Source organism: Bacillus paramycoides (assembly GCF_001884235.1).
GTDB lineage: Bacteria > Bacillota > Bacilli > Bacillales > Bacillaceae_G > Bacillus_A > Bacillus_A paramycoides.
The window spans coordinates 170,459-228,129 of the sequence record NZ_MAOI01000069.1; the positions used below are offsets into that span (position 1 = coordinate 170,459).

The window sequence follows — 57,671 nt, forward strand, 5'->3', positions numbered from 1 at the left end:
GTTGAATTCCTAGTAAAAGGTGATGAGTTTTACTTTATTGAAGTAAATCCACGTGTTCAAGTAGAACATACAATTACAGAAATGATTACAGGAATTGATATTGTTCAATCACAAATTTTAATTGCAGATGGACATGCTTTACATAGTAAGATTGTAAGTGTGCCGAAACAAGATGAGATTATTGTACATGGCTATGCCATTCAATCTCGTGTAACGACAGAAGACCCGCTTAATAACTTTATGCCTGATACAGGGAAGATTATGGCATATCGATCAGGCGGTGGTTTTGGTGTTCGTCTTGATACAGGTAATAGTTTCCAAGGCGCAGTTATTACACCGTACTATGATTCTTTACTTGTAAAAGTTACAACTTGGGCGCTTACTTTTGAACAAGCTGCTGCAAAAATGGAACGTAACTTAAAAGAATTCCGTATTCGTGGTATTAAAACAAATATTCCATTCTTAGAGAATGTAGTAAAACATAAAAACTTCTTATCAGGAGAATATGATACTTCGTTTATTGACGCGTCACCTGAACTGTTCTTGTTCCCAAAACGTAAAGACCGCGGAACAAAAATGTTAAATTACATTGGTACAGTAACAGTAAATGGCTTCCCAGGAGTAGGGAAAAAAGAGAAGCCAATTTTCCCGGATGCTCGTATACCAAGTGTAAAACACTCAGAACCAATTCAAAACGGAACGAAACAAATTTTAGATGAGCGCGGGGCGGATGGATTAGTAAAGTGGGTTCAAGATCAAAAACGTGTGCTTTTAACGGATACAACATTCCGTGATGCACATCAATCTTTACTTGCAACGCGTATTCGTACAAAAGATTTACATCAAATCGCAGAGCCAACAGCGAGAATGTTGCCAAACTTATTCTCCGCAGAAATGTGGGGCGGTGCAACGTTTGATGTTGCGTATCGTTTCTTAAAAGAAGATCCATGGGAACGATTACTAGATCTTCGTGAAAAAATGCCGAACGTTTTATTCCAAATGTTACTTCGTTCTTCAAACGCAGTTGGATACAAAAACTATCCAGATAATTTAATTCAAAAATTTGTAGAATGTTCCGCTCAAGCTGGAATTGATGTGTTCCGTATTTTTGATAGCTTAAACTGGGTAGAAGGTATGAGAGTTGCAATTGATGCTGTACGAGATACGGGTAAAATTGCAGAAGCGACAATGTGTTACACAGGAGACATTCACGATCCATTACGAAGCAAATATGATTTGAATTATTATAAAAACTTAGCGAAAGAGCTGGAAGCATCAGGAGCTCACATTTTAGGAATTAAAGATATGGCGGGCTTATTAAAGCCGAATGCAGCATATGATTTAGTTTCAGCATTAAAAGAGACGGTGTCGATTCCAATTCATTTGCATACACACGATACTAGCGGAAATGGTATTTTAACGTATACGAAAGCGATTGAAGCAGGCGTTGACATTGTTGATGTAGCGGTGAGTTCTATGGCTGGTCAAACGTCACAACCGAGTGCGAATACTCTATACTATGCGTTAGGTGGAAATGAAAGACAACCAGATGTTAATATAGACTCATTAGAAAAACTATCTCATTATTGGGAAGATGTACGTAAATACTATGCGCCATTTGAAAGTGGTATGAACGCTCCTCACACAGAGGTATATATGCACGAAATGCCAGGTGGACAGTATAGTAATCTTCAACAACAAGCGAAGGCGGTTGGTTTAGGAGATCGTTTTGATGAAGTTAAAGTAATGTACCGTCGTGTTAATGACATGTTTGGAGATATTGTAAAAGTAACACCGTCATCTAAAGTTGTTGGTGATATGGCATTATTTATGGTTCAAAATCATCTGACAGAACAAGATATTTTAGAGCGTGGACATTCTATGGACTTCCCGGGGTCTGTTGTTGAAATGTTCTCTGGAGATTTAGGTCAACCATATGGTGGTTTCCCGAAAGAATTACAAAAAATTATATTAAAAGGGAAAGAGCCATTAACAGTAAGACCAGGTGAATTATTAGAGCCAGTAGATTTCGACGCTTTAAAAGAAGAGTTATACCATAAACTTGGGCGCGAAGTAACGATTTTTGATGTAGTCGCATATGCATTGTATCCGAAAGTATTTATGGACTACGAAAAAGTTGCCGCACTTTATGGAAACGTATCTGTGCTTGATACACCGACATTTTTCTATGGTATGAGACTTGGTGAAGAAATTGATGTGGAAATCGAACAAGGTAAAACATTGATGGTTAAACTAGTATCAATTGGAGAGCCGCAGCCAGATGGAAATCGTGTTCTTTACTTGGAATTTAACGGTCAACCACGTGAGATTGTTGTGAAAGATGAAAGTGTGAAAGCAACAGTTGCCCAACGTGTGAAAGGAAACCGTGAAAATCCAAATCACATTAGCGCAACGATGCCAGGAACTGTTGTTAAAGTAGTTGTAAAAGAAGGCGATGAAGTGAAAAAAGGCGATTCTATGGCAATTACAGAAGCAATGAAAATGGAAACGACGGTTCAAGCACCATTCAATGGTAAAGTGAAGAAAGTATATGTAAATGATGGTGATGCAATTCAAACGGGAGATTTACTCATTGAATTAGATCATTAAAATAAAGAAAAAGAGCTGTGCGAAAGCAGCTCTTTTTCTGTTGCAAATAATACCTTGCCGAATTGGCAAGGTATTAAAGTGTTACTTTATTTTATTTTGCTTAGAAGTCGATACGGCTTCTTTTGCATTGACTGTACTTCTTGTACCTAACATAACTAAATAGCATAGTACTGCAAACAAGCAAGAAATGAAGAGTGAGTGTAATAATGCCATTGATAAACTAGCATTTGTATATACAACTAAAATTCCTACAATAGCTTGAAGTGTTACAAGGATAAATGAAATAATCCATCCCCAATATACTACACGCTGCTGTTTGTAATGACGAATAGCAATAATCATCACATATAGTATCCAAAAGAATATTAACATCGCTGCAACTCTATGTCCCATTTGAACCCACTCATGTAGTTGAGTTGGCATAGGTCTGTTTTTACTGCATAAAGGGAAGTCTGGACAGGCTAAGCTAGCTCGCTCGTGACGTACTAAAGCTCCTGTGTAGACAACGATATAACTGTAAATTGTTACACCATAAATATGAAATTTCATTTTTTTGTCCATAATAAGTGAACGTGCATCGAATTTCTGATCAATTTCAAAAATAAGACACGTTAACAAGATGACAGAAGCAAATGAAATTAAGGAAATACCAAAATGAATAGCTAGTACAGCAGGTATTTGTCCCCAAACAACTGCAGCTGCCCCCATTAATGCTTGTGCAACTAAAAATACGAAGGATAAAATTGCTAACGTCTTTGTTTCACGCACATGTTTATAATATTTCCAGGACAAGATACAAAGAAGAGTAACAAGGATACCTGCTGATCCCGATGTTAAGCGGTGACTCAGCTCAATAATAGTTTCCATTGATAAATTAGATGGAACAAATTCACCGTTACAAAGTGGCCATGATTTACCGCACCCTTGGCCTGAACCTGTTTTTGTAACTAAAGCGCCTCCTAGTAAAACTACTAATAAATCGAGACTTGTAATGACTGCTAACCATTTAATAAAGCGTTGCAATCTCTTTCACCATCTTTCTGCTATGAAGTTATTGCGAAATATTTTCATTCCATTATGTATAGAATAAAACGTGCTACAGTCCTATGATATATAAAAAATAATAAAATAGCAAAGAAATGAAGGGTGAGGACAACGTATACAGAATAAAGAAAAAAATGGGATTTTAAATACATATTTTAGGCGAAAATGAGTCTATTTTGAAAAGAAATGGGGAGAATACATGCTAAATATGACAAAATAGTTTATTATAGAAGATAACATCATGTTATGATAAGGATAGGTTAGAATAAAGTTTTTTATTATTCGACACAAAAAGTTCATGTTTTCTTCACAAATTGTTCGGGAAATATGATTTAATATATTGGAGTATGGGCGTAGATTAGTAGTAGAATGGGTTAACAATATTTCTACTGTAATAATATTGCTATATAGAAGCGAAATATTTCGCTTAGAAAGATGATAGGTTTAAGAGGGGGTTAAAGTGATGAACCATGCAACAAGTGAGCTGCATGATGAGTCAGCTGTTTCAAGTGTACCGGAAACAACTCGGTTACAAGATTTATCAGCGCTCGTTAAAATGGGGATTGTAAACTCAAATACACTTACTGTATTTACAGGATTTTGGTTGGCTTTACATTTTAATGGATTGAGTGTTATGGACCATCTGGATAAGCTATTTTTTACAATCGTTGGTTCTGCATTAATTATGGCAGGGGTATGTTGTTTAAATAACTACATTGACCGAGATATCGATCCATTAATGGAGAGAACAAAAAACCGTCCAACGGTAACAGGTAAATATAAACCTGGATTTGCACTTGCATTTGGACTTGTAATTTTACTTCTTGGCTTCGTATTTTTATTACTTACGACACCAATGGCAGTATTAATCGCATTTATTGGTGCCTTCACATATGTAGTTTTATATACATTATGGACGAAGAGAAAATATACGTTAAATACTGTTGTAGGTAGTATATCAGGAGCTGTTCCACCTTTAATTGGATGGGCGGCAATTGATCCATCTTTAGATCATCCAATAGCTTGGATGTTATTTTTAATTATGTTTATTTGGCAAATCCCACATTTCCTCGCGTTAGCGATGAAACGTGTTGATGAATATCGCAATGCAGGAATCCCAATGCTTCCTGTTGTACAGGGATTTAATATTACGAAACGTCAGATTATGATCTGGACAGTATGTTTATTACCACTACCATTTTATATGAGTGGGCTTGGAGTAACCTTCATGGTAATTGCAACATTGCTTAACATCGGATGGATCGTACTAGGGTTTTATGGCTTCCGTAAGCAAGATGACATCAAATGGTCCGTAAAAATGTTTGTTTACTCCCTGAATTACTTGACAATCTTATTTGTGTCAATGATTGTAGTTACATTCTTCTAAGACAACGACATGATTGGATTTCTTTACGTTGAGATTTACTTTACTTAACTATAAAGTACAATCTAATTCACAAAGAAAGTGGGGGTTGTTTGTATGAAGAAACAGTGGCGACTGCTTTCGTTCGTTTCACTGCTGGCTTTACTGTTAGGGGGATGCGGTAAAGCCTTTCAATCTACTTTAATTCCGCAAGGGGAAGTAGCAAAAATGCAATATGATTTGCTCTTGCTAGCGAGTGCAATCATGGTAGGAGTAGTACTTGTAGTTACTATTATTTTCTTATATGTAATTGTGCGTTTCCGACAAAAAAAGGGTCAGGAAGATTATATTCCAGAGCAAGTTGAAGGGAATCACAAACTAGAAATTATATGGACAGTTATTCCGATTATTCTTTTATTAATCTTGGCTGTTCCGACTGTTACATATACATTCAAACTTGCTGATGTAAGTGCGATGGAGAAAAAGAATATTGATAAAGATACTATCGTTGTTGATGTAACAGCGAATCTTTATTGGTGGGAATTTTCTTATAAATCAGAAAAAATAGTAACTTCTCAAGATTTAGTTATCCCCACAGGCAAGAAAGTGTATTTGAATTTGAAGGGTGCCGATATTAAACATTCGTTTTGGGTTCCATCTTTAGCTGGTAAAATGGATACAAATACAGATAATGTGAACAAAATGTGGTTAAAGGCAGATAAATCGGGCACTTATAATGGTTTTTGTACAGAATTTTGTGGCCCATCACATTCTTTAATGCAATTCAAAGTGAAAGCTCTGGATGAAAGCGAGTACAAAAAATGGCTTGCTGACATGAAGAAGATTGATGGGAAGAAAGAAGTAGCCTCTACAAAGGCGCAAGAAGGTCAAGACGTATTTAATAAAAGCTGTATTGGTTGTCATGCAGTTGGATCAAATGATAGTAGACCACCTTCAGCTCGTATCGCACCAAACTTAGCAAACTTTGCTGATCGCGATATGGTTGCCGGTATTGCCGAAAATAATGAAGAGAACTTAAAAAAATGGCTCAAAGATCCTGAAAATATGAAGCCAGGTAATAAAATGACTGGTAAATATGGTAACTTAACGGATGATCAAATTGATGCATTAAATGCATATTTACAAACGTTAAAGATTGAAAAGTAAAGAGGGATCATTTGCGAAGGGGAGGTTGAAAACGTGAGTTCTGTAGCAAAAAAACAGGGGATGGGTGCTGTCATATGGGATTATTTAACGACAGTAGACCATAAAAAGATTGCCATTCTCTATTTAATTGCAGGTGGATTGTTTTTTGTAATAGGCGGAATAGAAGCGCTATTTATTCGCCTTCAGTTAGCGATTCCTAACAATGCTTTTCTAGTTGGGGATGCTTATAACCAAGTATTAACGATGCACGGTACAACAATGATTTTCCTCGCAGCTATGCCACTCGTGTTTGCATTTATGAACGCCGCTGTACCACTTCAAATTGGAGCACGTGATGTGGCGTTCCCGTTTTTGAATTCACTCGGATTTTGGTTATTTTTCTTTGGTGGAGTATTTTTAAATTTAAGTTGGTTTTTAGGGGGAGCACCTGATGCAGGGTGGACATCGTATGCATCTTTAGCTTTAGCCTCCAAAGGACATGGTGTTGATTTTTATGTACTCGGCTTGCAAATATCAGGTATTGGTACATTGATTGGAGGTATTAACTTCCTTGTTACAATTATTAATATGCGTGCGCCAGGAATGACATATATGCGCATGCCGATGTTTACATGGACAACATTTGTAACATCTTCACTTATATTATTTGCATTTCCACCGTTAACTGTAGGATTAGGGCTTCTAATGTTAGATCGTTTATTTGGCACAAGTTTCTTTAATCCAGCATTAGGTGGGAATACAATTATATGGGAGCATTTATTCTGGATCTTCGGTCATCCAGAAGTATACATTCTTATACTCCCAGCTTTCGGAATATTCTCAGAAATCTTCGCCACATTTTCGAAAAAACGATTATTCGGTTATTCATCGATGGTGTTCGCGACTGTATTAATTGGATTTTTAGGCTTTATGGTATGGGCGCATCATATGTTTACCGTTGGTCTTGGTCCTGTTGCAAATGCTATCTTCTCAGTTGCAACAATGGCGATTGCAGTTCCGACAGGTATTAAAATCTTTAACTGGCTCTTTACAATGTGGGGTGGAAGTATTCGGTTTACAACACCAATGTTGTGGGCAGTAGCTTTTATTCCATCATTCGTTATGGGTGGAGTTACAGGAGTTATGCTTGCGTCGGCACCAGCTGATTATCAATTCCATGATAATTATTTCGTGGTAGCACACTTCCATTATGTAATTGTCGGCGGTGTTGTATTTGGTTTACTTGCAGGTGCACACTATTATTGGCCGCTTATGTTTAATAAAGTATTAAATGAAACGTTAGGAAAGATAACATTTTGGTTATTCTTTATTGGTTTCCATTTAACGTTCTTTATCCAACATTTCCTTGGTTTAATCGGTATGCCGCGTCGTTACTACACATATTTAGAGGGGCAAGGATTAGAGGTTGGAAATATGATTAGTTCAATTGGAGCAGTATTCATGGCCCTTGGAACGATTGTTCTTTTGTTCAATGTTATAAAAACAACAGTATCAAAAGAAAAAGCTGGTCGTGATCCATGGGATGCACGTACATTAGAGTGGACAATGCCAGCGCCTACACCAGAATACAATTTTAAACAATTACCATTTGTTCGTGGGTTAGATCCGTTTTGGATTGAAAAACGCGAAGGTAATAAAGAGATGACAGCGGCGGAACCAGTCGGTGACATTCATATGCCGAATGCTTCATTTTCACCGTTTATCATTTCTCTAGGTCTATTTATAGCCGCTTTTGGTGCGATGTATATGCAAGGCGGCAAAGATAAGTTTTGGTTATTAGTAGCAATTATAGGTTTGATCATTACATTCGGTACAATGTTCCTTCGCTCAGTAATCGATGATCATGGATATCATATTCATAAGGAAGATTTAGAAGATAAGGGGGGCAAGGCATAATGCATGTAGATGAAAAATTAACGAATGAAACATTTCCAGCAGAGCCTGAAAAAGCAACCCTTGAGGGGAAAAATAAGTTTGTCGGTTTTTGGTTATTTCTTGGAGGCGAAACAGTGTTGTTCGCTTCCTTATTTGGCACATATTTAGCGTTAAAGAATTCTACAAATGGTGGACCAACATCTCAAGAAATGTTTCAAATGCCGCTCGTTTTCATCATGACGATGTTGTTGTTGACAAGTAGTTTAACGAGTGTATATGCAATGTATCATATGAAAAATTTCAATTTTAAGAAAATGCAACTGTGGCTACTTATAACAGTGTTGCTTGGCTTAGGATTTTTGGGGTTTGAAATCTATGAGTTTTATCATTATACACATGAATTTAAGCATACTATGAGAAGTAGTGCATTTGGTTCTGCATTTTATGCTCTTGTTGGTACGCATGGGCTCCACGTATTGTTTGGATTGTGTTGGATTTCGACATTAATCTTTAGAAATGCGAAGCGAGGCTTAAATTTATACAATGCACCAAAGTTTTACGTTGCATCAATTTATTGGCACTTTATAGATGTAGTTTGGGTGTTTATTTTCACTGTAGTATATTTGATGGGAATGGTGGGATAAACAATGGCAATTAAGCAAACGAATAATCCTAAGGTTGATCTTGTTTATCGGAAAAGAAAAAGTGCAGAGGAAATGAAGCACCAAGTTATTACGTTTGCACTAATGATCTTTTTAACATTTGTTGCATTTGCAGCGGTAGCATATCCGAAAACATTTAGTCCAATTTTTTCGGTACCATTTATTTTATTGTTGGCAGTTGTTCAAGTTGTATTTCAATTATATTATTTCATGCATATGAGTCATAAAGGACATGAAGCGGCGAGTTTCTTCTTATACACTGGATTGTTAATAGGTTTATTAACGATTTTAGCCTTTATGACAATTGTGTGGATTTAAACAGTAGTAGTTGGAGGGCTCTGATTTATCATAGCCCTCTTTTCATATGAAAGATAAGAATTTTGAAAAGGTAGGTGTGAAAATGGAGAATTTATGGATATTTGGTTTTCAGGCTTTATGGAGTCCGATTTTTCTGTTATTTATGGCCTCGATTCTTATTAGTTATTTCTTAATTATTGGACCGTATAGAACACGATTTGAAAATGCGACGAAGGTAAGTAAAAAGCAGATTTTTTATTTTACGACCGGGATTGTTCTTTTGTATTTTGTAAAGGGAGGACCTATTGATTTAATTGGTCATATTATATTTAGTGCACATATGTTTGAGATGGCAGTAATGTACATTGCAGTTCCTCCATTATTATTGCTTGGTATACCTGTTTGGTTATATCGTTATATTACTTCTTTTAAGTTTGTTCAAATTGTACTAAAGGCTTTTGCTAAACCGCTTATTGCGTTGTTTGTATTTAATGGTCTGTTTTCCTTTTATCATTTGCCAATTGTTTTTGATACAGTAAAACAAAGTCAAATAGCACACCCCATTTGCCTCGCTATATTGTTTTTTACAGCAATGATGATGTGGTGGCCGATGTTAAATCCACTGCCGGAATATCAAACATTAAGTGATATAAAGAAACTTGGTTACATGTTTGCTAATGGTATTTTATTAACCCCAGCTTGTGCGTTAATAATTTTTGCGACGGAACCATTATTTGCAACATATACAGATCCGGCTGCTTGGATGAAGGCGATGGAGCTTTGTGTACCGGCTGGTACTTTATCCGATTTAAATATTACTGGACCAGAATTTTTACATTGGATACCGGTATTGCAAGACCAACAAACAGGCGGTATCATTATGAAAATTGTCCAGGAAATAGTGTACGGCACGATTATCGGCTATGTGTTCTTTAGATGGGCACGTAGAGAGCGTGAAAAGGATAAGGAGCAATTACAGGAGCTACCACCGTATTTACAGACGAAGTAGAAAAAGCGTATGGGCTCCCATACGCTTTTTCTTTTTTAGTTATAGCGGACAAAAAAAGATTGAATTTTCAATCTTTTTGTGTTAACCTAGTGTAGGCATGTACTAAAATTGGATATAAAATTTACTACTAGCTTTAATACGTAATATTTCCAGATGTAGTGCTAGTTTTTTAGAGAGTTACAAATTTATATTGTTTTCTTTAATAAACAGAAACTATTTTAAGGGGGATTTTAAATGGGTAGTAGTGGAAGTATGGTAAAGCCGATTAGTGGTTTTTTAACAGCGTTAATTCAATATCCAGTACCGGTAGTGGAGTCGCGTGCAGACATTGATAAACAAATTAAACAGATCATAAAAACAATTCATTCGACTAAATCAGGCTATCCTGGATTAGAATTGATAGTATTTCCTGAATATAGTACACAAGGGCTCAATACAAAAAAATGGACTACAGAAGAGTTTTTATGTACTGTGCCTGGGCCAGAAACGGACTTATTTGCTGAGGCATGTAAAGAATCTGAAGTATATGGTGTTTTTTCTATAATGGAAAGAAATCCTGATGGTGGAGAACCGTATAATACAGCAATTATTATTAATCCACAAGGTGAAATGATTTTGAAGTATCGTAAGTTAAATCCTTGGGTGCCAGTCGAACCTTGGAAAGCTGGAAATTTAGGCTTACCTGTTTGTGATGGACCTGGAGGAAGTAAATTAGCTGTTTGTATTTGTCATGATGGCATGTTCCCTGAAGTAGCCCGTGAAGCGGCCTATAAAGGTGCAAATGTCTTGATTCGTATTTCTGGATATAGCACACAAGTTAGTGAACAATGGATGTTAACCAATCGTTCAAATGCATGGCAAAATTTAATGTATACATTGTCAGTGAACTTAGCGGGTTATGATGGTGTATTTTATTACTTTGGTGAAGGACAAGTATGTAATTTTGATGGGACTACTTTAGTGCAGGGACACCGAAACCCTTGGGAGATTGTTACTGCTGAAGTATATCCAGAGCTAGCAGATCAGGCTAGATTAGGATGGGGTCTAGAAAATAATATATATAATTTAGGTTCAAGGGGGTATGTCGCGACTCCTGGTGGGGTGAAAGAAAACCCGTATACGTTTGTAAAAGATTTAGCTGAAGGTAAATATAAAGTCCCTTGGGAAGATGAGATTAAAGTAAAAGATGGATCCATTTATGGGTATCCAGTCAAAAAGAAGATTCATTCTTAGGAAAGATAAATAGAACAAGCGCATCATATTGATGCGCTTGTTCTATTTACTCAATAATTTGAAATTCTTTCAACTCTTTTTCAATATTTTGTAGGAGCTGTTCACTTTTTTGAAGAACATTCGTTGGAAAAATCTCATCATCACCATATTCAACGCCATGAGGGTAATAATGTTTTCCTAATAAGGGTGGCAATAGTTTTACTTGAGCGTGTCTGCCACCGATGTCACCTTCAACAGCAAAACCTTGTACGCGTAAATAATAAACATCCTTTAATATTTCAAATTTATAATCATATGTAACGCGTTCGTAATCCCATTGTCCAGCAAGTACAAAATGATTGTTTTCCATAATCTCAGTTAAAAGAGTTAAATCAATGACTGCACCATTAAACTTCGTATTTGTAAATTGCATAGAATACCTCCTTCTTTTTTATGGTGTTTTATTATTTTTATAATAGTATGAATAATAAGAAAGTGCAATTCATATTGAGAGAAAAGGGATAATCCAGACTTTTTTCATGAAAATATGATATAGTGAAAAGAGTACGGTACACACAAAAAAAGGAAAGAAAAGGCTTTGTGTATATCTCAATTTTATGTTTTGTTCAGGAGGTATATGGTTTGAAGAAATTATTGCGTATCGTAATGATTACATTTTTAATTTTAGCTGTTGATTTATACGGGAAGTTACTCGTTTCACAATATATATTAACTCCATCGCACTCTAAGCAAGAAAATAAAATTGTGAAAAAGAAAAAGCAAGTAAATGAAGAATCCACAGACACTGTTTTAAATATGATTGGTGGGGATCCTGAGAATTTATTAGCAAAGTGGGGCGAACCGTCTCGAATAGAGCCGTCTGCTTATGGATATGAATGGTGGGTGTATAATCAAGATTTAACTCAGTATGTTCAATTTGGAGTTGCTGAACGTAAAGTTGTAACGGCGTATGTTGCTGGTGATCAAGTCAAGGTAGCTCCCTATTATATAAATGAAAAGTATGAAGAGGTATATAAAAAGAATCCGCTTTCACATGAGATTTCATTAAAAAGAGGAAAGAATAGTTATCAATTTGAGTTATCTGATACGGAAATAATGGAACAACCACTAATCCCTGTAGAAGATGGGTGGGCACAATTATATTTTGATCACTTTACACATGAACTTGTTGGTGTTCGTTATATGGATGATGAAACGTTATTACGCCAAAGGCCGTATCAGCTTGTTTATTCAGGTGAATTAATAGCAGAACAGCCGTTGACGCCAGAAAAAATGAAGCAAGTAGAAAATGGAAATATGCAACAAATTCTCGACTTAACAAATATTATTCGAAGTCGTCATCAATTACCGTTGTTAACATGGGATCAACAAACTGCAGATGTTGCATTTGGCCATAGTAAAGATATGAAGGATAATAATTATTTTTCACACGATTCTCCTACCTTTGGTACATTAGGAGATCGTTTGCAACGTGGGCAAGTGGCTTTTCAACTTGCTGGTGAGAATATAGCCGCGCAACATAGTGATGGAATTGCAGCTGTACAAGGCTGGTTAAATAGTGAGGGTCACAGAAAGAATTTATTAAATGAACAATTTACTGGATTAGGTGTTGGGGTATATGATAAATTTTATACTCAAAACTTTATCCGAAAATAAAAAGGTGCATGAATCGTCTAAAAATAGGCGAACCATGTGCCTTTTTTTTCTTACAATATAGTAGATATACATGAAGAGGTGAGTAGTATGCCAACAACAAAAGGACCGTTACATCCATCGGTTCAACAGTTTAAAGAGTTTGTAAACCATCACCCTAAAATGGTTCATGAGGTTAGAAGTGGTCAAAAAACTTGGCAGCAATTTTATGAAGAATGGTACCTACTTGGTGAAGAAGATCAAATATGGGCAGCGTATAGACCTGATGGAGCACCTGCTTTTTCTTCAGTAAAAGAAAATAAAGAAGAAAAAGAAAATCGAACTGAGGAGGAAAAAACTGCTGATGTGATGGGGCAAATGCTTTCTTTCTTTAAAAAGCTAGACGTAGAACAAATGCAACACCATTTAGCAAATGTAACGAGTGCGATTGGTAGTGTGCAGCAAGTTATCCAACAATTTCAAGGGAACCGCACGCAGCAAGAACAAAATACTTCTGAAAATAATCCATTTTTCTTTCAAAAGGATTAGGGGGAAAGAGGATGAGAGCAGAGCTTATGGAGTTTATAAAGGCTGATGAGGATTTAACTCGTTATATTCGGGAACAGCCATACTGGTACCGGAAATTAACACGTAATCCAGAAGAAAAAGAGGCTTTTGAGTTAGCTGCCATGCAACATTTCAAAAAAACGATACCAGATAAAGTAGAAAAATTTCAAAATCATTTGGCGGTTGCCTCAATTATGATTGATATGTTCCAGTATATGAAGCAGCAAAATGCGACGTAAAATTGGAAGGGAAAACTATGTCCGTTATGCAAAACTTTTGTTACAATAGAATCGGATTATTAAAAAAGGAGTTGCAGCATGACGGAAATTTGTTTAGTACGACATGGACAAACTGATTGGAATTTTCAAGAGATTATTCAAGGGCGCGAAGATATTCCGCTCAACGAAGTTGGGAAAAAGCAAGCGAGTCAAAGTGCAGCTGCCTTGCAAGCGGAATCGTGGGATATAATTATAAGTAGCCCGTTAATTAGAGCGCAAGAAACGGCTAAGGAAATTGCTGGGGCTATTGGATTGCAATCTATTTTATTAGATGAACGATTTATGGAACGTAATTTTGGGGAAGCTTCTGGGAAACCAGTTGCGGCCGTTAGGGAGTTAATTGCAGAAGGTAATGTAGAAGGAATGGAGCAGGATGAAGAGATTGTAGAGCGCTGTTTTACCGCATTACAAGAGGTTGCAGCAACACATGGAGATAAACGTATTATCATTGTTGCGCATTCACATGCAATAAAAGCGATTTTACACGCAATTGCGCCAGATGAAATTACATTTAAAACGCCATTAAAAAATGCATGTATTAGCTACGTGAAAGAAAATGGTGGGAAATGGGATGTTCTTAAATATAATATTGCGGAGCATATTATTTTATAAAAGTACAAGGGAATTGTATGGAAATGAGCTAGAATCATATCTTTCTTTTAGGTGAGACACTTCAATTAGTAGTTCTGTTCCAAATGTGTTATGATGAATACTCGGAGGTGTCTCTCATGATTGTAGCGACGCTGGAAAGCGTATTGATTTTAGATAAGGCAGAGCAGCTTGCAAAAGCGATTGTCTGTTCAGATATAGCAGAAGATTATCGTAAGTGTTATAAGGATTTGCAAGAAGATATGGAAGTCCAGACGTTAATTCAGCAATTTACAGCGATGAAAGAGCGATATGAAGAAGTGCAACGTTTTGGTAAATATCATCCTGACTATACTTTCGTTTCGACGAAAATGAGGGAATTAAAGCGTTCTGTAGATTTGCATGATAAGGTTGCAGCCTTTAAAAGAGCAGAAACTGATTTACAAAAGTTATTAGATGAAGTTAGTGTAGCAATTGGTTCTGAGGTGTCATCTTCCATTAAAGTTCCAACAGGAAATCCATTTTTTGATGTGGGTGGCTGTGGCGGTGGCTGTGGTACCGGAGGCGGTTGTGGTTGTAAAAAAACGGGGTAATTTACCCTGTTTTTTAGAATATAGAAGAAAACGTATACAGAGTTTGTCCTATAATGTCATAAATTTCTGATTGGTTTTCATAAAATATAAGAATATAAGTTTTTAAAAAGGAGAAGATGGAGAAGATTATGTTCGGGCAACGACAAAGTATGATTGTTTATTTACATTCATTGAAACATGCCAAGATTTTAAGGAAATATGGTAACATTCATTACATATCAAAACGATTGAAATATGCCGTTGTATATTGTGATATGGAACAAATTGAGCATATGATGCAAAAATTGAATAAACTTCCTTTTGTAAAAAAAGTAGAACAGTCGTATCGCCCGTTTTTAAAAACGGAATTCGAAAATTCGCGTCCTGACCGGGCAAAAGAATACGATTATAGCTAAGTAAAAAAATCCCCCGCTAAATTCAGTGGGGGATTTTTTTACTTGAAATAACGTGTTATCTCATTGGAGGAATGAAATTGTTCATTCGTAAAATACCAATCAGATGATTAAAAAATAGTTCTTTTTCAGGGAAAGTTGTTGATGGTTTTACAGTAAAGGGTGTAACTTTTTTTCCTATTTGTTCTGCCATTTCTTCAAATAAAACGACACGTTTGCTTTTTTTATTTTCAAGTATAGGAATGCCTTCACGACATATGTATAATGGCTGGAAATCGCCAGTAGTTGTCGGTTTTAGTATTACAACAAGTGAACACACTTTTTTTTCGTTTTTTACAGTTTCAAATTGTAACATATGCGTTACACGTTCTTGGTTTGTTTTGGCAATTTCAAGTAATTCATATAAGTCAGAGTAGCCTTCTCCGAGTTCTATAAAGCGTTGAATCATATTTTTTCCTCCTCTTTCTTTTACTGTACCATCTCACTTTTTAAATGAAAAGTAGACAAAGAAAAAAACCCTGCAAAGCAGGGCCCTTCTAATACTAGTATGTACTAGTAAGAAGGCAAAGGGAGAGGAGAAACCGGAGGAAGAACTTATGGGGAAACGTAAGTCTTCTCCGCGGTTGGCAACAACATCGAAGGTGATGTTGTTATATTTATTTATGTCCAATCTAAATGAAGATATACATAATGAAATTAAAATTTATGTTTGGCTTTTTATTTTTCTTTTTTTTATTTTATGATAGGATAAAAAAGGTAAAGTAGAGCTGATGTACATAAATGGTTCTTGTTCGCAAATAGTGAGATGAATATGTAAGAAATAGCGAACGGTTATTTTAACTAAAGTTCTCTATTGGTTAAGTAACGAATTAGTGAAGAATTGTATGGTTTGGTAGCGGTTACTGAATTCAGATGGATTTGCTGTAATCGCTCGATAGATTGAAATAAAGGTAGTGACAACAGATGAGAGTAGTTTCAGGAAAATGTAAAGGGCACCCACTTAAAGCGGTACCTGGTAATACAACACGGCCAACGACAGATAAAGTGAAAGAATCTATTTTTAATATGATAGGTCCTTATTATGATGGTGGTATCGCTCTTGATTTATTTGGTGGTAGCGGTGGCCTTGGAATTGAGGCCATAAGTAGAGGGATTGATAAAGCGATTTTTGTTGACCGAGATAGTAAAGCGATAAAAGTAATTCATCAAAATTTAGAAAGCTGTAGAATACATGAACAAGCTGAAGTGTATCGAAATGATGCAGAGCGTGCGGTAAAGGCGCTTATAAAGCGTGAAATATCATTCGATCTTATACTAATAGACCCTCCATATAAAGATCAAAGAATTGTATCTCTAATTAGTGTGATGGATCAACATGGATTGTTAAATGAAAATGGATTAATTATGGCAGAACATGGCGATGACGTAGTTTTACCTGATTCTATAGGAGAACTTGTAAAAGTGAGAGCAGAAAATTATGGGATTACAGCAATTTCGATTTATAAGTATGAAGGTGAGGGGACAGAATGACAAGTATAGCTATTTCTTCAGGAAGTTTTGATCCAATTACCCTTGGACATTTGGATATTATTAAAAGGGGAGCAAAAGTATTTGATGAAGTGTATGTAGTTGTATTAAACAATTCATCAAAAAAACCATTTTTTTCAGTAGAAGAGCGCTTAGAGTTAATTAAAGAGGCAACAAAGGACATCCCGAATGTAAAAGTTGATTCACATAGTGGATTATTAGTGGAATATGCAAAAATGCGTAATGCAAATGCGATTTTACGCGGGTTACGAGCGGTTTCTGATTTTGAATATGAGATGCAAATTACTTCTATGAATCGAAAATTAGATGAAAATATCGAAACCTTTTTTATTATGACAAACAATCAATACTCATTTTTAAGCTCGAGTATTGTGAAAGAAGTTGCAAGATATGGTGGAAGTGTAGTAGACCTTGTTCCTCCAGTTGTAGAGCGTGCTTTAAAAGAAAAGTTTCAAACCCCGTTAAAGTGAACGGGGTTTTTCTTTATCCCTCTATTCGCGGACAGTAAGACTCACACCTCAAAATTCGGCTGAAGCAATGAATTTAGGTGGGAGTCGGGCTGCCCGTAAAAGCCCGATTGGTGAAGGTTAATAAAATCTGTAGGGGATGAACAAAACCTCCACGGATTAAAGTTTCACTTTATTAATGCGTAAAAACAGTAAGATAACATATAAATATAAACAAAATAAAGTGAAGATAGGTCCGTAGTGTATAAACGATGTCCAAACATCATTAAGTGCAGAAGAATGATTCAATAAAAATACGGGAATATCTTCTTGTGTAGGTGAGAAAGAATGAACTTTTTCATAAAATGGTCCCCAAAATATAAAAGTGAGAATCGGAGCGAAAATACTTTGGATAATTCGCGCTAAAAAATATGGTTTAAAACGGATGTCTGTCTCCGCTAATATGCTTGCTACTTGAGCCTGAATAGAAAGACCGCTAAATGCTAATATGAAGCTTGTTACCATCGCTTGTTGAAGAAGTGTGGTTTCATTTATTTGACTAATCATTTGGCTTCCAAGTGTCATTTCAAAAATACCAGATAGTATCGGAATGCTAAATTCGGATGTTAGTTGGAAGAATGATAAAATATGTTGCATAATAAAAGAAAGCGCTTCTGTAATTTGGAAAACAGTAATCATTTTATTTAAAACAGAGAATAAAATAATAAACCCACCAATCATGAGTAATGTTTGAATAGAAGAAACGATAGCGTCTCCGAGTAGTTTTCCGATTGGTCTTTTTTCTTGCATACGCGTTTGGTGGAGGACTGAGAAAGGGTTTTGAAAGGGACGTTTTTGGATAGTATGTTTGTCTTTTATGTAGGTATCGTTATTGCCGTAAAAACGCATAATTAATCCGACGGCAAAGTTACTTATATAATGTGCAGCTGCTAATACAAACCCTAATTTCGGATTATTGAAAAAACCGATAGAAACAGCTCCGAAAATAAAAAGTGGATTAGAAGAATTTGTGAAAGATACGAGTCGTTCTGCTTCAATTTGTGTTAGTTGATTGCTTTTGCGTAGTCTAGCGCTTAATTTGGCGCCAGCAGGGAATCCTGAAGCCATTCCCATTGCCCAAACAAACCCGCCTACCCCTGGAACACGAAAAAGTGGCCGCATTAGCGGTTCTAATATAACACCGATAAATTTTACAACACCAATACTGATTAGAAGTTCCGCAATGATGAAAAACGGTAGTAGTGAAGGGAATACAACTTCCCACCATATATTTAACCCGCGAATTGAAGCTTGCAAGGCAGCTTGGGGGTGGAGTACAAGAGAAAAGGTTAAAAATAACATTGATATGGTAAGAAAAGCAGTTTTCCATTTTTCGTACATGTAAGAAAATCCCCCTTTGTCCCAAAAACGTTCATTTCAGTATACGTGGATATGTGGTGAATTTAGACCATAAGTATGAAAAAGGAATGAAAAAAATTAAAGGGTGAGAAAAATGAAGGAACCAAAAATCGGTTTAGCGCTTGGATCTGGAGGTGCGAAAGGTTTTGCTCACATTGGGGTAATAAAAGTGTTAAGGGAAGCTGGCATCCCTATTCATATGATAGCAGGTAGTAGTATAGGAGCGTTAATAGGCACATTTTATGCAGCGAGTTGTAACGTTGAAAGGCTGTATAAATTGGCAGCTGTTTTTAAAAGGAAATATTATTTAGATTTTACAGTTCCTAAAATGGGATTTATTGCTGGAAAACGTATCAAAGATATGATTAAAATGTTTACATATAATAAAAAATTAGAAGAGTTAGATATCCCAACGGCTGTTGTGGCTACTGACATTTTGAAGGGGGAAAAAGTTGTCTTTACAAGTGGCCCGATAGCAGAGGCGGTTCGAGCTAGTATATCTGTACCGGGGGTGTTTGTTCCAGAAAAAATAGATGGCCGCTTATTAGTGGATGGAGGAGTAATCGATCGTATTCCAGTATCAGTTGTAAAAGATTTAGGTGCTGATATTGTTATTGCTGTTGATGTATCTCCGATTAAGGTGAATGGAGAGGTTACATCTATTTATGATGTGATTATGCAAAGTATTGAAATTATGCAACATGAACTTGTAATGAACCGGCAAATAGCATCAGATTTAATGATGCGACCAGCTGTTGAACAATTTAGTTCGCGTGCTTTTACACATATTGAAGACATTATAAGGGTCGGAGAAGTGGAAGCAGAAAAACACATTTCAAACATTTATTTACTAATTGAGCAGTGGAAGGAGAAACATAATGTTTAAGCGTTTTCGGTTTATATATGCAATTTTAATAGGGGTTATATTGGCGATGTTACTTGTTTATGTACGTTTGCCATATTATGTGACAAAACCAGGTATGGCGGCGAAATTAGCGCCATACGTTCAAGTAGATGGTGGAACGAAAGAGTCTGGTGATTTCATGCTTGTCACTGTCTCGATGGGACCTGCCAATGTGGTGAATTTAATAGCCGCGCAGTTTAATAAATATACACATATTTCGAAAGCGGAAGAAATATTACAAAGAGGCGAGAGTGATGAAGAATATCAATTTCGCCAAAATTATGCAATGAAAGATTCGCAAAATGCAGCAATCTATAATGCTTATAAACGTGCAAATCGTTCCGTGTCTTTTGAAAATAAAGGTGTACTAGTTGCAGGTGTAGCAAAGGGTATGCCGTCAGAAGGAAAGCTGAAGCTTGGGGATGTTATTATAGCTGTCGATGGAAAAATATTTGACAAGACGGAACAATTTATTGAGTATATGACAGGGAAAAAAGAAGGGGATACAGTAAATATTGAATATAAGCGAGGGGGAAAACAGTTTAAAGAAAATTTAAATGTAAAGACAATTCCTAACGGAAATGGACGCGTTGGTATAGGGGTCTCTATCGTTACGGAAAGAGAATTAGTAGTGGATCCGAAAGTGAAAATTGATTCCCATGAAATAGGGGGGCCATCAGCAGGTTTAATGTTCACATTAGAAATTTATAATCAGCTTGTGGAAGAGGATTTAACGAAAGGACATGAAATAGCTGGAACAGGTACAATCAATGAACAAGGAGAAGTTGGTCCAATTGGTGGTATTCAGCAAAAAGTGGTAGCTGCTAGTGATGCGGGTGCTGAGGTATTCTTTGCGCCGAATGAAAAAGGTGCGGAGAAATCAAATTATAAAGATGCGCTTGAGGCTGCAAAAGATATTAAAACAAAGATGAAAATTATACCAGTGGATACATTGGATGATGCGTTGAAGTATTTGGAAAAAATGGGCGAAAAAAAGTAAACCTCTCTGAAAAAGAGAGGTTTTTTTATAAGAATCTTGTTGTTGTTTCGTCGTAACGAATTGGATGATGCGTTGCGTCTTGCTTTAGTGATTGTGTCCGTATCGGTTCTTTCATTATGGAGAAATATACAGCATTTGCTTTTCGTTCTATGTCTAAAGTAGGGTGTTTGAATGTTTTTGTATGGGTAAGGATTGGGAGATCTATTTTTTTCTTATTTTTAGAAAGGTAAGTTTGTCCTTTTTGTGACATACCGAGTAGACGGATATACGGCGCGTATTGCTCTATATTTGCATTGTATATTTCTTCCTTTGTTGTATTTGTTAAAATATGTGTACAAGCTCTTTGTAATCTAGTCCATGTATAACGTTTTGTTTTTAATGCTTCCATGAATGAATGGAACGATGAACTGTCCTGTATTTTTGATAAAATACGATGCTCTAAACCTTCTTCCATTTCATATATATGTTGTAAGTCTTGAGAAGACATGGTCATGAGTTTGTATTTGAAAAACGAAAAGTAATTTTCCCAGTTATGTAACACACCGTAGTTTTGCTTGTAATTTTCTAAAAGAGAAGTAGACGTTTTCGGGATAAAAGGCTCAATAGTTGAAAATGAACTGTTTTCGCTAAATAGTTGCTTACGAATACTTGTTGCGCTTGCAATATGTTTATTATGAAATGTTTCATCATGATAATGAGAGGCGAATCTTTTTATAGTTTGTACTTGCATGGCACTATTTTGTGAGAGAATTGCCTTGATGTATTGTAAGCCTAAAATGTTATTTGGTTGTGACATATCTACGTTTTTTTCGGGTGGTAAGATGCGTAGAAAGGCTTCAGATGTTGCTTTTGCGTAACTATTCCCCTCGTTCATAAATTGTTTTACAAGACGATTAAAAGTCTCTTCTTCATTTTTTTGTACAGAAATGGTATTATAAAAATTTTCAGTTTGCCCATCTTCACTACCGAAACAAATTTCAGAAACACGAAGGGCGTTTAAAATGGAAATTGCGCCATTTGCGAATGTTTCAGCCTTTTGTGTTGCAAATGCATAAGGAAGCTCTACAACAAGGTCTACGCCGCTTGCTAAGGCCATTTTGGTACGATACCATTTGGAGGTGAGTGCAGGCTCACCACGCTGTAAAAAAGGACCGCTCATAACGGCAATAATAATATCGGAATGTGTTAACTTTTTTGTTTGTTGCACATGATAAGCATGACCGTTATGAAAAGGGTTATATTCAACAACAATACCACTGGCTTTTATGGTAATCTCTCCTTTCGATGTAGCATCTTTTTGGAAAACGTGATAATCTATATATTATTTCCTATGATGACTTCATTATAGTGTAAAGAAAAAACATTGACAAATATAAAATGGCTAGCTATAATTTTGTTTGTTGCCTTGAGGTGATATGATATGAAATGGTCCATCCATCAATTGAATAAATTGAGAAATAAAGGATTGACATTGGATGAGATGGTAGATGTAAGTGAGCTAAAAGAGGTCGAGAAAGATATTCGTGAAATTAATCCTGTTCATGTAACAGGAAGAGTTGATTTTGGCTCCGGTAAGTTTACGTTTCATCTACATATAACTGGAAGCATGGTTTTACCATGTTCTCGCTCTTTAGTAGATGTGACATTACCATTTGACATTAAAACAACTGAGGTGTTCCAAACTTCTGAAGAGGAGTTTGAAACAGAAGCTGAAATTCATTGTTTAGAAGGAGAAGTACTTGACTTACTGCCCGTAATCAAGGAAAATATACTTTTGGAGATTCCAATGCAAATTTTCAGTGATGATGTTTCTGGTGGAGCACCGACGCAAGGTCAAGACTGGCAAGTGATTTCGGAAGAAAACAAAGAAAAGCCTGTTGATCCAAGATTGGCAGGACTTGCAAAGTTTTTTGACAAATAATCGGAAGACTGGTTCAGGCCTTCATATGAAAATAACTATTTCTTTTAAGGAGGTGGGAAGAATGGCTGTACCTTTTAGAAGAACTTCTAAAACAGTAAAAAGAAAGCGTCGTACGCATTTCAAATTATCAGTACCTGGTATGGTAGAGTGCCCAAGCTGTGGTGAAGCGAAATTAGCTCACCGTGTATGTAAAGCATGCGGTACTTACAAAGGTAAAGAAGTAATCAGCAAGTAATTGCAAAAAATAAACGTAGAAGATATCTTCTACGTTTATTTTTTTGTCTTATTCTTTATTTGTTGTATTCTATCTTTTCTAGTAACTGCATATGCTTAATAAAAAATGCATAGGGAGGACTAGAGAGATGGCGACAACAAGACAAGATGCTTGGACTGATGATGAAGATTTGCTTCTGGCAGAAGTAGTACTCCGGCATATTCGTGAAGGTGGAACGCAACTTTCCGCTTTTAAGGAGGTGGGAAGACATTTATCTCGTACACCTGCAGCGTGTGGATTTAGGTGGAATTCTTACGTTAGAAAGCAGCACAGAGAACGTATTGAAGAAGCGAAACAACTGCGTAAAGTGGAAAATTATGAAGTGAAAGAGACAAAGATAGTGGAGGCGCCTACGTCTCTTACATTAAATGATGTCATTGATTTCTTACAAAGTTATAAAAACGAAAAAGATTCAACTGTGTTGCAGCGACAAATTGAATCATTACAAACCGAAAGAGCGCGTCTTCTGGAGCGATTATCAGTATATGAGGAAGAGTATAGAACATTACTTGATTATATTGATCAAAAAAGAAGTGTAATGGTATTAGAGGGAAAAGAAAGAGATGTTGTTCGTGCGAATGAAAAATTGGAGAAGTTAAAGAAATAAAAAAACAGCTGTTATGCAGCTGTTTTTTTATTTCTTAAGCAGATTCTTCGTTTGTAACCGCATTCAAATTTGTTTCTGGTTGCCAAATGTAAAATTCACCATCGGTTACTGATACTTTTTGGAAATTTAATTTATCCCAAAAACCTGCTGATTGGACACGTGCTATCGTTTTAATCGGGAATTGTAGTTGCTTCGCGTAATTAACGAGCATTTGTCCAAATCCTTGTTTTTGAAAAGTTGGTAACACCTCGAGTTTATAGAGTTCTATATAAGGACCAGTGATTTCGAAATTTTCTCCACCGTTCCTTTTCATATATAGACTCATACGCGCGATTAGTGATCCTCCATAGTAAATACCATAAAATGGAGATTCACTATCATTTTCAATAATATTTGCCTGTAATTCTTCAAGCATGGATAACTCTAAAGCTCCGCAGCCTTTAAACTTTTTAAATTCATCTAACGTTTTATAATTGATGAGCAAACGCTCAACTTTTGGGAATATCATTACATCACATCCCTTTCTTATCTTGTTGAATGCAGAAAAGTATAAATATTTATAATAATAGTATAACTCATTTTTTAATTTTTATGAAGAAGATAGAATATTTCTTTCATTATTTTTTTGAGGATTTGCTAAACTAAGAGTAGAAGTATGTATATAAGTAGTATATACATAGTGAAAGAAGAGGGTGCATTAGTTAGAAGATAATTGAATCCTCAACTATGTTATTGTAATTTAGTAAGATGTAAAGGGGGGAGGACAAGGAAACTTATGTAAATTACTATTATGAGTTCCTTGTGTAAAGGTGAAAATTGGAATTGTTGGACCAGGAGCTATTGGTCTCCTATATGCATTTTATTTACAAAAAAGCAATCAAGATGTTACGTTGTTTACAAGGACTGCTAAGCAAGCAGAGGAATTAAGCTTAACGGGTGTAACTTGTATTAGGAATGGAGAACGTGAAACAGTGTTTCCGTCTATTTTACCGATAGAAAGTATGCTGAATAAAAAGTTAGATTATACATTTATTGCTGTAAAGCAATATCACATAACTGACATATTACCTTTTGTGCAGGGAGAATCTTCATTAATCTTTTTACAAAATGGAATGTCCCACCTTCATATTATGCGAAAATTAGGGAATGAACGAATAGCGGTCGGGATTGTGGAGCATGGTGCAAAAAAAGAGGATGGACATACAGTTCATCATACTGGAATAGGTGTTACAAAATTTGGTGTAGTGCGCGGTCAATCTAGTTGTTTTAAAAAGGTATTTAATTGTTTTCCTTTTGATTATTTTCCGATTCAGATAGAAGATGATTGGAAGGGGATTATGCGCAATAAATTAGTAGTCAATGTGTGCATTAATCCATTGACGGCATTATTGCAGGTTCAAAATGGAGAGTTAATTTCAAATCCTTATTTTTATCAAATGATGGAGCAAGTATTTCAGGAAGTTGCATTCCTTCTTAAAGAAGAAGAGAAAGAAGAGGTATGGCAACTGGTACGCCGGGTATGTGAAAGAACATCTTATAATACATCATCTATGTTAGCGGATGTAAGAGCGAATAGACAAACGGAAGTTAATGCAATTATTGGATATGTATTAGAAGAAGCTAAGGAACAACAACAATCAGTTCCGACACTACAATTTCTGTTCAAGGCAATAAAAGGAATGGAAGCATAAGTGTTATTCTTTGCTTTTACGTGAAACATTGACTACAATGTGGGTTGGTGAGAGAACAGGATACGAAAGGAAGAATTATATGGAGATAAAAGAAATCTCTGTTCCACTACAAGGAGTTGTAGCGGACTATATGAACGGTAAAAAAGAGATACAGTCATGTTTTGATTATATGTTAACAGAAGATGCTTTTAAACAGCGTATACATGATTTGCGCGAGAGAAAGTTTTTCCGTCAAGATTTAGTAACGCATTTATTAGAATATAATACACAATTACAAGCCGGAGAATTTACAATTCAAAATATAAAAGCGCTTGAAGATGAAAATACATATGTAGTTATAGCTGGACAACAAGCGGGGTTATTAACGGGACCGCTTTATACAGTGCATAAAATTATTTCAATTTTACAGCTTGCGAAAGAAAAAGAAGAGAGCTTAGGGGTTCGAGTTGTTCCTGTCTTTTGGATTGCTGGTGAAGACCATGATATGGATGAGATTAATCACACTTTCGTAACGAAAAATAAAAAAATAAAAAAGACTATTTTTCATGATCGTCATCCGAAAAAGGCGAGTGCTTCTGAGTCTGAGCTTTCTATTGAAGACTGTAGAAAATGGATTGAGGAGATTTTTAAAACATATCCAGAAACTAATTTTACAAAGGATGTATTACAATTTATTGATGATGCTTTGAATAAATCGAATACGTATGTAGATTTCTTTGCTTACCTTATTATGAAATTGTTCGCGAATTCTGGTTTAATTCTTGTAGATTCACATCATCCTGCATTAAGAAAATTAGAAGTGCCGTTCTTACAACAAATTATAAGTAAATATAAAGAAATTCAAGTAGGACTTCATAATCAACAGGAAGTAATTAAGGAACTAGGATTTAAACCGATTATTGAAACGAAGTCTAACGCGGTGCATATATTCATGGAAATTGATAATGAGCGAGTATTGCTTGAAGAGGATCAAGGGAAGTTTGTTGGAAAAGATGGAGTACATTCATTTTCTTATGAAGAATTGATGGAAGAGATGGAAAGAAGTCCAGAGCGTTTTAGTAATAACGTTGTAACGCGCCCTCTTATGCAAGAGTATATGTTTCCTACGTTAGCGTTTATTGGCGGGCCAGGGGAGTTAGCTTATTGGAGTGAATTGCAACAAGTGTTCCATACAGTCGGTTTCCAAATGCCGCCTGTTGTTCCGCGTCTTACAGTTACTTATATGGAGCGAGATATTGCGACAGATTTATACGATTTAGATTTGCAAGAAAGTGATCCGTTTTTTAATAATGTAGATAAACTGCGTGAAAACTGGTTGTCTAATCAAATAGAGGAACCGATTGATGATCGTTTTATAGAGGCGAAAAAAGAAATCATTGATATTCATACATCATTACAGCAATTTGTGAAGAAAATAGACCCAGGATTAAGTGCGTTTGCAGGAAAAAATGAACTGAAAATTAATGAACAAATTGAACTATTAGAAAGAATGTTGAAAAGAAATGTTGAGAAGAAACATGAGGTTCAGTTAAATAAATTCCGCCGTGTACAATTTGCGCTTCGTCCGTTAGGGGCACCGCAAGAACGCGTGTGGAATGTATGTTATTATTTAAATCAGTTCGGTCTTGATTTTGTTGACCGAGTAATGAAACAATCCTTTTCGTGGGATGGAAAACATCATGTAATAAAACTATAGAATCTTGCTCTTTGGAGCAGGATTTTATTTTTATTCTGTTGAATTAACTGTGAAGTGAATTTTTTCTGAATTATCACTCTTATATTAATGTACGGAATCGCTATGGAGCAGATTTATATATATGACAAAATAGCACAAAATGTAAACGGATTATTATCTTTTTCGACAGGTTTTTGTTTAAATTCCCGCAAAAGATGATAAAATTTAGTATATAATAAAATAAAATAGCGATTTGTATAGTATGCTGCCTTTGTTGGCAAGTTAAATGAGTCGTTTTTTAGTAGCATTTCGTTCTCTAATAGTAAAATATGCGTTTAGAGGAAGAGATGCATTCAACATAACTAATTGGAAAAAGAGTAGGTGCAACAATGTTTAAACACGTAACAGTACTTTTAAAAGAAACAGTAGATGGCTTAGATATAAAGCCGGGTGGTACATATGTAGATTGTACACTGGGTGGAGGAGGACATAGTTCTTATTTATTATCTCAGCTAACTGATGGCGGAAAATTAATAGCGTTTGATCAAGATGAAATAGCGATTCAAAATGCGAAGGAAAAGTTTTCTTCTTATGGTGAACAATTTGTAACAGTGAAGAGCAATTTCCGTTATTTATCTGAAAAACTACATGAATTAGGTATCACAGAAGTAGACGGGATTTTATTCGATTTAGGTGTTTCATCCCCACAATTAGATACACCAGAGCGTGGTTTTAGTTACCATCATGATGCGCCGTTAGATATGCGGATGGATCAAGATGCCCCATTAACAGCATATGATGTTGTGAACAGCTGGTCATATGAACAACTCGTAAGAATTTTCTTCCAGTACGGTGAAGAGAAATTTTCAAAGCAAATCGCAAGGAAGATTGAAGCGTATCGCGAGAATAAAGCGATTGAAACGACAGGAGAGTTAGTGGAATTAATTAAAGAAGGTATTCCAGCTCCGGCCCGTAGAACAGGTGGACATCCTGCGAAGCGAGTATTCCAGGCGATTCGTATCGCTGTAAATGATGAATTAAAAGTATTTGAAGAAGCGTTGGAATCTGCAATTGAGATGGTCAAGCCTGGTGGAAGAGTTAGTGTTATAACATTCCATTCTTTAGAAGATCGTATTTGTAAAACGACGTTTAAGCGAAATAGTACAACACCGCAATTACCACCAGGACTACCGATAATCCCAGATGAATTTAAGCCGAAATTAAAACTTATTACAAGAAAACCGATTTTACCTTCTGATATTGAATTAGAAGAAAATAATCGAGCGCGTTCTGCGAAGTTGAGAATCGCTGAAAAAAGATAAAAAGGAGAGAGAGGTATGACTAATTTAGCTGTTAAGTACAAACAACAAGCGCAAGAAGAGGTACAAATTCAAACGCCACCACAGCAGATGGTTAAGCCAAAGGTAAAAGCGAAAATTACAAGAATCGAAAAGCTGTTGTATGTAGCGTTTATTGGCTTTTTAATATATGCCTGTGTAGCTTTTATTGGCAATAAAGCGGGTCTTTATCAAGTTAATGTAGAAGCAGCGACGATAGAAGAACAGATTGTGAAGCAACAAAAAGAAAATCAAGAATTGCAGGCTGAAGTGGAGAAGTTAAGTCGTTATGAACGTATTGCTGAAGTTGCAAAAAAACACGGGCTAGAAATTAATGCGAATAATGTGAAGGGCCTGAAGTAAGGCAAGTAGGTGTGAAGAAAAGATGAAGAGAAATATGACCAAATTTCATACCAATAAAGGAGCAGGTTATTTTATGATATTTTTCCTCCTGCTCTTTTTGCTGTTATTAGCCCGATTTTTTTACATACAAGTAACAGGAACAGTGGATGATCATGATTTAAAGAAACTTGCTGAGCAAAAACATAGTAAAAAAGGAGTTCTCGAAGCGAATCGAGGAACAATTTATGATCAAAATGGTCATGTGTTAGCGCAAGATGCAAATTCCTATAAAATTGTAGCGGAATTAAAAGGTGCTAAACCTGTTGAGAATAAAGAAGACACTGCAAAGAAAATCGCTGGAGTACTCGGAAAAGGCGAAGATCAGATTTTAGCCGCTTTAAATAAAGATAAAAGTCAAGTGGAATTTGGAGCGTTAGGCAAGGACTTGACGAAAGAACAGAAAGAACAAATAGAAGCATTGAAATTGCCGGGGATTTCTTTTATTACGGAAAATGCGAGAGTGTATCCAAATGGAGATTTCGCATCTTACGTCATAGGTCATGCGAAACCGGATGAACACGGAATCTCAGTAGGTCAATTTGGCTTAGAGAAGAGTTTGGACAAGTATTTAGGTGCCTCTAATGGTGAGGTAGCCTATACAGGCGATCGTAAAGGAGTATCTCTTGACGGTGGAAAAGTGAATGTAAAGGCACCTAAAAATGGAGATAACGTATATTTAACGCTTGATCAACGTATTCAAAGTTATTTAGAAGACGCAATGAAAGAAGCGAGTAAACATTATGATCCAAAAAGTTTAATAGGAATTGTTGCGGATCCGAAAACGGGAAAAATATTAGCGATGTCTAGTAAACCTAGTTACGATCCAAATCAACGTAATATTGATTATTATTTTAATGATGCAATTGCAAATGCATTTGAACCTGGATCAACAATGAAAATTTTCACATTAGCGGCAGCTATTAATGAAGGTGTGTATAAGGGACAAGACTTTTATCAGTCTGGTACATATCAAGTGGGTAATCGCAAAATAAAAGATCATAATGGCGGCGCTGGATGGGGCTCTATCACATTTGATGAAGGGGTAGAGCGTTCTTCAAACGTAGCGTTTGCGATTTTAGGCGATCAAAAACTTGGTCCAGAACGTTTCCGAAAATATATTCATAGTTTTGGATTAGACGAAAAAACGAATATTGATTTACCTGGTGAAGGGTCAAATACAATTTTATTTGATCAACAAATACAGCAAGTAACAACAGCGTTTGGACAAGGTTCTACAGTGACACCAATCCAACTCGTGCAAGCTGCAACAGCGATTGCGAATGATGGGAAAATGATGAAACCTTATACAATTGATAAAATTGTGGATCCAATAACAGGTAAAGTGCAGTTAGAGCATAAACCAGAAGAAGTAGGAAAACCTGTTTCAAAAGAGACAGCAGCGCAAGTAAGGCAATTACTAGAACGTGTTGTTACATCACCGAAAGGAACAGGAACTGCATATAAAGTTGATGGGTATTCAGTCGGTGGTAAAACAGGTACAGCACAAATTCCTGACGGAAAAGGTGGCTATATGACAGGAAGAGAGAATTATATATTCTCATTCCTAGGTATGGCACCGATGGACGATCCGCAACTTGTTGTGTATTTGGCCGTTAAACAGCCGAAATTAAAAGATGATGAAAACGGGGCTCAACCTTTAGCTGATATCTTTAAATATGTAACGAAAAATAGTTTAGAGTATTTAAAGATTAAGCCAAATGAAGTAAAAGATCCGAAAAAATATGTGAAAGAGCAACAAACTGTCGTTCCAGATGTAACCGGAAAAACGATGGAAGAAGCGAAAAAAGCAATTGATAAAGCAAAACTTCGTCCAATCGTATTAGGTGAAGGGAAAGTGCAGCAACAAGTGCCAAAAGCGACTGAACAAACATTGAAGGGTGATCGAGTCTTCTTAGTAGGAGATAAGCCTACAATGCCAAATATACAGGGATGGGCACTGCGTGATGTTATGAATTTAGCAAAAACATTAAAGCTTAACTTAAAACCTTCTGGTACAGGGTATGTAACGGAACAAAGTGTGGCTGAAGGAACATTGTTGCAACCTGGTACAGAATTAGATGTAACACTCGTACCACCACTTGAGCCGCAGCAAGAAGCAGAAAAGCCATAATGGTAATAGGGAAGAAGTTCTAATTAAATAAGTACAAGCATATATTGGAACAAGCTAGGCGTAAGGGAGGCTTGTTCCAATATGCGTGTATCAAATGTAACAGTTAGAAAACGACTTATTTTTATACTTATATCGGGAATACTCGTTTTCACCATCATCGATATTCGTCTTGGATATGTGCAATTTTTTCTTGGGAATATGTTAACGGATCGTGCGAAAGATTCATGGAGTCGTAATATTACTTTTGAACCAGAGCGAGGGAAAATTTTAGATCGAAATGGTGTGGAGCTTGCTACGAATAAAAGTGCACCGACCGTCTTTGTTGTGCCGAGGCAAATTGAAAAACCAGCAGAGACTGCAGAGAAGTTAGCTGCAGTATTAGGTGTGGAAAAAGATGATATTTATAAGCGGATTACAAAAAAAGAGTCGATTGTAAGGCTTGATAAAGGCGGAAGGAAAATATCGCATGATAAAGCGAAAGAAGTACGAGGGTTAAGCTTAAAGGGTGTTTATATCGCAGAGGATTCCATCCGGTACTATCCATTTGGTAACTTTTTATCACACGTATTAGGATTTGCGGGCAGTGATAATCAAGGGCTTATGGGACTAGAGAAATATTATGACAAAGAGCTAAATGGTGATAAAGGTCATGTGCGATTTTTTGCAGATGCGAAAGGGCAGAGAATGCCTAACGTTGGTGATGATTTTAAAAAACCAGAAGCCGGCTTGAATTTAGGATTAACAATTGATTCACGCATTACAAGGATTATGGAAAGAGAAATGAATATTGCGGAATCGACGTATAATCCAGACGGTATGATAGCAATTGCGATGAATCCGAAAAATGGTGAAATTTTAGGTATGTCAAGTCGACCGAGTTTTGATCCAGCAGACTTTCAAAGTGTTTCTCCGGAAGTATATAACAGAAACTTACCTGTATGGAGTACGTATGAGCCTGGGTCAACATTTAAGATTATTACATTAGCCGCAGCCTTGAATGAAAATTTAGTAGACTTAGAGAAAGATACGTTTTATGATGATGGAGCAGCTGAAGTTGGTGGAGCTAGGTTGCGATGTTGGAAAGCTGGAGGTCATGGTAGCCAAACGTTTTTAGAGGTAGTTCAAAACTCTTGTAACCCGGGATTTATTGAACTCGGTGATCGTCTTGGTAAAGACCGATTGTTTAAATACATTCGCAATTTCGGATTTGGACAGAAGACCGGAATTGACTTGCAAGGTGAAGGTAGCGGGATTTTATTTAACTTAGATAAAGTTGGTCCAGTCGAGCAAGCAACGACTTCATTCGGGCAAGGTGTTTCGGTTACACCAATTCAACAAGTAGCGGCAGTAGCGGCTGCTGTAAATGGTGGAACTTTGTATCAACCATATATAGCGAAGGAATTTATTGACCCGAAGAATAATCAAGTTGTCAGCAAAAAAACGCCTGTTGCGAAAAGAAAAGTTATTTCCAAGGAAACTTCAGAGAAAGTTCGTTATGCATTAGAGAATGTTGTAGCGAAAGGGTCCGGTAAAGGTGCTTATATTGATGGATATCGTGTAGGTGGAAAAACCGGAACTGCTCAAAAGGTGAAAGATGGAAAATATTTAGATAATAACTATATTGTATCTTTTATCGGTTTTGCTCCAGCAGATGATCCACAAATTGTTGTTTACGTTGCTGTTGATAATCCGAAAGGAGTCACTCAATTTGGTGGAGTTGTTGCGGCTCCAATTGTTGGGAATATTCTTCGAGATGCACTTCCTGTTATGGGAGTGGAGCCGAGAAAAGAGCAAGTTGAGAAAGAATATAAATGGGGCGATACACCAACTGTGGAAGTTCCAAATTTAATTGGTATGAAGAAGAAAGATTTACAAACACAACTTGTCGATTTGAAGCTTGATATAAGTGGTGATGGAGAGAAAGTAATTAAACAATCACCAGAAGCTGGAGCGAAAGTTAAAGAAGGTTCGAAAATTAGAATTTACTTCGGGAATTAAAGGTAACCGATTGTGTTTTATGGTACAATTGGTGGAAGTGAGTTCTTTTTAGAAGAGTTGCTTTATTTGAGACGAAAAGTGTCTCGTTAATAAACAAGTCTATTTATTAGACTGTAGTAGCACTTACCTCCAGTTTTTATATAACTAGGAGGTAACTGTTACTTACTTAAAATAAGAGATAAATAAACAATGTAGAGAGGGTTTAGTGAAATGAAGTTGCATACACTTGTATCATGTTTGCATGATTTTCCAGTTGTTCCAAAAGAAAATCCAGAAATAACATCTATTGAAGCTGATTCACGTAAAGTGAGAGAGGGAAGCTTATTTGTATGTATGAAAGGATATACGGTTGATAGCCATGACTTTGCTAAGCAAGCAGCCGCACAAGGAGCGGCTGCTATTGTTGCGGAAAGACCAATTGATGTTGACGTTCCAGTTGTACTTGTGAAAAATACTTTTCGTTCGTTAGCGGTTTTAGCTGATTACTTTTATGGCCAACCAACACACAAGTTACATTTAATCGGTATTACAGGTACAAATGGAAAGACAACAACATCGCATATTATGGATGAAATTATGCGCGCACATGGTCATAAAACAGGGCTAATTGGAACGATTAATATGAAAATCGGTGATGAAACATTTGAGGTGAAAAATACAACACCAGATGCACTAACACTTCAACAGACGTTTTCAAAAATGGTTGAACAAGGTGTGGATAGCACAGTAATGGAAGTTTCGTCTCATGCTTTAGATCTTGGTCGTGTACACGGATGTGATTATGATGTTGCAGTATTTACGAATTTAACACAAGATCATTTAGACTATCATAATACGATGGAAGAATATAAACATGCGAAGGGATTGCTTTTTGCACAGCTTGGCAATAGTTATAATCATAATCGTGAAAAGTACGCTATATTAAACAGCGATGATCCAGTCACGGAAGAGTATATGAGAAGTACAGCAGCTACGGTCGTTACATACGGTATAGAGGTTTCGAGTGATATTATGGCAAAAGATATCGTTATGACGAGCGGTGGCACGACATTTACACTTGTAACACCTTATGAAAGTGTAAATGTTACGATGAAATTAATTGGTAAGTTCAACGTATACAATGTATTAGCTGCTACAGCAGCGGGGCTTGTTTCAGGCGTGAACTTACAAACAATTATTGATGTAATTAAAAAGCTAGCTGGAGTTCCTGGCCGTTTTGAAGTTGTTGATGGCGGACAGAATTATACAGTTATTGTCGATTATGCACATACACCGGATAGCCTGGAGAACGTACTGAAAACTGCGAAACAGTTCGCAAAAGGTGATGTATATTGTATTGTTGGTTGCGGTGGTGATAGAGATCGGACGAAAAGACCGGTGATGGCAAGTGTCGCAACAAAATATGCAACTCACGCAATCTACACATCAGACAATCCAAGAAGTGAAGATCCAGTGGCTATTTTAGATGATATGATAGACGGTGCAAAAGGGAATAATTATGAAGTAATTGTTGATCGGAAAGAAGCGATACGCTATGCGATTTCGAAAGTGAAAGCAGAAGATATTATTATTATTGCTGGTAAAGGGCATGAAACGTATCAAATTATTGGTAAAGAAGTTCATCATTTTGACGATCGTGAAGTCGCTAAAGAAGCAATCACGGAGCGTTTAAACAACGCAGAGTAACAGCATGAGAGGAGGACTACATGTGCTTGAACAAGGTTTATTAGTAACGGCTGGGGTAGCATTCTTAATTTCTGTTGCCCTTTCGCCATTATTTATTCCATTTTTAAGAAAGTTAAAGTTCGGACAGAGTATTCGTGACGAAGGACCGAAGTCACACCAAAAGAAATCAGGAACACCAACGATGGGTGGTATTGTCATATATGTATCTATGATGGTGACTACGCTTATTATGGCGATTAAATTTAATCATTTAGGTGCAGAAGTATCATTGTTATTATTAGTAACATTCGGGTACGGGTTAATCGGATTTTTAGATGACTACATAAAAGTAGTTAAGAAAAGAAATCTTGGTTTAACATCAAAACAAAAATTGATTGGTCAACTTGTAATTGCTATTGCGTTCTTTTTAATTGGAAAAGGGCAAGCATTTCACACGTATATCATGATTCCTGGAACTGATGTTAAATTCGAACTGGGCTGGGCATATTTTGTTCTTGTATTATTTATGCTTATTGGTGGATCGAATGCGGTTAACTTAACAGATGGTTTAGATGGTTTATTATCAGGGACAGCTGCTATTGCATTCGGAGCATTTAGTATTATTGCTGTAGCTCAAGAACAATTTGGGGTAGCGATTTTCTGTATGGCAGTTGTAGGAGCTGTACTTGGCTTTTTAGTATTCAATGCGAATCCAGCAAAAGTATTTATGGGGGATACGGGTTCTCTAGCTTTAGGTGGTGCAATTGCAGCTGTAGCGATTTTGTTAAAACAAGAATTGCTACTTGTTATTATTGGCGGCGTATTCGTAATGGAGACTTTATCTGTTATTATCCAAGTTATTTCGTTCAAAACAACAGGAAAGCGTGTCTTTAAAATGAGTCCATTACATCACCATTATGAATTATGTGGTTGGTCAGAGTGGCGCGTTGTTGTGACGTTTTGGTCTGTAGGATTTTTATTAGCTGTGCTAGGAATTTATATCGGGGTGTGGATGTAATTGAAAACTGTAACTGAATATCAAAATAAAAATGTTCTTGTATTAGGTATTGCTAAAAGTGGTTATGCAGCAGCTACTTTATTAAAAAAATTAGGGGCAAACGTCATTGTAAATGATGGGAAACCATTAGCGGGTAATGTACTTGCAGCTGAGTTACAAGCGGAAGGAATGGATGTTGTATGTGGTGGACATCCGTTAGAATTGCTGGAGAGAAACATTTCACTTGTCGTAAAAAATCCAGGGATTCCATATTCTAATCCACTATTAGTAGCGGCGAAAGAAAAGCAAATTCCAATTGTAACTGAGGTTGAATTAGCATATCGTATTTCAGCAGCACCGTTTGTTGGGATTACAGGATCTAACGGTAAAACAACAACGACTATGTTAACGTTTGAAATGTTGAAAGAAGGACAAAAGCATCCTGTTATTGCGGGGAATATTGGTACTGTAGCTTGTGAAGTTGCGCAATCCGCGATAGAAAATGAAGTTGTCGTTACAGAACTTTCATCGTTCCAATTGATGGGAGTAGAATCGTTCCAACCAAAAATTGCAGCCTTTTTAAATTTATTTGAGGCTCACTTAGATTATCATGGGACGAAGAAAGAGTATGGTTTAGCGAAAGCAAATATTTTCAAAAACCAAACTGAAACAGATTATAGTGTAATTAATGCAGATGATGCAGATGTGATGGCTTTATCTGCTTATAGTAAAGGTCAAAAAATACTATTCTCGACAACGAAAGAAATTGAAGATGGTGCGTGTATAAAAGATAACGCTCTTTATTTTAAAGGTGAAAAAGTTGTTGAAGTAAGTGATATCGTTTTACCTGGTAAGCATAATTTAGAAAATATTTTAGCGGCAATGAGTATTGCTAAATTACTAGGTGTTTCTAATGAAGCAATTATTGCTGTATTAAAACGTTTTACAGGCGTAAAACATCGTTTAGAATATGTAACAACTATTAATAAACGTAAGTTTTATAATGACTCAAAAGCAACGAATATGTTAGCGACTGAGAAAGCTTTATCTGCGTTTACACAACCGATTGTGTTATTAGCAGGCGGGCTTGATCGTGGAAATGAATTTGATGATTTAATTCCGTATTTCAAAAATGTAAAGGCGATTGTAACATTTGGACAAACTGCATCTAAATTAGTAAGAGCGGCAGAAAAAGCGGGATTAGATGTAATTGAAAGTGTCGATACTTTAGATGAAGCAGTAGTGAAAGCTTATGCTCATTCTACAGATGGCGATGTAATTCTTCTTTCTCCAGCATGTGCAAGCTGGGATCAATTTAAAACATTTGAAGAAAGAGGAGACATTTTTATACAAGCTGTGCATAAACTTATATAAAGTAAATCAAAACATCAGTAGGCTAACACCTACTGATGTTTTGTTACATAGGGCAAAAGGTTCTGCCCAAAGAGGTGGTGTTCATGGGTAATGAAGAAAACGCCTGATTTTATTCTCATCATCGTTACACTTGCGTTGTTAACAATCGGAATGATTATGGTTTATAGTGCGAGTGCGGTTTGGGCCTCTTATAAAATGGGGGATTCATTCTTTTTTGCAAAAAGACAATTGCTGTTTGCAGGTCTTGGTGTAGTGGCTATGTTTTTTATAATGAAAATTGATTATTGGGTGTGGCGTACTTATTCAAAAGTAATTTTGCTAGTTTGCTTCATTCTACTTATTCTCGTTCTTATTCCTGGAGTAGGTCTTGTTCGTGGTGGGGCACGAAGTTGGATTGGAATCGGGGCATTTTCCATTCAGCCGTCAGAATTTATGAAGTTTGCGATGATTATTTTCTTAGCAAAATTTTTAGCGGAACGACAAAAATTAATTACATCTTTTAAACGTGGTTTACTACCAGCTCTTAGTTTTGTATTTCTTGCTTTCGGGATGATTATGTTACAACCAGACCTTGGTACGGGAACCGTAATGGTTGGGACATGTATCATCATGATATTTGTTTCGGGAGCACGAGTCTTTCATTTTGCAATGTTTGGATTACTTGGCGTAGCAGGATTTGTAGGGTTAATTGCATCGGCACCATATCGAATGAAGCGGATTACATCTTATTTAGATCCATGGTCAGATCCGCTTGGAAGCGGATTTCAAATTATCCAATCGTTACTCGCAATTGGACCTGGTGGTTTATTTGGGCTTGGACTTGGACAAAGTAGACAAAAATTTCTTTATTTGCCTGAACCACAAACAGATTTTATATTTGCAATCTTATCCGAGGAATTAGGTTTTATTGGCGGTTCATTTGTGTTATTATTATTTAGTCTATTACTATGGCGCGGGATTCGTATAGCATTAGGAGCGCCAGATTTATATGGTACGTTTTTAGCAGTAGGTATTGTGGCGATGATTGCGATTCAAGTAATGATTAATGTTGGTGTTGTAACAGGACTAATGCCTGTTACGGGTATTACTTTGCCGTTTTTAAGTTATGGTGGATCAAGTTTGACCTTAATGTTAATGGCAGTAGGTGTATTATTGAATATAAGTCGCCATTCTCGCTATTAAACCCTGTTTATAAGACAGGGTTTTTCGTATGTGTGTGAAAATACAATATGTATATAGAAATAAATACGATTGAATAAGAACAGGGAAGTGGAGGAATTTGTAGTGCGAGTATTAGTTAGTGGTGGGGGGACTGGAGGACATATTTATCCAGCTCTTGCTTTAATTAGAGAAATAAAAAAATTAAATCCGGAAGCAAGGTTTTTATACATTGGTACGGAAAATGGGTTAGAGAGTACTATCGTACCGAAAGCAGGTATACCGTTTCAATCTATTGTTATCAGTGGATTTAAACGAAAAATATCTCTCGATAATGTAAAAACAGTGATGCGTTTCTTAAAAGGTGTTCAAGATAGTAAACGATATATTCGTCGTTTTAATCCTGATATTGTTATTGGCACTGGTGGATATGTATGTGGTCCAGTTGTTTATGCTGCGGCCAAATTAGGTATTCCAACTATTGTACACGAACAAAATAGTGTACCTGGTGTAACGAATAAATTTTTAAGTCGTTATGTTGATAAAGTTGCTGTTTGCTTTGAAGCAGCTGCAGAGCATTTTCCTGAGTCAAAAGTGGTTATGACAGGTAATCCACGTGCATCAGAAGTAATGGATCAAAATGGAATGAAAGGGAAACGTTCAGTAGGACTATCTCTTCCTAAAAAATCCGTACTTATTTTTGGTGGGAGTCGCGGAGCTAGACCGATTAATGATGCTTTTGTAGAAGCGATTGAACAATTTGGGAATAAAAGTTACGAAGTATTATATGTAACCGGTGAAGTACATTATGATAAAGTTATGGAAGCCGTGAAACAAAAAGGTAATCCGAATAATGTTATTATTAAACCTTTCATTCATAATATGCCGGAGGTACTGACTGGTGTAGATCTTGTTGTTTCAAGAGCAGGAGCTACAACGCTTGCGGAATTAACAGCATTAGGAAAGCCGAGTGTATTAATTCCAAGTCCGTACGTAACAAATAACCATCAAGAAAAAAATGCACGTTCAGTTGTTGATAAAGGAGCAGCTAAAATGCTACTTGAAAAAGATTTAACATCTGAAACGCTTATTCGTGATATTGATGAAATTTTATTAGATGCACAAACATTACAAAACATGAAACTGGCTGCTAAGCAACTAGGTATTCCAGATGCAGCAAATAAGCTGTATGAAGTAATGAACAAGCTTATTAAAAAATAACATTAGGTGAACGCCCTGCATATTACTGTAATAAGGAGACTTAATATGGGGGAGATTGTTATGGAACAATTAGTAAAAGAGCTTTTAGAAGCAAATGTTGGTCGCGTGTTAGTTAACGAACCGTTAGCGCGTTACACGACTATGAAAATAGGTGGACCAGCTGATATTTTAATTGTGCCAAAGCATGTTGCCGGTATTGAGAAAACGCTAGAGTTAGTAAAGAAATATAAGAAAGAGTGGACTGCAATTGGTCGCGGTTCAAACCTTCTCATATCTGATCAAGGTATAGAAGGTGTCGTTATTCGTTTAGGAGAAGGATTAGACCACTTAGAAGTCGAAAAAAATAGAGTAAGAGTTGGTGGTGGATATCCCCTTATTAAATTGTCAACTTTACTTAGTCGCCAAGGATTAGCTGGATTGGAATTTGCAAGTGGTATTCCAGGAAGTGTTGGTGGTGCAGTATATATGAATGCAGGGGCTCATAACTCAGAGATATCGAATATATTAACGAAGACTCGTATTTTGTTTGAAAATGGTACAATTGACTGGCTGACGAATAATGAAATGGAATTTTCCTATCGTACATCTGTATTACAAAGGAAACGTCCTGGTATTGTTTTGGAAGCTGAGTTTCAATTACAGGCAGGAGAGCGTGAGGAAATTATAAGTAGCATGCAAAAGAATAAAGATTACCGCCGTGAAACGCAGCCGTGGAATCATCCTTGTGCAGGAAGCATATTTCGAAACCCAATCCCGTATTTTGCAGGAAATTTAATAGAAAAAGCAGGGCTTCGTGGTTATAAAATAGGTGGGGCTCAAATTTCTGAAATGCATGGGAATTTTATTATTAATACTGGGGCTGCATCAGCGCAAGATGTATTAGATTTGATTGCATTGATAAAGCATACAATTAAAGATAAATTTGGTGTAGATATGCATACAGAAGTAGAAATCATTGGAAGATAACGGTTATTCGTTCCGCTCATTATCATTTATGTTATAATAAGAAGATAAGAACGGCATGAAGAACATGCCGTTCTTTATGTTACGTAGGGGGATCGTACATGAAAAATAGTAAAGTGATTAAACTACAAGATCGTGTACCAAAATTAAAGAATCAAAAGAAAAAGAATAAAAAACCTGTTAATCATCGTTTAATTTTATACATATCAATTTTATTTTTATTAGTACTCTTTTTAATTTATTTTCGGTCTCCGCTTAGTAATATAAAAAAGATAAGTGTGTTTGGAAATCATTATATGACAGATGAACAAGTTATGAAGGAATCTGGTGTGACCTATGATACAAGTTATTTCCGAGTAACAGCACATAAAGCAGAAGAAAACTTAACGAAACGAAAAGAAATTAAAGCGGTAAATGTAAAAAAACGTTTTCCTAACAAAATTGACGTTCATATTGAAGAATATTTAACGATTGGTTATATAAACAAAGATGGAAAATTACAACCGTTGTTAGAAAACGGGAAAACACTCGATGTACTTCCGAATGGTAAACTTCCTGTTGCAGCACCAATTTTTGAACCTTTTAAAGAGGAGAAAATGAAGGAGTTAATTGCAGAACTAGAAAAATTAACACCGGCTATTTTAAGGTCTATTTCTGAAATTCGTTATACACCAACGAGCGCAAATGAAGACCATCTTACTTTATATATGAATGAAGGATATGAAGTAAGCACCACTATTCAAAATTTCGCAAAGCGAATGGAAGCTTATCCACTTATTATAAAAACAATTGAACCTGGTAAGAAGGTTTTAATTGACTTAGAAGTAGGCGCATATACGAAGGATTTAGGTGCTGAAGAAAAAAAAGAATAGAATGGTAGTTTTCACGACGTTATTCCGGATAAAATGAAACGAATGTTCTTTTATATGCATACTAATTTACGAGAATGCTTCATTTGATGAAAAATATGTAAATTTTCTTAGATTCATACTAGGATTGGTACAAGTTTCACTTTTCTACAAGTACATCTTAGTGTAGACTTATACTTGGCGGTAAACTTTACGCTTGAAATAGAATTATTTCAAGATAAAGCAGTTATTCACAATTTACTGCGATATTCTTAAATGAATGTTAAATAAAAATAAGAAAAATATAGGGTTAAAAAAGGGAAACGTATAAAGACGTTGAATATTTTTCTTATAAATAGCAAAGTTGCGATTGTTGTTCCATATATTGAGTTGTATGGTATAAATAAAGAAGGAGGTGCCAAAGAATGAACAGCAATGAAATATATGTTAGTCTTGACATCGGTACATCCAATGTTAAAGTCATCATTGGTGAAATGGTTAATGACAGCTTAAACATTATTGGTGTTGGAAACGTAAAATCAAATGGTTTGAAGAAGGGATCGATAGTTGATATAGACGAGACTGTTCGATCAATTAAAAAAGCAATTGAACAAGCTGAGCGCATGGTGGGGATCCACATTGAGCAAGTTGTAGTAGGTGTCAATGCAAACCAGGTACAGTTGCTCCCTTGTCACGGAGTAGTCGCTGTATCAAATGAAGATCGTGAAATCGGGAATGAAGATGTCTTACGCGTTCTAGATGCAGCACAAGTTGTGTCGATTGCTCCTGAGCGTGAATTTATTGATGTGGTACCTCGACAGTTCATTGTAGACGGTCTTGACGAGATTAACGATCCACGCGGGATGATCGGTGTAAGATTAGAAATGGAAGGTACACTTATTACAGGCTCGAGAACTTTACTACATAACCTACTTCGTTGTGTAGAAAAAGCAGGTCTTGAAATTGTTGATATTTGTCTGCAACCTTTAGCTGCTGCGACAGTTGCCTTATCTTCGGATGAAAGAAATAGAGGAGTAGCCCTTGTTGATATTGGTGGAGGATCTACTACGTTATCTATTTTTAAAGATGGAGAGCTGCAAGCAACGAGCGTATTGCCATTAGGTGGAGATCATATAACGAAGGATATAGCGATTGGGCTGAAAACTTCGACAGAAAATGCAGATCAAATTAAGCTGAAATATGGACATGCTTTTTATGATACAGCATCTGAAGAAGAGATGTTTACGGTTCCTATTATGGGAAGCGATCAAACAGAACAATATTCTCAATTGGAATTATCGGATATCATCGAGGCTCGTGTAGAGGAAATTTTAATGTTTGTTCAAGATGAAGTGCGTAAGCTAGGAGTAAAACAAGTAGCTTCTGGATATGTACTAACTGGTGGAATTGCTTCTATGCCAGGTGTTCTTGATCTTGCGTATGATATTTTACATGAAAATGTTCGTATAGCAACTCCTGATTATATTGGTGTTCGTGAGCCTCAATATACAATTGGAGTTGGATTAATTAAACACTCTTATCAAAAAGCTAAATTACGTGGGAAAAATGTGCAGGAAAAGCAAGAGCATTTTGAACCAGTACCAGCGCCAACGCCGGTACAACAGCAACCTGCAAAGCAAAAAACTCGTAATCAAAACAATAATAATCAAAATGATGACCGTATGATGTCAAAAGTAAAACGTGTATTCCGTTATTTATGGGATTAAAATTGGACACGAAAAATGAGGTTCTAGGGGGATTTCGACATGTTAGAGTTTGATACTACTCAAGATCAATTAGCGAATATAAAAGTTATCGGTGTCGGCGGTGGCGGAAACAATGCTGTAAACCGTATGATTGAACACGGTGTACAAGGTGTAGACTTTATCGCTGTGAATACTGATGCACAAGCATTAAATCTATCAAAAGCTGAAACAAAAATGCAAATTGGTGGAAAATTAACGCGTGGACTTGGTGCAGGCGCAAACCCTGAAGTAGGGAAAAAAGCTGCAGAAGAAAGTAAAGAACAGATCCAAGAAGCACTTCGTGGTGCGGATATGGTCTTCGTAACTGCTGGTATGGGCGGCGGAACTGGAACTGGTGCAGCTCCAGTTGTTGCTCAAGTTGCAAAAGAATTAGGTGCGTTAACAGTTGGTGTTGTAACACGTCCATTTACATTTGAAGGACGTAAGCGTGCAACGCAAGCAGCATCTGGTATTGCGGCATTTAAAGAAAATGTAGATACACTTATTGTAATTCCAAACGATCGCTTATTAGAGATTGTTGATAAAAATACGCCAATGTTAGAAGCATTCCGTGAAGCTGATAACGTATTACGTCAAGGTGTTCAAGGTATTTCTGATTTAATTGCTACACCAGGTCTTATTAACTTAGACTTTGCAGACGTAAAGACAATTATGTCTAATAGAGGTTCTGCTTTAATGGGTATCGGTTCTGGTAATGGTGAAAATCGTGCTGCTGAAGCTGCGAAAAAAGCGATCTCTAGTCCATTACTAGAGACATCTATTGATGGAGCTCAAGGTGTTATTATGAACATTACGGGTGGAGCAAACTTAAGTTTATATGAAGTGCAAGAAGCGGCAGATATTGTAGCTTCAGCTTCGGATCCAGAAGTAAATATGATCTTCGGTTCTGTTATTAATGAAGGGTTAAAAGATGATATCGTTGTAACTGTAATTGCAACTGGTTTTGATGATAGCGCTGCGACGCAGCCACCAAAACCAATTATCCGTCCGAATGTGAATCATGCACAACAGCAACAACCAGTAGCTCAACCTTCAAAACAGCGTGAAGTAAAACGTGAAATGAAACGTGAAGAGCCGATTGTACATGAGCGTCATACAGATTCAGATGATATCGATATTCCAGCATTTTTACGTAACCGTCGTAGACGATAAAAAAAGGAGCTTTCATGCTCCTTTTTTTGTTGTCTAAATGCAAAAGATCTGCTAAGCAGGTCTTTTTTTATTGCTTGTCAATGGAGACCTTTATATTTTTGTGTACATACAGTTCACTTCATATGTATACAAGTAAGAAATCTATATTATTCTATGAAAAAAATATTTTTATTTATTACCGACAGATTATGTCTAGAAATCACAAAATAACAAAAAAACCCCTCCGCAAATTGACACACTTTCCTAGTGGATATGCATTATACTAGTCTCAACTTAAAAAAAGAGGTGAATTGTTTGGTTGTTTACGCCGACGTTGTTTGGTTGTTAAACGCCTGCATTGATTTTCTTTTACTTTTATTAACAGCTACCGTGTTGAAAAAGAGGATCAAAAGATGGAGGCTAGTGTTAGGGGCATTTATAGGTTCGACCATTGTTATTTTCGCCTTTACTCCCTTTGCTTCTATGATGACACATCCAATTATGAAACTACTGTACTCGTTACTTATTGTGTATACAGCATTTGGATTTTCAACGTTTAGAAATTATGCACAAACTGTTTTTACTTTTTACTTTGTAACTTTTATGGTTGGCGGAGGATTAATTGGAACTCATTTCTTTTTGCAAACAAATGAAATGGTAAATGGATTAGTTCAAGCGAAATCGATTTCTTATGGAGATCCTGTCAGTTGGTTATTCGTTTTTCTTGGTTTTCCGATTATTTATTATTTCTCCAAGAAACGTATTGAAAGTGTAGAAGTTACAAAAATACATTATGATCAAATTGTAAAGGTAAAGATCCAATTAGCAGAGTATGAATTGGAATTAGACGGTCTAATTGATAGTGGGAACCAACTTCACGATCCTTTAACCAAAACACCTGTTATGATTATGCATATTTCATCATTAGAGCATTGTTTACCAACTTGGTTGACAGCGCAGATTTATTCCAAAACAGAAATCCCTCAAATACCAGAAAATGATTCTGGATGGGCGACAAGGTTGCGTTTAGTTCCTTTTCGGGCAGTAGGGATAGAACATCAATTTTTATGGGCGATTAAGCCAGATAGTGTTCAAGTTTATCACGAAGGAAATGCTGTGGTTGTAAATAAGGTTCTGATTGGGCTAAACACACAGCAATTGTCCACGAATGGAGAGTATCAATGTATTGTACATCCGAAAATGTTGATTTCACAAAAAGTGGTAATCGCTTAATTATGAGAGGCGGGATAATATGATGAAATTGAAATTTTATTTAGTATACCTTTGGTATAAAGTATTATTGAAACTAGGAATTAAGACCGATGAAATTTATTACATAGGTGGAAGTGAAGCACTGCCACCTCCTTTAACGAAAGAAGAAGAGGAAGTTCTTTTGAATAAATTGCCAAAAGGAGATCAAGCGGCGAGGTCACTGCTTATTGAACGTAATTTACGTCTTGTTGTATATATAGCGAGAAAGTTTGAAAATACAGGGATAAATATTGAGGATTTGATAAGTATAGGAACAATCGGCCTTATTAAAGCAGTGAATACATTTAATCCAGAAAAGAAAATAAAATTAGCAACATATGCATCTCGTTGTATAGAAAATGAGATTTTAATGCATTTGCGTCGAAATAATAAAAATCGTTCGGAAGTTTCTTTTGATGAACCACTTAACATAGATTGGGATGGCAATGAATTGTTGTTATCAGATGTTTTAGGTACAGATGATGACATTATTACAAAAGATTTAGAAGCTACTGTAGATCGTCATCTTTTGATGAAAGCATTGCATCAATTAAATGATCGTGAAAAACAAATTATGGAGCTTCGATTTGGGCTCGCTGGTGAAGAAGAAAAGACACAAAAAGACGTGGCGGATATGCTCGGAATTTCGCAGTCTTATATTTCTCGTTTGGAAAAAAGAATTATAAAAAGATTACGAAAAGAATTTAATAAAATGGTGTAAAGAATAAGACCAGCTTGGGATCCAAGCTGGTCTTATTCTTTTTTGTTGCATTAGGAAATGAAACGTTTATGAAAAATGATGAGAAAACCATATGCATAAAATCCCCTTCAAAGGAAATACTTTACACTGTACAGCAACTCCCGATAGGAGGGAACACTTTGACGAGAAACAAAGTAGAAATTTGCGGTGTTGATACAGCTAAACTTCCAGTACTAAAAAATGAAGAGATGCGTAAATTATTTCGTGAAATGCAAAGTGGAGAGATAAGCGCAAGAGAGAAATTAGTGAATGGAAACTTACGTCTTGTACTGAGCGTCATCCAAAGATTTAATAACAGAGGAGAATATGTTGATGATTTATTTCAAGTTGGCTGCATTGGACTTATGAAATCCATTGATAACTTTGATTTAGGCCAAAATGTTAAATTTTCAACATATGCTGTGCCGATGATTATTGGGGAAATACGCAGATATTTGCGTGATAATAATCCAATTCGCGTATCTCGCTCATTGCGCGATATTGCGTATAAAGCATTGCAAGTAAGAGAAAAGTTGATTGCTGAAAATTCAAAAGAACCAACAGCAATGGATATTGCAAAAGTTCTCGAAGTGACACATGAAGAGATTGTTTTTGCGCTAGATGCGATTCAAGACCCAGTTTCATTATTTGAACCAATTTATAACGATGGAGGAGATCCTATCTTTGTTATGGATCAGTTAAGTGATGAAAAACAAAAGGACGAGCAGTGGGTTGAAGAACTAGCGTTGAAAGAAGGGATGAAGCGTTTAAATGATCGTGAGAAAATGATTATTCGAAAACGTTTCTTCCAAGGAAAGACACAGATGGAAGTTGCTGAAGAAATTGGGATTTCTCAAGCGCAAGTATCACGTTTGGAGAAGTCTGCTATTAAGCAAATGAATAAGACGATTCAAGGATAAGGCCCTCACCAGTTATGGTGAGGCCTTTTTATATGTAATGGAGTTGACGCTCATAGTAGGGGGGGTGGATTCATATAATGAAAACGATATGGGGTTTCTCTTAGTAGCGGTTACTTCCTGTAAAAGCCCGATTGGTGAGGGCTAATAATCAGTGGGGGATGAACAAAACCCCCACTGATTAAAGTTTTACTTTATGTGAGAAATAATGGTCTACGTACTTACAATTTGCGATATAAGGGAGAAGATGAATATGATACGGATTTCGGAGTTTCAAATGAAGGATGTTGTAAATGTTTCAGATGGAAAGAGACTTGGGAATATTGGAGATATTGATATTGATATAGACACAGGAAAGATTAGGGCGGTTATTATTTTTAAACAGGCACGAATGCTTGGACTCTTTGGGAAGGAAGTAGAATTTGTAATTCCTTGGGAACAAATTATGAAAATTGGGGAAGATGTCATACTTGTAAAAGTAGATCATGTTAATTCTGTAACAGAATCAATACAAATACCGACAATTTCTTAAAGAATATTACAAATTCCTCTTTTTTTTCTGTTGTCATTATGAAAAAATAAAAGTATGGTAAAATAGACAGGAAGTACCATGCTTTTTTTCTGTTATTTTAATTAAAAGGAGCCGCTTTATGAGAGAACCATTTAAATATGTGGACGGTATACTGTATTTACAAGCGTGGAAAGAACTTGGAAACATTACTGCTGGATTTACGACAAAAGATGGTGGGGTAAGTACAGGCTCCTTTCATGCGATGAATTTAGGATTACATGTGAATGATATCGTGGAGAATGTTCATGAAAACAGACGCATTTTAGCGAATAAGTTACAAAAACCATTAGAAAAATGGATTTGTTCTGAACAAGTTCATGATCATCATGTTGAAAAAGTAGGGCAACAAGAAAAAGGAAAAGGCGTCTATTTATATGAAGACGGTATTCCAAAAACGGATGGCATTTATACAACTAATACAGATGTACTCTTAACATCCTGTTACGCGGATTGTGTACCACTCTATTTTTATGCACCATCACGTGGTATGATAGGACTTGCACATGCTGGATGGAAAGGAACTGTAAAAGAGATTGCGAAAGAAATGATTCAAAAGTGGAATGCAGAAGGTGTTTCAAGTGATGAAATTCATGTTGCAATTGGGCCAGCAATCGGATCATGTTGTTATGTTGTTGATGATCGAGTATTAACAGCAGCTCAGCAAGTAGTAAACGGTCCTGTTCCTTATAAAGTAATTTCTGATGGACAGTATGCAATTAATTTAAAAGAAGTTAATCGTATATTATGTGTACAAGCAGGTATAAAAGAAGAACATATTGTAATGTCATCTCTTTGTACAAGCTGTGAAGAACAATTCTTTTTCTCTCATCGTCGTGATCAAGGTAAGACAGGGAGAATGTTGAGTTTCATAGGTTTTAAGGAGGATTGAAGCAAGTGACAGTACAAGGGAATTTAGCAGTTGTAAACGAGGCGATTACAAAATCTTGTGCACGAGCTGGACGTTCGGTGAAAGATATTAAGCTCGTTGCAGTTACAAAAACTGTAGGAATTGAAAAAACAAACGAAGTAATTGAAGCTGGAATTATCGATTTAGGTGAAAATAGAAATGAAGGTTTTTTACAAAAATATGAGCATTTCGGCTCAAAAGTGAATTGGCATTTTATTGGCTCATTGCAAACGAGAAAAGTAAAAGAAATCATTAATGAGATTGATTATTTACATTCATTAGATCGTCTTTCTCTTGCAAAAGAAATTCAAAAACGTGCTGAAAAGAAAATTCAATGCTTTATTCAAGTGAAAACATCATCTGAAGAATCAAAGCAAGGATTGGCGATAGAAGAAACAATTTCTTTTATTCAAAGTTTGCAAGAATTGGATAAAATTGAAGTGGTAGGACTGATGACAATGGCTCCGTTTACAGAAGAAGAGGAAGAGGTTCGTCGCTGCTTTAAGGAATTGCGCATGCTACAAAAGCAAGTTCAGGAGCTAGAATTATTACATGCGCCATGTAAAGAATTATCAATGGGAATGTCCAATGATTACACGATTGCAATTGAGGAAGGTGCTACATATATTCGTTTGGGAACGGTTTTAGTAGGAAAAGCGTAAAAGGAAGGAGAAAGTTATTATGAGTTGGTCAAAAGTAAAATACTTCTTTTTTGACACACCGGAAGAAAAAGAAGCAGCTCAATATGGGTATGAAAAGGAGCAAACAGACATGAAAAAACAACAAGATCCCCCAGAACAACAAGATGTTCCGTTTGCGAAAGTGCAACCGAAACAAAATATTGTGAGCATTGAAACAGCAAAGCAATCTTCAAAAGTTGTTTTACTAGAACCACGCACATATTCGGAAGCACAAGGCATTTCGGATCACTTAAAAGGTAGACGAGCTGTTGTAATTAATTTGCAGAGAATGTCTACAGATCAAGCTGTACGTATCGTTGACTTTTTAAGTGGTACTGTATACGCTATAGGCGGGGATATTCAAAAAATAGGCCCGAAAACATTTATGTGTACACCTGAAAATGTAGATATTGTTGGTGCAATTTCAGAGTTGTTCGGTGAAGAAGAAGAGACGAATATAAAGAGGTGGTAATACGCCATGATAACAGTTCTAACAGTATTGCATTATGCTATTCAAATTTATTCCTATGCGCTTATCATTTACATTCTTTTGTCTTGGTTCCCAGGTGCAAGAGAATCAGCATTTGGTGATTTTCTTGCACGCATTTGCGAACCTTATTTAGAGCCTTTTAGGAGATTTATTCCACCGCTTGGTATGATTGATATTTCTCCAATTGTCGCGATTTTCACATTGAATCTTGCTGGTAGAGGATTGGCGAGTTTATTTCTTTATTTTGTTTAGCGAGAGGTTACATGCATGAGCATCTACGAGCATTTTAGACCTGATGAAGAGGTCTTTGTGGATAAAGTATTAGAGTGGAAACAGGCAGCTGAGTACCATCAAGTCAAGTTAACGGACTTTCTTGATCCAAGACAGCAACAAATTGTTTCTATGGTAATAGGACAAGGAGATGTAGCTGTACGGTTTGATGGTGCGATGCCTGAAGCCGAACGGAAAAGAGCACTAATTTATCCAGACTATCTAGAATTAAATGAAGAGGAATTTCAAGTAGAAGTATTAGAAATTGACTATCCTTCCAAGTTTTATACGCTAGAACATAGGCAAATATTAGGTGCATTCATGTCGCTTGGTTTAACAAGGGAAAAATGTGGTGATATTTTGCTACAAGAAGATCGTGCCCAAATTGCAGTTGCAAAAGAAGTTGTATCGTATATTGAAATGAACTTACAATCAATAGGGAAAATGAAAGTCACACTTTTTCCTATACAAGTAGAGCAAATTTTGCAGGTAAGTGAAAAATGGGGAGAAAAATCTGGTACTGTTTCGTCACTTCGTCTAGATGTTTTATTAGCTGAAATGTTACATATATCTAGGCAAAAAGCACAACCCCTCATAAAAAATGGTCTAGTAAAAGTCAATTGGAAAACAGTAGAGCAAACTTCGTATGAATGTTTTCCAGGGGATGTTTTCTCGATTAGAGGGTATGGACGAAGCAAATTATTTTCCGTTGAAGGTAGAACAAAGCGCGACAAATGGAGAGTTTTGTATGGTATACTAAAATGATTGGTTTTTTAGAAGGAAATTCTCTTATTTTGTCGAAGAAAAGATATAATTAAAAGAGGAAATTTAGATAACTACTTGGAGGTGGCGTTGTGCCGTTAACACCATTAGATATTCATAACAAAGAATTTGGTCGCGGATTCCGTGGCTATGATGAAGATCAAGTAAATGAGTTTCTTGATCAAATCATCAAAGATTATGAATTAGTCATTCGTGAGAAAAAAGCTTTAGAAGAAAAGGTTGCACAATTAGAAGGAAAGTTAGATCATTTTTCTAATATTGAAGATACGCTGAACAAATCTATCGTTGTCGCACAAGAGGCTGCCGAAGAAGTGAAGCGTAATGCACAAAAAGAAGCAAAATTAATTGTACGTGAAGCAGAAAAAAATGCAGATCGTATCATTAACGAAGCGTTAGTGAAATCAAGAAAAGTTGCTTTTGATATTGAAGAGTTGAAGAAACAAGCGAAAGTATTCCGAACTCGTTTCCGTATGTTATTAGAAACACAACTTGAAATGTTAAACAACGACGATTGGGATAAACTAATTGAGTTAGAAGACGAAGTAGATGAGCTGTTGAAAAAAGAAGAAACAGTGTAAGCTTGACGTTTTTCTCATTATTACATATAATTTTAAACAACATATTTATTAAGAAAAACGAAGATAGGGATAAGTACCTTTTTCATACCTTATATAGCGAACTGAGGATGGTGTAAGCTCAGGATAAGGAGATAATGGGAATATCACCCTGGAGTTCCACGCTGAACATTTGTAGTAAGCGTAGGCGTATATTCGCGTTAAGAATATAAAGAGGATCCTATACATTTGTATATGGTCTACTAGGGTGGTACCGCGGGAGACTTTCTCGTCCCTTTTTGGGATGAGAAAGTCTCTTTTTTATTCCGTTTTTTAAGGTCTTTCTTTTATACATTCAAGGAGGAATTGAGCATGGAGTACAAAAATACATTACTAATGCCAAAAACAGAATTCCCTATGCGTGGGAATTTACCAAAACGCGAGCCTGCAATGCAAGAAAAATGGGCTGAAATGAACATTTATGAAAAAGTGCAAGAGCATACAAAGGGTCGTCCTTTATTTGTACTGCATGATGGACCTCCATATGCGAATGGTGACATTCATATGGGACACGCGTTGAATAAAGTGTTAAAAGACTTTATCGTTCGCTTTAAATCAATGACAGGATACTGTGCACCATATGTGCCAGGTTGGGATACACACGGTTTACCAATTGAACAGGCTTTAACGAATAAAGGTGTAAAGCGTAAAGAAATGACAGTTGCTGAGTTCCGTAAGTTATGTGCAGAGTATGCATATGAACAAGTAGAACGTCAACGTGAACAATTTAAGCGTCTAGGTGTACGTGCAGATTGGGACAATCCATATATTACTTTAGAGCCAGCTTATGAAGCACAACAAATTAAAGTGTTTGGTGACATGGCGAAAAAAGGTTATATCTATAAAGGACAAAAACCAGTTTATTGGTCTCCAACGAGTGAATCAGCTTTAGCAGAAGCTGAAATTGAATATCAAGATAAAAAATCAGCATCTATTTACGTAGCATTCCCTGTAAAAGACGGAAAGAACGTATTAGAAGGCGACGAAAAATTCATTATCTGGACAACAACACCTTGGACGTTACCTGCAAACTTAGGTATTTCTGTTCACCCAGAACTTGAATACAGCATTGTAAAAGTAAATGATGAAAAATATATCATTGCTTCTGAACTATTTGAGACAGTTGTAAAAACGTTAGAGTGGGAAAATGCTGAAGTTGTGAAAACGGTAAAAGGTAGCGAACTTGAGTATACAGTTGCAAAACATCCATTCTACGATCGTGATTCATTAGTTATGCTAGGAGATCACGTAACAACAGATGCAGGTACAGGTTGTGTTCATACAGCACCAGGACACGGGGAAGATGACTTCGTTGTTGGTAAAAAGTATGGATTAGAAGTACTTTGCCCAGTTGATGATAAAGGTGTATTAACAAATGAAGCACCTGGATTTGAAGGCTTATTCTATGATAAAGCTAACAAGCCAATTACAGAAAAATTAGAAGAAGTAGGCGCGTTACTGAAACTAACATTCATTTCGCATTCATATCCACATGATTGGAGAACGAAAAAACCAATTATTTTCCGTGCGACAGCACAGTGGTTTGCATCTATTGAAGCATTCCGTAAAGAGTTATTAGAAGCTGTTGCGGAAACAAAATGGGTACCAGCATGGGGAGAAACTCGTCTTCATAATATGGTTCGTGACCGTGGTGACTGGTGTATTTCTCGTCAGCGTGCATGGGGTGTGCCAATTCCTGTATTCTATGCAGAGAATGGTGATCCAATTATTACGGATGAAACAATTAACCACGTAGCAGATTTATTCCGTGAACACGGTTCTAACGTATGGTTCGAGCGTGAAGCGAAAGATCTATTACCAAAAGGATTTACACATCCAGGTAGCCCAAATGGTGAATTCCGTAAAGAAACAGACATTATGGATGTATGGTTCGATTCAGGTTCTTCTCACCAAGCGGTATTAGAAGAGCGTGATGACCTACAACGCCCAGCAGATTTATATTTAGAAGGATCTGACCAGTATCGTGGTTGGTTTAACTCTTCATTATCAACAGCGGTTGCTGTAACAGGTAAAGCTCCATATAAAGGCGTACTAAGCCATGGTTTCGTATTAGATGGTGAAGGACGTAAAATGAGTAAGTCGATCGGAAACATCGTCGTACCGAAGAAAATTATGGATCAATTAGGTGGAGATATTTTACGCTTATGGGTATCTTCTGTTGACTATCAATCTGACGTACGTATTTCAGATGATATTTTAAAACAAGTAGCAGAAGTGTATCGTAAAATCCGTAATACATTCCGTTTCTTATTAGGAAACTTAGATGACTTTAAGCCAAGTGAAAATACAGTAGCGGTAGCTGAACTTCGTGAAGTAGATCGTTACATGTTAGTGAAATTAAATGACTTAATAACAAAAGTAAAAGAAGCATATGAGACATACGACTTCGCTGCTGTATATCATGCAATTCATAACTTCTGTACAATTGATTTAAGTTCATTCTACTTAGACTTTGCAAAAGACATTTTATACATTGAAGGTGCAAACCATGAAGATCGTCGTGCAATTCAAACTGTATTATATGATGTTCTTGTTGCATTGACGAAACTTGTAACACCAATCTTACCGCATACGGCTGATGAAGTATGGCCATACATTCCAGGTGTAACAGAAGAAAGTGTACAATTAACTGATATGCCAGAAGCTGTACAATTAGATGGTGCGGAAGAATTAAAAACAAAATGGGATGCATTTATGACATTGCGTGATGACGTATTAAAAGCGTTAGAAGTAGCTCGTAATGAAAAAGTAATCGGTAAGTCATTAAATGCAAGTATTACGCTATATCCAACTGCAGAAATGAAAACTATGTTAGAGTCTATTAGCGAAGACTTAAAGCAATTATTCATCGTTTCTGAGTATAAACTTGGTGGCATGATGGAAGAAGCGCCAGCAGATGCACCGAAGTATGAGCATACAGCGGTTGTTGTTGCTCAAGCAACTGGTGAAACATGTGAACGTTGTTGGGTAGTTTCAGAAACAATTGGTAAAGATGCTGAACATGAAACATTATGTGAGCGTTGTGCAACAGTTGTTAAAGAAAACTATGTAAAATAATAAAAAAACTGACTGTGCGTAAGTGCAGTCAGTTTTTTTATTGATGATATATTAAAATAACTTTCACTCTCTTTCCTATGAAGGAAAAATGTGTGTGAGGTAAGCATAGAAATTTCGGACACACTAATCGTACATTGCAGCTGGGAGGAATGTACACGTGAATGAAATTTATATGGAAATAAAAGAAGAATTACAATTGATGAGAAAAGAGTTGCAAGAGAGATTGGCTAAAGAAGTAATGCACACATATTATATGGAATTTGGGCAAGAACTTGGATATGAAATAAAGGAAGAGACAAAGAAAAAATTGCTATTACATGATATAAAAGAGGATTTAAAAGATGTAGAACGTGCATTGTTTAAAATGGAAATAGATATGTACGCTATTTGTGAAGAAACAGGGAGAGTAATTTCGGTAAAACAAATGAAAACGATGCCGACTGCCCGTACCATTCATGAATTTTTCTATGAAAAAGTAAATGTATGAATGTGCACAACGATATTATATTACCTTTTTTTAATTTATTTTATTCTTCTATAAAGGTTCATTGTGAAAAGGTTGCAGCTATGCTAAAATTTTGAGGTACACTGTCTTTGTGGGGGAAATGAAAATGATATATTATGTAATAGCGTTATTTGTCATTGCCATCGATCAAATATCGAAATGGCTAATTGTAAAGAACATGGAATTGGGTACGAGCATTCCGATTATCGATAATGTATTATACATAACATCACATCGAAATAGAGGAGCTGCCTGGGGGATTTTAGAAGATAAAATGTGGTTCTTCTACATTATTACAGTCGTTTTTGTAGCATTTATCGTAATTTATATGAAAAAATATGCGAAAACAGACAAACTTCTAGGGATTTCATTAGGTCTAATATTAGGCGGAGCAATTGGTAATTTCATTGATCGTGTATTTAGACAAGAAGTAGTGGATTTCATTCACGTGTATATTTTCTCGTACAACTATCCAGTATTCAATATAGCTGATTCAGCATTATGTATTGGTGTTGTATTAATTATTATTCAAACATTATTAGAAGGCAAGAAAACGAAGGAGTAATTGAATGAGTGAAGTAGTACAAGTAACAGTTGCAGAAGAACAAAAAAGCGAGCGAATTGATAAATTCGTTGCAGAAATAAACAGTGAATGGTCACGTTCACAAGTACAGCAATGGATTAAAGATGATGTTGTAACAGTTAATGGGAAATCGGTAAAAGTAAATTATAAAGTTAAAGAAAATGATGAAATTACAGTAACGATTCCTGATCCGGAAGAGTTAGATATTCAAGCAGAAGATATGAACTTAGAAATTTATTATGAAGATGCAGATGTACTTGTTGTAAATAAGCCACGTGGTATGGTTGTACATCCAGCACCAGGTCATACAAGTGGTACACTTGTGAACGGTCTTATGCACCACTGTACAGATCTATCAGGCATTAACGGTGTAATGCGTCCTGGTATCGTGCATCGTATTGATAAAGATACATCTGGCCTATTAATGGTTGCTAAAAATGATATGGCGCACGAATCACTTGTAAATCAACTTGTAGCAAAAACAGTAACAAGACGTTATAAAGCGATTGTGCACGGTGTTATTCCGCATGATAAAGGAACTATCGATGCTCCGATTGCTCGTGATAAGAAAGAACGTCAAAGTATGACGGTTGATGAAAATGGTAAGAACGCTGTTACACATTTCCAAGTATTAGAGCGATTTAAAGATTTCACACTTGTAGAATGTCGCTTAGAAACAGGACGTACACATCAAATTCGTGTTCATATGAAATATATTGGCTATCCACTTGCAGGAGATCCAAAGTATGGTCCGAAGAAAACGTTAGATATGAATGGACAAGCACTTCATGCAGGTATTTTAGGGTTTGACCATCCTCGTACTGGTGAATATATTCAGTTTGAGGCACCGATTCCAGAAGTGTTTGAAGATGCATTAAATATTTTACGAAAATAGTATTGACAAATCATTAGAAAACTGAGATACTGACAACAGTTAAATAATGATCCTTTAACACAGCCCCGTGAGGTTGAGAAGGTAACGGTTTGAAATACTTAGGGTATGCTGTACCCTTTTTTCAAAAGTCCTCTCGCACACGCTGAGAGGACTTTTTTTATACCATTACTCTCACGCAAGAAAAAGAGCTTGGAGGTGTAGAGCATGCAAGAGAAAGCTGTAGTTTTAGATGACCAAATGATTCGCCGCGCTTTAACACGAATTAGTCATGAAATCGTGGAACGAAATAAAGGTGTCGATAATTGCGTTCTTGTCGGAATTAAAACACGTGGAATTTTTATTGCACAACGTTTGGCAGAACGAATTGGTCAAATTGAAGGAAAAGAGATGGAAGTAGGAGAGTTAGATATTACGTTATATCGTGATGATTTAACACTACAATCCAAAAATAAAGAACCACTTGTAAAAGGTTCTGATATCCCTGTAGATATTACGAATAAAAAAGTTATCCTTGTGGATGATGTATTATATACAGGAAGAACAGTTCGAGCAGCAATGGATGCTCTTATGGATTTAGGTAGACCATCGCAAATCCAACTGGCTGTCCTTGTTGATAGAGGACATCGTGAATTACCAATTCGCGCTGATTATGTAGGAAAGAACATTCCAACATCAAGTGAAGAGCGTATCGAAGTTGATTTGCAAGAGACAGATCAACAAGATCGAGTAAGCATATACGATAAGTAAAGCCCTTTTAAATGTAGTCCTGTGAGGCTGCCAAAGGGTCTTGGCTTTCATATGTCAAATTTGGCATACGAAAGTATAGGACTCTTTGTGCACAGGCACAAAGAGTTTTTTTATTGCAAAGAATTAGACTGAAGGAGGATGTAACAATGGAACAAAAGCCAGTGTTAGACGTTAATGAAGTACCGAAACCGGGAAAATGGTTATTTTTAAGTATACAACATTTGTTCGCGATGTTTGGATCAACAGTGCTTGTTCCGTTTTTAACAGGATTGAATCCGTCAGTGGCGTTAATATCAAGTGGATTAGGAACGCTAGCGTTTCTTCTTATAACGAAAGGTCAAGTACCAGCATATTTAGGATCATCATTCGCCTTTATTGCACCAATTATTACAGCAAAAACAGCAGGTGGACCTGGAGCGGCAATGCTTGGTGGCTTGCTAGCCGGACTTGTGTACATCTTAATCTCAATCGGAATTAAGAAGTCTGGATCAGAGTGGATTATGAAATTACTCCCACCAATCGTAGTTGGTCCGGTAGTAATGGTAATCGGTCTAGCTTTAGCACATACAGCAGTTAATATGGCGATGAACGGTGCGGATGGTAAGTATAGCTTTACACACTTTTCAGTAGCGCTAGTAACATTAGCGATTACAATTATCTGCTCTATATTCGGAAGAGGATTTTTCAGCATAATACCAGTTCTACTTGGTATCATTGGCGGATATATCTTCGCTTACTTCCAAGGGCTAGTAGATTTAAAGCCGGTTGCTGAAGCAAAATGGTTTGTTGTACCAGATTTTACAGTACCGTTTGTAACATACACTCCAGAGTTTTCATGGAAGATTGTACTTTTAA

The 57,671-nt window shown here is 36.3% G+C and carries 58 protein-coding genes and 1 other annotated feature (2 of these 59 running past the window's edge); of the genes, 52 read left to right on the plus strand and 6 right to left on the minus strand.

From position 1 onward, the window contains the following. Positions 1-2,610, plus strand: partial view of a pyruvate carboxylase gene (gene pyc, locus BAU28_RS13425; RefSeq protein WP_071718799.1) — the 3' portion only. It extends 837 nt beyond the left edge of the window; 2,610 of the gene's 3,447 nt are visible here — the last part of the coding sequence; its start codon lies off the left edge, out of view; it ends in the stop codon at positions 2,608-2,610. A gap of 81 nt (positions 2,611-2,691) precedes the next feature. On the opposite strand, the gene ctaA is transcribed toward pyc, so the two are convergent. After that, a complete protein-coding gene (ctaA, locus tag BAU28_RS13430) occupies positions 2,692-3,633 on the minus strand; it encodes a heme A synthase (RefSeq protein WP_002173190.1) in 942 nt (313 codons plus the stop codon). Positions 3,634-4,117: 484 nt separating this feature from the next. Between ctaA and ctaB the strand changes: the two genes are divergently transcribed. The 7 genes from ctaB (at position 4,118) to BAU28_RS13465 (ending at position 11,260) form a co-directional block, all read left to right on the plus strand. Further along, the gene (ctaB, locus tag BAU28_RS13435) at positions 4,118-5,041 is read left to right on the plus strand and encodes a protoheme IX farnesyltransferase (protein WP_002173189.1); all 924 of its coding nucleotides are present in this window, start codon (positions 4,118-4,120) and stop codon (positions 5,039-5,041) included. A 93-nt stretch (positions 5,042-5,134) separates the two neighbouring features. Next, positions 5,135-6,184, plus strand: coding sequence for a cytochrome c oxidase subunit II (gene coxB / locus BAU28_RS13440; RefSeq protein WP_071718800.1), 1,050 nt, complete (start codon positions 5,135-5,137; stop codon positions 6,182-6,184). Positions 6,185-6,244: 60 nt separating this feature from the next. After that, complete coding sequence (gene ctaD / locus BAU28_RS13445) at positions 6,245-8,080, plus strand: cytochrome c oxidase subunit I (RefSeq protein ID WP_208610969.1); 1,836 nt, start codon at positions 6,245-6,247, stop codon at positions 8,078-8,080. Beyond that, positions 8,080-8,703 carry a cytochrome c oxidase subunit III gene (ctaE, locus tag BAU28_RS13450; protein WP_002173186.1) on the plus strand — a complete coding sequence of 208 codons (624 nt, stop codon included), beginning with the start codon at positions 8,080-8,082 and terminating at the stop codon, positions 8,701-8,703. Before ctaD ends, ctaE begins: the two co-directional genes overlap by 1 nt. A gap of 3 nt (positions 8,704-8,706) precedes the next feature. Continuing rightward, the gene (gene ctaF, locus BAU28_RS13455; protein ID WP_048374021.1) at positions 8,707-9,039 is read left to right on the plus strand and encodes a cytochrome c oxidase subunit IVB; all 333 of its coding nucleotides are present in this window, start codon (positions 8,707-8,709) and stop codon (positions 9,037-9,039) included. Between the two features lie 82 nt (positions 9,040-9,121). Beyond that, on the plus strand, positions 9,122-10,027 hold the full coding sequence (gene ctaG / locus BAU28_RS13460; protein ID WP_071718833.1) for a cytochrome c oxidase assembly factor CtaG: 906 nt from the start codon (positions 9,122-9,124) through the stop codon (positions 10,025-10,027). A 234-nt stretch (positions 10,028-10,261) separates the two neighbouring features. Then, on the plus strand, positions 10,262-11,260 hold the full coding sequence (locus tag BAU28_RS13465; protein ID WP_071718802.1) for a formamidase: 999 nt from the start codon (positions 10,262-10,264) through the stop codon (positions 11,258-11,260). Between the two features lie 46 nt (positions 11,261-11,306). On the opposite strand, the gene BAU28_RS13470 is transcribed toward BAU28_RS13465, so the two are convergent. Next, on the minus strand, positions 11,307-11,672 hold the full coding sequence (locus tag BAU28_RS13470) for a YugN family protein (RefSeq protein WP_071718803.1): 366 nt from the start codon (positions 11,670-11,672) through the stop codon (positions 11,307-11,309). A gap of 209 nt (positions 11,673-11,881) precedes the next feature. On the opposite strand from BAU28_RS13470, the gene BAU28_RS13475 reads away from it, so the two are divergent. The 6 genes from BAU28_RS13475 (at position 11,882) to BAU28_RS13500 (ending at position 15,313) form a co-directional block, all read left to right on the plus strand. Beyond that, positions 11,882-12,916, plus strand: a complete 1,035-nt coding sequence (locus BAU28_RS13475) for a CAP domain-containing protein (RefSeq protein ID WP_048374019.1) — start codon at positions 11,882-11,884, stop codon at positions 12,914-12,916. Positions 12,917-13,003: 87 nt separating this feature from the next. Further along, the gene (ylbD, locus tag BAU28_RS13480; RefSeq protein ID WP_048374018.1) at positions 13,004-13,441 is read left to right on the plus strand and encodes a YlbD family protein; all 438 of its coding nucleotides are present in this window, start codon (positions 13,004-13,006) and stop codon (positions 13,439-13,441) included. An 11-nt stretch (positions 13,442-13,452) separates the two neighbouring features. Continuing rightward, positions 13,453-13,698, plus strand: a complete 246-nt coding sequence (locus tag BAU28_RS13485; protein WP_071718804.1) for a YlbE-like family protein — start codon at positions 13,453-13,455, stop codon at positions 13,696-13,698. A gap of 78 nt (positions 13,699-13,776) precedes the next feature. Then, positions 13,777-14,349: a histidine phosphatase family protein gene (locus BAU28_RS13490; RefSeq protein ID WP_071718805.1), complete on the plus strand. Its 573-nt coding sequence runs from the start codon at positions 13,777-13,779 to the stop codon at positions 14,347-14,349. A gap of 116 nt (positions 14,350-14,465) precedes the next feature. Further along, a complete protein-coding gene (locus tag BAU28_RS13495; RefSeq protein ID WP_071718806.1) occupies positions 14,466-14,918 on the plus strand; it encodes a YlbF/YmcA family competence regulator in 453 nt (150 codons plus the stop codon). 128 nt (positions 14,919-15,046) lie between these two features. Then, a complete protein-coding gene (locus BAU28_RS13500; protein ID WP_002088292.1) occupies positions 15,047-15,313 on the plus strand; it encodes a YlbG family protein in 267 nt (88 codons plus the stop codon). A 55-nt stretch (positions 15,314-15,368) separates the two neighbouring features. On the opposite strand, the gene BAU28_RS13505 is transcribed toward BAU28_RS13500, so the two are convergent. Further along, the gene (locus BAU28_RS13505) at positions 15,369-15,758 is read right to left on the minus strand and encodes a DUF7147 family protein (protein ID WP_002173177.1); all 390 of its coding nucleotides are present in this window, start codon (positions 15,756-15,758) and stop codon (positions 15,369-15,371) included. 515 nt (positions 15,759-16,273) lie between these two features. On the opposite strand from BAU28_RS13505, the gene rsmD reads away from it, so the two are divergent. Both rsmD and coaD read left to right on the plus strand, forming a co-directional pair. Beyond that, complete coding sequence (gene rsmD / locus BAU28_RS13510) at positions 16,274-16,840, plus strand: 16S rRNA (guanine(966)-N(2))-methyltransferase RsmD (protein ID WP_071718807.1); 567 nt, start codon at positions 16,274-16,276, stop codon at positions 16,838-16,840. After that, entirely contained in the window at positions 16,837-17,328 is a 492-nt protein-coding gene (coaD, locus tag BAU28_RS13515) for a pantetheine-phosphate adenylyltransferase (RefSeq protein ID WP_025147769.1), read from the plus strand. Before rsmD ends, coaD begins: the two co-directional genes overlap by 4 nt. 156 nt (positions 17,329-17,484) lie before the next feature. Here the strand turns inward: coaD and ylbJ are convergent, their stop codons facing one another. Then, positions 17,485-18,705 carry a sporulation integral membrane protein YlbJ gene (gene ylbJ / locus BAU28_RS13520; RefSeq protein WP_002173174.1) on the minus strand — a complete coding sequence of 407 codons (1,221 nt, stop codon included), beginning with the start codon at positions 18,703-18,705 and terminating at the stop codon, positions 17,485-17,487. A gap of 112 nt (positions 18,706-18,817) precedes the next feature. Here ylbJ and BAU28_RS13525 point away from each other — a divergent pair, with 112 nt between their 5' ends. Together BAU28_RS13525 and BAU28_RS13530 are read left to right on the plus strand one after the other, a co-directional pair. Next, positions 18,818-19,609 carry a patatin-like phospholipase family protein gene (locus BAU28_RS13525; protein WP_048374016.1) on the plus strand — a complete coding sequence of 264 codons (792 nt, stop codon included), beginning with the start codon at positions 18,818-18,820 and terminating at the stop codon, positions 19,607-19,609. Further along, positions 19,602-20,627 (plus strand): SepM family pheromone-processing serine protease, encoded by a 1,026-nt coding sequence (locus BAU28_RS13530; RefSeq protein ID WP_071718808.1) that lies wholly within the window; start codon positions 19,602-19,604, stop codon positions 20,625-20,627. The genes BAU28_RS13525 and BAU28_RS13530 overlap by 8 nt, the downstream gene beginning before the upstream one ends. Before the next feature lie 25 nt (positions 20,628-20,652). Here BAU28_RS13530 and BAU28_RS13535 read toward each other — a convergent pair whose 3' ends face one another. Next, on the minus strand, positions 20,653-21,834 hold the full coding sequence (locus tag BAU28_RS13535) for a nucleotidyltransferase (protein WP_244158101.1): 1,182 nt from the start codon (positions 21,832-21,834) through the stop codon (positions 20,653-20,655). A gap of 213 nt (positions 21,835-22,047) precedes the next feature. Here BAU28_RS13535 and BAU28_RS13540 point away from each other — a divergent pair, with 213 nt between their 5' ends. The 3 genes from BAU28_RS13540 (at position 22,048) to BAU28_RS13550 (ending at position 23,429) form a co-directional block, all read left to right on the plus strand. Further along, positions 22,048-22,548 (plus strand): YceD family protein, encoded by a 501-nt coding sequence (locus BAU28_RS13540; protein ID WP_071718810.1) that lies wholly within the window; start codon positions 22,048-22,050, stop codon positions 22,546-22,548. Positions 22,549-22,609: 61 nt separating this feature from the next. Next, positions 22,610-22,783, plus strand: coding sequence for a 50S ribosomal protein L32 (rpmF, locus tag BAU28_RS13545; RefSeq protein WP_001984764.1), 174 nt, complete (start codon positions 22,610-22,612; stop codon positions 22,781-22,783). Between the two features lie 127 nt (positions 22,784-22,910). Beyond that, the gene (locus tag BAU28_RS13550; RefSeq protein WP_071718811.1) at positions 22,911-23,429 is read left to right on the plus strand and encodes an RsfA family transcriptional regulator; all 519 of its coding nucleotides are present in this window, start codon (positions 22,911-22,913) and stop codon (positions 23,427-23,429) included. Positions 23,430-23,463: 34 nt separating this feature from the next. On the opposite strand, the gene BAU28_RS13555 is transcribed toward BAU28_RS13550, so the two are convergent. After that, positions 23,464-23,937, minus strand: a complete 474-nt coding sequence (locus BAU28_RS13555) for an N-acetyltransferase (RefSeq protein WP_048374012.1) — start codon at positions 23,935-23,937, stop codon at positions 23,464-23,466. Between the two features lie 301 nt (positions 23,938-24,238). Here BAU28_RS13555 and panE point away from each other — a divergent pair, with 301 nt between their 5' ends. The 31 genes from panE to uraA all read left to right on the plus strand — a co-directional run. After that, positions 24,239-25,120 (plus strand): 2-dehydropantoate 2-reductase, encoded by an 882-nt coding sequence (gene panE / locus BAU28_RS13560; RefSeq protein WP_071718812.1) that lies wholly within the window; start codon positions 24,239-24,241, stop codon positions 25,118-25,120. Between the two features lie 79 nt (positions 25,121-25,199). Further along, positions 25,200-26,816 (plus strand): bacillithiol biosynthesis cysteine-adding enzyme BshC, encoded by a 1,617-nt coding sequence (bshC, locus tag BAU28_RS13565; protein ID WP_071718813.1) that lies wholly within the window; start codon positions 25,200-25,202, stop codon positions 26,814-26,816. 368 nt (positions 26,817-27,184) lie between these two features. Next, positions 27,185-28,117: a 16S rRNA (cytosine(1402)-N(4))-methyltransferase RsmH gene (gene rsmH / locus BAU28_RS13570; RefSeq protein ID WP_002173165.1), complete on the plus strand. Its 933-nt coding sequence runs from the start codon at positions 27,185-27,187 to the stop codon at positions 28,115-28,117. Between the two features lie 15 nt (positions 28,118-28,132). Beyond that, the gene (ftsL, locus tag BAU28_RS13575; RefSeq protein WP_002173164.1) at positions 28,133-28,495 is read left to right on the plus strand and encodes a cell division protein FtsL; all 363 of its coding nucleotides are present in this window, start codon (positions 28,133-28,135) and stop codon (positions 28,493-28,495) included. Positions 28,496-28,517: 22 nt separating this feature from the next. Continuing rightward, the gene (locus BAU28_RS13580) at positions 28,518-30,665 is read left to right on the plus strand and encodes a penicillin-binding protein (protein WP_083594709.1); all 2,148 of its coding nucleotides are present in this window, start codon (positions 28,518-28,520) and stop codon (positions 30,663-30,665) included. A gap of 81 nt (positions 30,666-30,746) precedes the next feature. After that, positions 30,747-32,663: a stage V sporulation protein D gene (locus BAU28_RS13585; protein WP_048374008.1), complete on the plus strand. Its 1,917-nt coding sequence runs from the start codon at positions 30,747-30,749 to the stop codon at positions 32,661-32,663. Between the two features lie 210 nt (positions 32,664-32,873). Then, complete coding sequence (locus BAU28_RS13590; RefSeq protein WP_071718815.1) at positions 32,874-34,349, plus strand: UDP-N-acetylmuramoyl-L-alanyl-D-glutamate--2,6-diaminopimelate ligase; 1,476 nt, start codon at positions 32,874-32,876, stop codon at positions 34,347-34,349. Between the two features lie 22 nt (positions 34,350-34,371). Further along, positions 34,372-35,346, plus strand: coding sequence for a phospho-N-acetylmuramoyl-pentapeptide-transferase (gene mraY, locus BAU28_RS13595; protein ID WP_025147782.1), 975 nt, complete (start codon positions 34,372-34,374; stop codon positions 35,344-35,346). Further along, positions 35,347-36,699, plus strand: a complete 1,353-nt coding sequence (gene murD / locus BAU28_RS13600; protein ID WP_071718816.1) for a UDP-N-acetylmuramoyl-L-alanine--D-glutamate ligase — start codon at positions 35,347-35,349, stop codon at positions 36,697-36,699. It begins immediately after the preceding gene. Positions 36,700-36,789: 90 nt separating this feature from the next. Next, positions 36,790-37,881, plus strand: coding sequence for a stage V sporulation protein E (spoVE, locus tag BAU28_RS13605; protein WP_025147784.1), 1,092 nt, complete (start codon positions 36,790-36,792; stop codon positions 37,879-37,881). A 102-nt stretch (positions 37,882-37,983) separates the two neighbouring features. Next, entirely contained in the window at positions 37,984-39,078 is a 1,095-nt protein-coding gene (murG, locus tag BAU28_RS13610) for an undecaprenyldiphospho-muramoylpentapeptide beta-N-acetylglucosaminyltransferase (protein ID WP_025147785.1), read from the plus strand. 60 nt (positions 39,079-39,138) lie between these two features. After that, positions 39,139-40,044 carry a UDP-N-acetylmuramate dehydrogenase gene (gene murB, locus BAU28_RS13615; RefSeq protein WP_033719437.1) on the plus strand — a complete coding sequence of 302 codons (906 nt, stop codon included), beginning with the start codon at positions 39,139-39,141 and terminating at the stop codon, positions 40,042-40,044. 98 nt (positions 40,045-40,142) lie between these two features. Further along, entirely contained in the window at positions 40,143-40,913 is a 771-nt protein-coding gene (divIB, locus tag BAU28_RS13620; RefSeq protein ID WP_048374001.1) for a cell division protein DivIB, read from the plus strand. 401 nt (positions 40,914-41,314) lie between these two features. Then, complete coding sequence (ftsA, locus tag BAU28_RS13625) at positions 41,315-42,616, plus strand: cell division protein FtsA (RefSeq protein ID WP_025147787.1); 1,302 nt, start codon at positions 41,315-41,317, stop codon at positions 42,614-42,616. 39 nt (positions 42,617-42,655) lie between these two features. Beyond that, complete coding sequence (gene ftsZ, locus BAU28_RS13630) at positions 42,656-43,807, plus strand: cell division protein FtsZ (protein WP_048373997.1); 1,152 nt, start codon at positions 42,656-42,658, stop codon at positions 43,805-43,807. Positions 43,808-44,101: 294 nt separating this feature from the next. Beyond that, on the plus strand, positions 44,102-45,019 hold the full coding sequence (gene spoIIGA, locus BAU28_RS13635) for a sigma-E processing peptidase SpoIIGA (RefSeq protein WP_048373994.1): 918 nt from the start codon (positions 44,102-44,104) through the stop codon (positions 45,017-45,019). Between the two features lie 19 nt (positions 45,020-45,038). Beyond that, on the plus strand, positions 45,039-45,758 hold the full coding sequence (sigE, locus tag BAU28_RS13640) for an RNA polymerase sporulation sigma factor SigE (RefSeq protein WP_000976947.1): 720 nt from the start codon (positions 45,039-45,041) through the stop codon (positions 45,756-45,758). Positions 45,759-45,916: 158 nt separating this feature from the next. Next, positions 45,917-46,696 carry an RNA polymerase sporulation sigma factor SigG gene (gene sigG, locus BAU28_RS13645; protein WP_000197755.1) on the plus strand — a complete coding sequence of 260 codons (780 nt, stop codon included), beginning with the start codon at positions 45,917-45,919 and terminating at the stop codon, positions 46,694-46,696. A gap of 250 nt (positions 46,697-46,946) precedes the next feature. Beyond that, positions 46,947-47,225, plus strand: coding sequence for a YlmC/YmxH family sporulation protein (locus BAU28_RS13650; RefSeq protein WP_071718817.1), 279 nt, complete (start codon positions 46,947-46,949; stop codon positions 47,223-47,225). A 118-nt stretch (positions 47,226-47,343) separates the two neighbouring features. Further along, positions 47,344-48,153, plus strand: coding sequence for a peptidoglycan editing factor PgeF (gene pgeF / locus BAU28_RS13655; protein WP_071718818.1), 810 nt, complete (start codon positions 47,344-47,346; stop codon positions 48,151-48,153). Between the two features lie 5 nt (positions 48,154-48,158). After that, entirely contained in the window at positions 48,159-48,833 is a 675-nt protein-coding gene (locus tag BAU28_RS13660; protein ID WP_071718819.1) for a YggS family pyridoxal phosphate-dependent enzyme, read from the plus strand. A 19-nt stretch (positions 48,834-48,852) separates the two neighbouring features. Further along, a complete protein-coding gene (locus BAU28_RS13665; protein WP_071718820.1) occupies positions 48,853-49,323 on the plus strand; it encodes a cell division protein SepF in 471 nt (156 codons plus the stop codon). Positions 49,324-49,329: 6 nt separating this feature from the next. Then, the gene (locus tag BAU28_RS13670) at positions 49,330-49,593 is read left to right on the plus strand and encodes a YggT family protein (protein WP_002173147.1); all 264 of its coding nucleotides are present in this window, start codon (positions 49,330-49,332) and stop codon (positions 49,591-49,593) included. Positions 49,594-49,608: 15 nt separating this feature from the next. Then, positions 49,609-50,376: a YlmH family RNA-binding protein gene (locus BAU28_RS13675; RefSeq protein ID WP_025148295.1), complete on the plus strand. Its 768-nt coding sequence runs from the start codon at positions 49,609-49,611 to the stop codon at positions 50,374-50,376. Between the two features lie 89 nt (positions 50,377-50,465). Beyond that, positions 50,466-50,972 carry a septum site-determining protein DivIVA gene (divIVA, locus tag BAU28_RS13680; protein WP_001131611.1) on the plus strand — a complete coding sequence of 169 codons (507 nt, stop codon included), beginning with the start codon at positions 50,466-50,468 and terminating at the stop codon, positions 50,970-50,972. A gap of 51 nt (positions 50,973-51,023) precedes the next feature. Continuing rightward, positions 51,024-51,248, plus strand: a binding site (T-box leader). A 72-nt stretch (positions 51,249-51,320) separates the two neighbouring features. Further along, the gene (gene ileS2 / locus BAU28_RS13685) at positions 51,321-54,086 is read left to right on the plus strand and encodes an isoleucine--tRNA ligase (protein WP_071718821.1); all 2,766 of its coding nucleotides are present in this window, start codon (positions 51,321-51,323) and stop codon (positions 54,084-54,086) included. Positions 54,087-54,243: 157 nt separating this feature from the next. Then, entirely contained in the window at positions 54,244-54,573 is a 330-nt protein-coding gene (locus BAU28_RS13690; protein ID WP_071718822.1) for a TraR/DksA C4-type zinc finger protein, read from the plus strand. A gap of 124 nt (positions 54,574-54,697) precedes the next feature. Beyond that, positions 54,698-55,156, plus strand: coding sequence for a lipoprotein signal peptidase LspA (gene lspA / locus BAU28_RS13695; protein WP_048373978.1), 459 nt, complete (start codon positions 54,698-54,700; stop codon positions 55,154-55,156). 4 nt (positions 55,157-55,160) lie between these two features. Further along, positions 55,161-56,069: an RluA family pseudouridine synthase gene (locus BAU28_RS13700; RefSeq protein ID WP_071718823.1), complete on the plus strand. Its 909-nt coding sequence runs from the start codon at positions 55,161-55,163 to the stop codon at positions 56,067-56,069. Between the two features lie 204 nt (positions 56,070-56,273). Beyond that, on the plus strand, positions 56,274-56,816 hold the full coding sequence (gene pyrR, locus BAU28_RS13705) for a bifunctional pyrimidine operon transcriptional regulator/uracil phosphoribosyltransferase (RefSeq protein WP_025148299.1): 543 nt from the start codon (positions 56,274-56,276) through the stop codon (positions 56,814-56,816). A gap of 146 nt (positions 56,817-56,962) precedes the next feature. Beyond that, a protein-coding gene (uraA, locus tag BAU28_RS13710) for a uracil permease (protein WP_048373975.1) crosses the window boundary here: on the plus strand, positions 56,963-57,671 show its 5' portion. Its footprint extends 575 nt past the window's final position; only the first 709 of its 1,284 coding nucleotides appear in the window; it begins with the start codon at positions 56,963-56,965; its stop codon lies off the right edge, out of view.

What these genes read in the sequence shown, in the direction of transcription:
- ctaB (WP_002173189.1), top strand. Translation starts at nt 4,118, where the DNA reads ATGAACCATGCAACAAGTGAGCTGCATGATGAGTCAGCTGTTTCAAGT.
- coxB (WP_071718800.1), top strand. Translation starts at nt 5,135, where the DNA reads ATGAAGAAACAGTGGCGACTGCTTTCGTTCGTTTCACTGCTGGCTTTA.
- ctaD (WP_208610969.1), top strand. Translation starts at nt 6,245, where the DNA reads ATGGGTGCTGTCATATGGGATTATTTAACGACAGTAGACCATAAAAAG.
- ctaE (WP_002173186.1), top strand. Translation starts at nt 8,080, where the DNA reads ATGCATGTAGATGAAAAATTAACGAATGAAACATTTCCAGCAGAGCCT.
- ctaF (WP_048374021.1), top strand. Translation starts at nt 8,707, where the DNA reads ATGGCAATTAAGCAAACGAATAATCCTAAGGTTGATCTTGTTTATCGG.
- ctaG (WP_071718833.1), top strand. Translation starts at nt 9,122, where the DNA reads ATGGAGAATTTATGGATATTTGGTTTTCAGGCTTTATGGAGTCCGATT.
- BAU28_RS13465 (WP_071718802.1), top strand. Translation starts at nt 10,262, where the DNA reads ATGGGTAGTAGTGGAAGTATGGTAAAGCCGATTAGTGGTTTTTTAACA.
- BAU28_RS13470 (WP_071718803.1), bottom strand. Translation starts at nt 11,672, where the DNA reads ATGCAATTTACAAATACGAAGTTTAATGGTGCAGTCATTGATTTAACT.
- ylbD (WP_048374018.1), top strand. Translation starts at nt 13,004, where the DNA reads ATGCCAACAACAAAAGGACCGTTACATCCATCGGTTCAACAGTTTAAA.
- BAU28_RS13485 (WP_071718804.1), top strand. Translation starts at nt 13,453, where the DNA reads ATGAGAGCAGAGCTTATGGAGTTTATAAAGGCTGATGAGGATTTAACT.
- BAU28_RS13490 (WP_071718805.1), top strand. Translation starts at nt 13,777, where the DNA reads ATGACGGAAATTTGTTTAGTACGACATGGACAAACTGATTGGAATTTT.
- BAU28_RS13495 (WP_071718806.1), top strand. Translation starts at nt 14,466, where the DNA reads ATGATTGTAGCGACGCTGGAAAGCGTATTGATTTTAGATAAGGCAGAG.
- BAU28_RS13500 (WP_002088292.1), top strand. Translation starts at nt 15,047, where the DNA reads ATGTTCGGGCAACGACAAAGTATGATTGTTTATTTACATTCATTGAAA.
- BAU28_RS13505 (WP_002173177.1), bottom strand. Translation starts at nt 15,758, where the DNA reads ATGATTCAACGCTTTATAGAACTCGGAGAAGGCTACTCTGACTTATAT.
- rsmD (WP_071718807.1), top strand. Translation starts at nt 16,274, where the DNA reads ATGAGAGTAGTTTCAGGAAAATGTAAAGGGCACCCACTTAAAGCGGTA.
- coaD (WP_025147769.1), top strand. Translation starts at nt 16,837, where the DNA reads ATGACAAGTATAGCTATTTCTTCAGGAAGTTTTGATCCAATTACCCTT.
- ylbJ (WP_002173174.1), bottom strand. Translation starts at nt 18,705, where the DNA reads ATGTACGAAAAATGGAAAACTGCTTTTCTTACCATATCAATGTTATTT.
- BAU28_RS13525 (WP_048374016.1), top strand. Translation starts at nt 18,818, where the DNA reads ATGAAGGAACCAAAAATCGGTTTAGCGCTTGGATCTGGAGGTGCGAAA.
- BAU28_RS13530 (WP_071718808.1), top strand. Translation starts at nt 19,602, where the DNA reads ATGTTTAAGCGTTTTCGGTTTATATATGCAATTTTAATAGGGGTTATA.
- BAU28_RS13540 (WP_071718810.1), top strand. Translation starts at nt 22,048, where the DNA reads ATGAAATGGTCCATCCATCAATTGAATAAATTGAGAAATAAAGGATTG.
- rpmF (WP_001984764.1), top strand. Translation starts at nt 22,610, where the DNA reads ATGGCTGTACCTTTTAGAAGAACTTCTAAAACAGTAAAAAGAAAGCGT.
- BAU28_RS13550 (WP_071718811.1), top strand. Translation starts at nt 22,911, where the DNA reads ATGGCGACAACAAGACAAGATGCTTGGACTGATGATGAAGATTTGCTT.
- BAU28_RS13555 (WP_048374012.1), bottom strand. Translation starts at nt 23,937, where the DNA reads ATGATATTCCCAAAAGTTGAGCGTTTGCTCATCAATTATAAAACGTTA.
- bshC (WP_071718813.1), top strand. Translation starts at nt 25,200, where the DNA reads ATGGAGATAAAAGAAATCTCTGTTCCACTACAAGGAGTTGTAGCGGAC.
- rsmH (WP_002173165.1), top strand. Translation starts at nt 27,185, where the DNA reads ATGTTTAAACACGTAACAGTACTTTTAAAAGAAACAGTAGATGGCTTA.
- ftsL (WP_002173164.1), top strand. Translation starts at nt 28,133, where the DNA reads ATGACTAATTTAGCTGTTAAGTACAAACAACAAGCGCAAGAAGAGGTA.
- BAU28_RS13580 (WP_083594709.1), top strand. Translation starts at nt 28,518, where the DNA reads ATGAAGAGAAATATGACCAAATTTCATACCAATAAAGGAGCAGGTTAT.
- BAU28_RS13585 (WP_048374008.1), top strand. Translation starts at nt 30,747, where the DNA reads ATGCGTGTATCAAATGTAACAGTTAGAAAACGACTTATTTTTATACTT.
- BAU28_RS13590 (WP_071718815.1), top strand. Translation starts at nt 32,874, where the DNA reads ATGAAGTTGCATACACTTGTATCATGTTTGCATGATTTTCCAGTTGTT.
- spoVE (WP_025147784.1), top strand. Translation starts at nt 36,790, where the DNA reads ATGAAGAAAACGCCTGATTTTATTCTCATCATCGTTACACTTGCGTTG.
- murB (WP_033719437.1), top strand. Translation starts at nt 39,139, where the DNA reads ATGGAACAATTAGTAAAAGAGCTTTTAGAAGCAAATGTTGGTCGCGTG.
- divIB (WP_048374001.1), top strand. Translation starts at nt 40,143, where the DNA reads ATGAAAAATAGTAAAGTGATTAAACTACAAGATCGTGTACCAAAATTA.
- ftsA (WP_025147787.1), top strand. Translation starts at nt 41,315, where the DNA reads ATGAACAGCAATGAAATATATGTTAGTCTTGACATCGGTACATCCAAT.
- ftsZ (WP_048373997.1), top strand. Translation starts at nt 42,656, where the DNA reads ATGTTAGAGTTTGATACTACTCAAGATCAATTAGCGAATATAAAAGTT.
- sigE (WP_000976947.1), top strand. Translation starts at nt 45,039, where the DNA reads ATGATGAAATTGAAATTTTATTTAGTATACCTTTGGTATAAAGTATTA.
- BAU28_RS13650 (WP_071718817.1), top strand. Translation starts at nt 46,947, where the DNA reads ATGATACGGATTTCGGAGTTTCAAATGAAGGATGTTGTAAATGTTTCA.
- pgeF (WP_071718818.1), top strand. Translation starts at nt 47,344, where the DNA reads ATGAGAGAACCATTTAAATATGTGGACGGTATACTGTATTTACAAGCG.
- BAU28_RS13665 (WP_071718820.1), top strand. Translation starts at nt 48,853, where the DNA reads ATGAGTTGGTCAAAAGTAAAATACTTCTTTTTTGACACACCGGAAGAA.
- BAU28_RS13670 (WP_002173147.1), top strand. Translation starts at nt 49,330, where the DNA reads ATGATAACAGTTCTAACAGTATTGCATTATGCTATTCAAATTTATTCC.
- BAU28_RS13675 (WP_025148295.1), top strand. Translation starts at nt 49,609, where the DNA reads ATGAGCATCTACGAGCATTTTAGACCTGATGAAGAGGTCTTTGTGGAT.
- ileS2 (WP_071718821.1), top strand. Translation starts at nt 51,321, where the DNA reads ATGGAGTACAAAAATACATTACTAATGCCAAAAACAGAATTCCCTATG.
- lspA (WP_048373978.1), top strand. Translation starts at nt 54,698, where the DNA reads ATGATATATTATGTAATAGCGTTATTTGTCATTGCCATCGATCAAATA.
- BAU28_RS13700 (WP_071718823.1), top strand. Translation starts at nt 55,161, where the DNA reads ATGAGTGAAGTAGTACAAGTAACAGTTGCAGAAGAACAAAAAAGCGAG.
- pyrR (WP_025148299.1), top strand. Translation starts at nt 56,274, where the DNA reads ATGCAAGAGAAAGCTGTAGTTTTAGATGACCAAATGATTCGCCGCGCT.